This window comes from Sphingobium sp. TA15 (genome assembly GCF_037101235.1).
Lineage (GTDB): Bacteria > Pseudomonadota > Alphaproteobacteria > Sphingomonadales > Sphingomonadaceae > Sphingobium > Sphingobium indicum.
Window position 1 is genome coordinate 2,355,974 of sequence record NZ_AP025355.1, and the last position, 54,997, is coordinate 2,410,970.

Sequence of the window (54,997 nt, forward strand, 5' to 3'; positions counted from 1 at the left end):
GGCCACTGGCCATGCCCGCGCAGGATTTCGCGGCCACCCCCCGCGACCTGCCCCATCGCCCCTTCAACATCGACCTCTGGGCGCGGCGCACGCTGGTCGTGCTGCTGGCCCTGCTGCCCGCCTCCATGGCCGCGCACGAAATGCGGCGCTCCATCGGCCTGGACGGCATTTCGGCATGGGAAGGGGTTTATCTGGCCCTGTTCATCCCGCTCTTCGCCTGGATCGCCTTCGGCTTCGCAACCAGCCTGATCGGCTTCCTGCTGCTGACCATGGGCAGGGGGCAAAGCGCGCGCCCCTATCGCGCCCGCTCCACGCCCCCGCTGCGCGGGCGCACCGCCGTGCTGCTGCCCGTCTGCAACGAGGATTTCCGGGGCGTGCTGGGCCGCCTGTCGATCATGGAGCGCTCGCTGGCGCAGGTGATGGGCGGCGAGCGGTTCGAATTCTTCATCCTGAGCGACTCGAACGCGGAAAATGGCGAGATCGAACGCACCGCCTATCTGAAGATGCGCCGGGGCTTTTCCCGCCCCGTCCATTATCGCCGCCGCGCCCTGAATGTCGGCCGCAAGCCCGGCAATATCGCCGAATGGGTCGAACGCTTCGGCGGCGCCTACGACTATATGATCGTGCTGGACGCCGACAGCGTCATGAGCGGCCAGACCATGGCCCGCCTGGCATCGGATATGGAGCGGCACCCCCATGTCGGCCTGATCCAGACCGTGCCGTCCATCGTCGGCGCCTCCACCTTCTTCGCCCGCTGGCAGCAATTCGCCAGCCGCCTCTTCGGGCCGATCTCCGCCGCCGGGATGATCTGGTGGGCGGGGTCGGAGGGCATGTTCTGGGGCCATAACGCCATCCTGCGCACCCGCGCCTTCGCGCAAAGCTGCGGCCTACCCGAACTGCCGGGCCGCGCGCCCTTCGGCGGCCATATCATGAGCCACGACATGGTCGAGGCCGCGCTGCTGCGCCGTCGCGGCTGGGACGTGCACATCGTCATGGCCGACGACAGTTTCGAAGAATTCCCCCCTTCCCTGCCCGATCTAGCCACTCGCGACCGGCGCTGGTGCCAGGGCAATATCCAGCATGTGCCCCTTCTCTCGAAGATCAGGGGCATGCACCCGGTCAGCAAATTCCAGCTCTTCGTCGGAGCGTCCGCCTATTGCACCTCGCCGCTGTGGCTGGCGCTGATGCTGGTGGTGCTGGGCGGCGCGGCGGCGGGCGTCTGGCCGCCCAGCGCGATCCTGCCCGCGGGCGGATTGCTGGCGCTGACCGCGGTGCTGCTGTTCGGGCCGAAGCTGCTGGCGCTGCTCTGGGCGCTGGCCGATCCGGCGCGGCGCATCGGTTTCGGCGGCGGCGTCCGGATGGTGCGCGGCGTGATCGCGGACATCGCGCTGTCGATCCTGATGGCGCCGATCAGCATGCTGACCCAGACCATCAACCTGTTCGGCATAATGATGGGCCGCAAGAGCAGTTGGAACGGCCAGACCCGCGACCGCGACGGCATGGCGATACTGCCCGCGATCTGGCTGTTCAAATGGCATATCTTGCTGGGCGCGGGGCTGACCCTGCTCGCGATCAGGTCCGGCACCTCGCTCGGCTGGATCGCGCCGGTGGCGGCGGGGCTGGTGCTGGCGCCCTTCTTCGCGGCCTTCACGGCGCGCAAGGATCTGGGAAGCCATGTCGCGAAAAGCGGCCTGTTCCAGGTGGCGGAACCATGGTGGCGGACGCAGAACTACCAGAAGACCCGCTATCGGCAGTTGCAGTTGGACAATGCGCCGATCAGGGACTTTTCCAACGCCGCGAACGATAGTTAGTATATCGCTCCGTGTTCCTGCGAAGGCAGGAACCCAGTTCCGCCTCCAGTTCATTACGCCGCCGTTCGGACTGGGCTCCTGCCTTCGCAGGAGCACGTCGCGCGCTAAATGAATTCAATCCCAATCCCGCAATTTCTCGCGCAGCTTGTCGAGCGCCGCCTTCTTGATCTGGCAGACCCGCGCCGCGCCGATGTCCAGCGTCGCGCCGATTTCCTCCAGATTGAGTTCCTCGACGAAATAAAGCTGAAGCACCAGCGCCTCGCGCTGCGGCAATTCCCCGATATATTGGGCAAGCGCACCCTTGAGCGACTCCCGCTCCATGATGTCGTCGGCCCGGTCCTCGACATCGGCGAACCACATGGACTGGTCTGAATAGACCTCGTCCATGCTGGTGTGCTGCACCATCTCGCAACCGTCGGCCACTTCGCGATAGGCGGCCGCGTCCAGCCCCATCTCCGCGGACATCTCCGCCTCCAGCGGCGCCCGGCCCAGCCTCTGTTCCAGCCGGTTGCGGATGGCCGCCAACTGCTTGCGCTGCGACATGGCGGAGCGGGTCATCGTCGCATGGCGGCGCAGATGGTCGATCATCGCCCCCCGCACGCGCATCTGCGCATAGGAGGCAAAGCCCAGCCCCCGATCCTCGAACCCGTTGGCGGCCTCGACCAGCGCGACCATGCCGATCTGGAGCAGATCCTCTATCTCGATGGCGCTCGATACCCGGCCATGGACATGCCAGGCGATCTTGCGCACCAGCGGCATATATTGGCGCGCCAGCCGTTCGGGCGAACTGGCATGGGCGGACCGGCCATAGGTGTTGGCATCGGAACCGGCGACGACCCTATTCATGAACATCGGTCAGGCTCCTCAAGCAACCCGTTCGCGCGCAGGCAGCGGATCGTGGCGCGGCGCGGGCCGCTGCTCGCCGCCGACCACGGCGACGACCTCCACGCCCTTGCCGTCGGGAATTTCCAGGAAGGACAGCACGGGCGTCTCCGGCAGATGCGGCTTGAACAGGCGGGCCATGGCGCGCCGCGCCACCGGCGACGTGACGATGGCGAAATTGCGCGCCTGCCCCAGCAACGGGCGGGCCGCCGTGATAACCGCCTCGATAATGCGGTTGGCAAGGGCGGGTTCGATCGGGTGCCGGGCATCGCCCGCGACCCGCATGGCCTGCGCCAGCAAGGCTTCCAGGTCGCCGTCCAGCGTGATCACCGGCAGCGGCATCTTGACCGGCACCAGCCCCTGGATGATCAGCGAACCGATCCGCTGGCGCACCGCCTCGACCAGTTGGTCCAGCGTCATGTCGGGCCGCGCCGCGTCGACCATCGCCTCGCAGATGCGGCGGAAATCCTTGAGCGGAATCCCCTCCGCCAGCAGGGCGCGGCACAGCGCCGAAATCTGAGTCAGGTTCAACAGGCCCGGCGTCAGCCCGTCGACCAGTTGCGGCGCGACGTCCTTGAGGTTGTCGAGCAGCTTGCGCGCTTCATCCAGGCCGAACATCTCGCTGGCGTTCATCGCGATCAACTGGTTGAGATGCGTCGCCACCACCGTCGGCGGATCGACCACCGTATAGCCCGCGACCACCGCTTCGCTGCGCTTGGCGGGCGAAATCCACACGGCGTCCAGGCCGAAGGTCGGGTCTTTCGCCTCGCGGCCGGACACTGTGCCCTCCAGGGCGCCGCTGTCCAGCGCCAGCAGGTCGTCGGGGAAGATTTCGTCCTCGCCCACGACCACGCCCGCGATGGTGATGCGATATTGGTTCGGCTCCAGCGCCAGATTGTCCTTCACCCGGACCATCGGCACGACGAAGCCCAGTTCCTTGGACAACTGACGACGGATGCCGGTGATGCGGGCCATCAGGGGCGCGCCCTTGCGCTCGTCCACCAGCGAAATCAGGCCATAGCCGATCTCCAGACCCAGCACCGCGCCGTCCGACACGTCGTTCCATTCGATCAGCGCCGGATTGGGCGGCGGGGCGGCGGGTTCAGGCTCGGCCGCCTTGCGCTGGCTCGACTTGCGCAGGTGCCAGGCGATGCCGCCAGCGACCGCAGCGGCGGGCAGGATGATCATGTGCGGCATGCCGGGCAAAATGCCCAGGAAAGTCAGGATCGCCGCGACCGGCATCCAGGCCTTGCCCGAACCGAACTGGCTGGTGATCTGGTTCGACAGATCGTCCTCGCTGCCGACGCGGGTGACGATGGCCGCCGCCGCGATGGAGAGCAAAAGCGCGGGAATCTGCGCCACCAGCGCGTCGCCAATGGCCAGGATGATATAGGTCTGCGCGGCCTCGCCGATGCTCAGCTTATGGCTGACCACGCCCAATATGATGCCGCCGACGATGTTGATCGCCAGGATCAGGATTCCCGCGACCGCATCGCCCTTCACGAATTTCGACGCGCCGTCCATGGAGCCGTAAAAGTCGGCTTCGGTCGCGACCTCGCGGCGGCGGACCTTGGCTTCTTCAGGGGTCAGCAGGCCGGCGTTCAGATCGGCGTCGATCGCCATCTGCTTGCCGGGCAGGGCGTCCAGGGTGAAGCGCGCCGACACTTCCGACACGCGGCCCGCGCCCTTGGTGATGACGACCAGGTTGATGATCATCAGGATCGCGAAGACGAAGATGCCGACGACATAGTCGCCGCCGATCAGGAAATGACCGAAGGCCTCGATGACATGGCCCGCCGAATCGGTGCCCTCATGCCCGTTCACCAGCACCACGCGGGTCGACGCGACGTTCAGCGCCAGCCGCAGCAGGGTCGCGAACAGAAGCACCGTGGGAAAGCTGGAGAAATCGAGCGGCTTGGCGGCGTTCAGCGCCACCATCAGCACGGCCAGCGAGATCATGATGTTGGTGATGAAGCCGACATCCAGCATGACCGCCGGGACCGGCACCATCATGAACAGCACGACCATCAGCGTCGCGATGGGCAGCACCGCTCCCTTGGCGGCGCTCATCCAGATCTTCGCTTTGACTTGGGCGGGAGTCATATCGGGCCGTTACCTTCCGAGGGTGGCGAGCATGAGATAGGCGAGGCGCGCCGTCTGCGGCTGCGGGCGGATGCTTGTCACATCGGCCGCGCTCGCAAGGCGCTCGGTTTCGATCCGCACATAGTCGGCGGGCTGCACGGCCTTCGCGCCCGCGGGCAGCGAGGCTTCGGCATATTGGATGGCGCCGCCGACCGAATCGAACCCCCTTTGGAGCTTGGCGGCGAAACGGTCGCGGATTTCCGCGAAGCTGCGGGCATTGCCCTGCCGGTCGTAGAAGATGGAGCGGTTGGCGCGCGCGGCGGCCGGGAACATGCCGGCCGCGGCGGCATTGGGCGCCCTGTCGTTCATCGACAGGAACCTGCCGGCCCCGCCGACGCCCAGGAAATGGGCCATGTAGAGGTCGACCGGCTCCGCCTCCCGGCCCAGCCGCTGTTCCAGCGCGACCTTGTTGTCGGCGGCATGTTGGGCGGCCATGACGGATGCGGTTTCGGGATGCTTGCGCAGGTCCAGTATCTGCTGGCGCAGGTCGGGGTCAGCCACATAATAGCGGCCGTTGCTGCCCCTGCTGATCGCGTCGGCGGCCCAGCCCAGCCCATATTCGCTGCCATGCTGGTCGATGACCGCCAGCCAGCTCTGATCGACGAACTGGTACAGGCCGGTCGCGGACGATGTCGTGGCGCGGGCAGTGGGATTGAGGCTGCTCTCGATCTTGGCCTGCCCCAGCAGATAGGCGAAGTCCACGCCCGTCCTGCGGCTGGCCATGGCGATCGCGTTGGTCACGCGGTTGCCCGTCGAAGCGCCTGTTGCTGCGATGTCTGCGAAAGCCGACACTGGTTCGATCAATCCCCGTTGGTACCGGGGGTCATTAGAGCAAGTGACGTGCCAAGATTTGGTTAACGCGCGCTCATAATTTGATTTTTGGGGATGGAGCCTGCTCCGGTCAAATCAAGGCGCGCCCCCGTGCCTGCGAACCCGTGGTCCTGCGAAGGCAGGAGCACCGGGCGTCCAGAAGGAACTAAGGAGTTGATGTGAAAAAAGGCGCCTCCTGGGCGCCTTCGCATATGCCGGAAATGGAATATTTCAGCGCCCGTAAACCAGCGGCGCCGTTTCCGCCCCCTGGGCCGCGAGTATCGCAAGCCGCTGATTCGCGTGGTCCGCCAGCAGGTTGGTGCGGATTCGCGCCGATTCCATCAGCGGCTGGAGCGCCTTCAGCCGGTCCTTCATCGCTTCGTCGGATCGCCACACGCCAATGGCGCGCACGGCGGAGGCGGCTTTGGCGATCCGTTGCGTCGCCGCTTCGATCTCCGCCGCGTCCACGCCGTCCAGCGCCCCGCGCAACTCCTCGAAAGCCGCGCTCAATTCATCCAGCGCTGCAAGGCCAAGCGGCATGGCGTCAGCCGGCCGCCGGCAGGTCGAGCGCGATCATGCGGTCGGCGATGGCCGCCGGATCGACCGGATAATTGCCTGACGCGATGGCGGCCTTGATCGCGGCGACGCGATCCATGTCGACCGGCGCGCCTTCCGCCGCCGTGCGGGCCGCGGGGCTGGCCGAACGAGCCGAGGAAGACGTGCCGCCGACCGAACCGGCCGACGAAGCGCGCACGGTCTTGCCGCCTTCCTTCAGGCGGCTCGCCTCTATGGCGGCGCTGATATTCTGGCCGACAGACTTAATCATGATTCCATTCCTTCACTCGTCCCGCACAGCCTATATACGGACGGGTTCAAAAATTATTAAATCCCGGAACGCGAACAATTCCCATTTCCACGACCTGCGCCAATATCGGCGCGCCTTTCTTGTCTTCGCGCACGCGGATCGTCTGGCCCACCGCGCCGTCTTCGTCCGCGACCATCATGCGCGAAACGCTGAAATTCTCATTGCCCGCCATCAGTTGGACCGGATCGCCCTTCTTCACCACGGCTTCCCTGGCGACGGGACGCGCGGCGGGCGCATAGCGGGCGACCGGCCCGGAAGCCGCCGCCGCGCCCCCCGCGCCCAGAGGCACGCGGATGCGCCAGCCCAGGGCGTCGCATTTGACGATGGCCGCGCCGAAGACCGGCCCATCGACGCTGGGCGTCGTGGGGCAGGCGGCCAGCCGCAACCGCCGGTCCACCGGCGCGACGGGGCCGCCCGGCTCGCCCAGATTGGCGCCGACGGTCAACGCGACCAGACTGTCGATACGGTCCAGATTCTCGAACTTCTGCTGCGCCAGCGCAGGGTCGGACGCTGAAACGGACAGCGCCAGAAGGAGGATCTTGGGCAAATGGTTCACAGCGTCTCTCCGAAAGCGGACAGGATTAACCATGGAGTACGCAATATTCGTGCCATGTGATGGACAAGGGCCGGTGGAGAGCAGTCACGCCGGACTTTCGGGCGGGCCTAACGCCCGGCGGCGATCAGGATCACCTGCCCTTTGCCGCCCTCGCCATCCAACTGGTCCAGCCCGCGCAGCGCCAGCCGGTCGCCCCCAATGCCGTCGGCCTTCAGCGCCCGCGCCACCGCGCCCAGACGCGCCGCCGACAGATCCCAGCCGTCGAAGCGCCGATGCGCGGCGTCCGTGCCCCGGCTGCTGACCTCCAGCCGCTCGCGGCCCAGGGCGAAGCGATCCGCCACGACCTTCAGCCGCTTCCGGCCCTGCTCGGTCAGCACCGCCTCTCCGGGCAGGAACAGTTCGGCAGCGCGGATTTCCATGGGCCGGCCGGCATGGCCGCCAAATTGCTGCCGCACCTGCGCCAGCACGGCGTCGCGCCGCTGGCCGCTGGCCTGAAGCATCACGAAGAAACCCAGCAGCAACAGCAGCAGGTCGGCGAAGCTGAGCGCCCAGCGCCCGCGCCGCGCACTGGCGAGGGTGGAAATATTCATGCCACCTCGCGGATGGAAGCGCGGCGCATCGGCACATTTTCCCGGCGCGCAATGGCGGCCATGCGGTCGGTGACTTCCTTCTGCCAGGCAAGTTCCCGCTCCGACAGGTCGGCAAGCCGCGTCGCCACCGGCGCGGCGATGACATTGGCGATGACCACGCCATAGAAGGTGGTGAGCAACGCCAGCGCCATGGAAGGCCCCAGCGCCGCCGGATCGTCCATCGCGGCGAACATGCCGACCAGCCCGATGATCGTCCCGGCCATGCCCAGCGCGGGCGCCGCGTCGGCGATGGACAGCCAGGCCTTGCAGGCGGCGCCGTGGCGCTGCGCCCGGTCGGCCAGCGATTGCACGGCCCACAGTTCGAACTGCTCGGTCTTCTCGCAATTGGCGAGCTTGCGCGCGGCTTCGGTCAGATAGGGGTTGGCGGTCTTCACCCGGTCGGTGCAGGCAAGGCCGCGCAGTTGCGCGACCTGGTCGATCTTCAGCATCGCCGCCCGCGCAGCATCCCGGTCCTTTGTCGGATCGGCGCGCAGCAGGGGGACAAGGGCGGCAAAGGCCCGCCCCAGCGCGCGCGCTCCATTCTGGAACAGCGCCACCAGCCCGACGCCCGCGACCATGGCCAGCAGGGTCAGCGGGTCGAACAAATGCGCCATGATCCCGATCATCTTCACGTCCCCGCTCACGCCCGACCGGCCGGCGGCAAAGCGCTGCCACCCGCCGGCAAAATTTTGCCGTCCTTGCCGCCGTCACCGCGCAATCGCCCGGATTTCCGCGATTTGCCGCCATGCCGGTGCGTCACCCACGCAAATTGGCACGGCTCTTGCGAATATCAGGCTGGATCACCCGCGGTTCACGCCATCAGGCCTCAGAACGGCGGGGGAGACGGAAGTTTTAGGCCCGGCAGGGCGAAAAAACGGAAAGATGTGCAATGTCGCTGGAAGACGGATTGTTCGGGATACATGGAAAGGCGCTGGCGCTTCGCTCGCAGCGCCTGTCCCTGCTCGCGTCCAACATCGCGAACGCCTCCACGCCCGGCTACAAGGCCCGCGACATCGATTTCGAGTCCGCGCTGAAGGAAGCCACCACCCGGCAGGGCAAGTCCCCCGCCGACGTGTCGCAGGCGGTGGACGACGCCATGGGCTATCGCGTGCCGCTTCAGTCGAGCCTGGACGGCAACACCGTCGAACTCAGCACCGAACAGACCCTGTTCGCGGAAAACGCCGTCAAATATCGCACGACCCTCTCCTTCCTGGAGGGCCGCATCAACACCATCACCCGCGCCCTGAAGGGAGAATGAGCATGAGCGGCCATGGCCCCATGAACGTCTTCGACATCGCCGGCCGCGCCATGAGCGCGCAGCTCGTGCGCCTCAATGCCACCGCCTCCAACATGGCCAATGCCGGAAACGTCACCGGCAGCGCGGCGGAGGCCTATCGCGCGATCAAGCCGGTGTTTCAGTCTGTCACCGACAGCCCCGGCGTCTCGACCGTCAAGGTCCAGAATGTCGTCACCACCAACGCGCAGCCCACCAAGCGCCACGACCCCAACCATCCGCTGGCCGACAAGAATGGCGATGTATGGGAAGCCGCCGTGGATAGCAGCGCGGAACTGGTCGACATGATCGAGACCGCCCGCATGTACCAGAACAACGTGCAGGTGCTGAACACCGCCAAGTCCCTGATGATGGAAACCATAAGGATCGGCAAATGACGACCACGACCGCCACCGACGGCGCGGGCCTGTCCGTCTATAACCCCAATGCCAAGGTCGGCACGGGCAAGTCGGAAATGGGCCAGGCCGATTTCCTGCGCCTGCTGACCGCGCAGATGCAGACGCAGGACCCGTTCGAGCCCGTCGACAACGCGCAGATGGTCGCGCAGATGGCGACCATCACCAACAGCAGCGGCATCGCGGAGATGAACCAGACGCTGAAGAATCTGGCGTCGGAACTGACCGGATCGCGCCTGGGCGACGCGGCAAGCTGGATCGGCAAGTCGATGCTGGTGCAGAGCAACATCGCCGCCCCCGACGCCGCCGGCCAATATATGGGCCAGGTCAGCTTCGCCGACGCCACCAGCGGCGCTTCGGTCGACCTGATCGACGGCAACGGCAATGTCGTCAAGACCATCGACCTTGGCGACCAGCCCAAGGGCGACGTCAATTTCTACTGGGACGGCAAGGACGACGCAGGAAACAGCATCGCCACCGACGCCCTCCGGATCAAGGTCAACGGCGCCAACCCCAGCCGCGTCGCGAGCTGGGCCACCATCGCGGCCGTCCAGTCACCCGCCGACGGCAGTTCGTCGAAACTCATCACCCCGCTCGGCACCTACAAGCCGACCGACGCCATTTCACTCGCTTAATCCCTTTCCTTTCACCCAAGGAGCAACGCCATGTCCTTCTACATCTCGCTTTCGGGCCTCAAGGCCGCCCAGACCGACCTGTCGACCACGGCGAACAATGTCGCCAACGTCAATTCGACTGCCTTCAAGAAGAGCAAGGCCGTGTTCGGCGACATCTTCGCCGCCGCGCCGATGCAGACCACCACGCAGGTCGCGGGCCAGGGCGTCCGCACCCAGGGCATCAGCCAGCAGTTCACCCAGGGCACCATCGAAACCACCGACAAGACGCTGGACCTCGCCATCACCGGCGAAGGCTTCTTCACGGTGAAGCGCAGCGCCGACGACCAGATCGGCTATACCCGCAACGGCGCCTTCTCGGTCGAGGAGGACCGCTATGTCGTCGACACCACCGGCGCCCGGCTCCAGGTCATTCCGCTCGATCCCACGACCGGCGCGCCCACGGTGACCGGCACGCTGACCCCCGCTTCGCTCACGGACCTCAAGATTCCGACCAACTGGCCCGACGGCGGCACCGGCAACCAGCTCACCAGCGTGGGCGTGTCGGAAGAAGGCAAGATCACCGGCGTCTACGCCGATGGGTCCACCGTCTATCTGGGCGCGACCGCCATCGCCGCCTTCAACAGCCAGGAAGGGCTGCGCCAGAGCGGCGACGCCCACTGGACCGCCACCAACGCCAGCGGCGCGCCGATGCTGGGCACCGGCAATAGCGGCCTGTTCGGATCGATCCGCTCCGGCGCGCTGGAACGCTCCAACGTCGACATCACCGAAGAACTGGTGAACCTCATCTCCGCCCAGCGCAACTTCCAGGCAAACTCGAAGGCGATCGAGGCGGCGAACACGCTGTCGACCACCATCGTCAACATGCGGACGTAATAGTTCGCCTCGGTAGGCAACGTGCTCCTGCGAAGGCAGGAGCCCAGTCCCGCCGTCTGAACTGGGTTCCTGCCTACGCAGGAACACACTGCATAAAAGACCTGCGAAGGAACCCCCATGGACCGGCTCGTCAACACGGCACTCACCGCGATGCGCGGCGCGATGGCGCGGCAGGCGGCGATCTCCAACAATCTGGCGAACGTCAACACCACCGGCTTTCGCGCCGAGATCGCCAATGCCGAGACGCGCTGGATCAAGGGCGACAACCTCAACACGCGGGCGCAGGCGTCCGAACAGGTGATCGCCGCCGACATGGCGCAAGGCGCGATCAACGAAACCGGCAATCCGCTGGACGTGGCCATGAACGGCGACGCGATGCTCGCCGTGCAGGCCCCGGACGGCGGCGAGGCCTATACGCGCCGCGGCGACCTGAAGGTCAGCGACAGCGGCCTGCTCACCACCGGCGACGGCCTGGTCGTGCTGGGCGAGGGCGGCCCCATCACCCTGCCGCAGATGGACAGCGTCTCCATCGCGAAGGACGGCAGCATCTGGGGCGTGCCGCAGGGCGGCGACCCCGCCAATCCGCAGCAGGTCGACAAGCTGAAGCTGGTCAACCCGGTCGGCTCCAGCATCGCCAAGGGCACGGACGGCCTGTTCCGCGAAGCGAATGGCGGCGTCCTGCCCGACGATCCCATCGCCACCGTGACCGGCGGATCGCTGGAGGGATCGAACGTCAACGCCACATCGGCGCTGGTCCAGATGATAGAGGCCAGCCGCGCCTGGGAAACCCAGATCAAGATGATCGACACCGCCAAGCAACTGGACGACGGCGGCGCGTCGCTGATGCGCCTCGATTAATGGTTAATCTGGCACGACCCTTGCTTTGATACCCGCATGAGCCTGCCTCACGGAGATAGACGATGACCAACGCCGCCCTTCATGTCGCCCGCACCGGCCTCGACGCGCAGAACACGAAGATGCGCGTGATCGCCAACAACCTGGCGAACGTCAACACCACCGGCTTCAAGCGCGACCGCGCCGATTTCGAGACGCTGGCCTATCAGCAGATCGTGGCGGCGGGCGCGAACAGCGACAGCGAAAACAAGTTCGCCACCGGCCTCAACCTCGGCTCCGGCGTCGCCCTGCAGGGCACCAGCAAGATCAACGCGCAGGGCACGCTGAACCAGACCGGCAACACGCTGGACATGGCGATAGAGGGATCGGGCTATTTCCAGGTGCAGCAGCCCGACGGCTCCATCGCCTATACCCGCGCCGGCAATTTCACGACCACGGCCGAAGGCGTCGTCGTCACCAGCGACGGCCTGCCCCTCATCCCGCAGATCACCGTGCCGGAGGGCGCGACCAGCGTCACCATCGGCAATGACGGCACCGTCTCCGCGACGCTCCAGGGCCAGACCGAACCGACCCAGCTCGGCCAGATCGAACTGGCCAGCTTCATGAATCCGGGCGGACTCACCTCGGTGGGCGGCAACCTGCTCAAGGAAAGCGCCGCCAGCGGCACGCCGCAGGTCGGCGTCGCGGGTCTGGACGGGCGCGGCGTCGTGCGTGCGGGCTATCTCGAAACCTCGAACGTCAACGTGGTCGAGGAACTGGTCGACATGATCGAAACCCAGCGCGCCTATGAGGTCAATTCGAAGATGATCAAGGCGACCGACGAAATGCTCCAATATGCCAACCAGCAGTTGTGAGCGTAACCATGTTCTCGCCACATAATCCGTTCGGGCTGAGCCTGTCGAAGCCCTCCACTGAGCCTGTCGAAGTGGCCTCCCCGTCGGCTCGACGCATCCTGCGACTTCACCCGGAACGAATGATATTCGGACTGGCGCTTGCCGCCCTCGCCGCCTCCCCGGCCATGGCCGGCAAGAAGCGCGATGCCGAGCGGCAATTTTATGCCCCCTCGGTCGTTGCCGCCCCTGCCGCCCCGGCGGCGAACGGTTCGATCTTCCAGGCGTCGATGGGCTATACCCCGCTCACCAGCGGGGCGCGCGCGACCAGCGTGGGCGACATCATCACCATCGTCCTGGTCGAACGGACCCAGGCGACCAAGAGCAACAGCGCCGACACCAGCCGCGACGGCAGCATAGCGCTGACCCCGCCCAGCACCGGCCCGCTGTCCAAGATCTTCTCCGCCAGCGACATCGGCTCCAGCGGCAGCAACGCCTTCACCGGCAAGGGCGCCGCCACCCAGTCCAATGCGCTGAACGGCGAAATCACCGTGACCATCGCGGCGACCTATCCCAACGGCACGATGCTGGTGAAGGGCGAAAAGGCGCTGACGCTCAATCGCGGCGACGAATATATCCAGATCAGCGGCCTCGTCCGCCAGGCCGACATCGGCCCGGACAACCGCATCGCCTCGACCCGCGTGGCCGACGCGAAGATCATCTACACCGGCAAGGGAGAAATCGCCCGCGCCAGCCGCCAGGGCTGGTTGCAGCGCTTCTTCTCCATGATCAGCCCCTTCTGATGGACATGCCCGCCATGACCCGCCTGCTCCGCTTCCTGCTGCCCCTGATGGCCCTCGCGCTCCCCGTTGTGCTTGGCGCCCCGGCCCATGCCGAGCGGATCAAGGATCTCGGCACATTCCAGGGCGTCCGTCCGAACCAGCTTACCGGCTACGGCATCGTGGTCGGCCTTGCGGGCACGGGCGACGACAGCCTGGACTATGCGACGCAGGGCATGAAGGGCGTGGTCTCGCGCTTCGGCCTCACCTTGCCGCAGGGCATCAACCCCGCGCTCAAGAACGCGGCGGCCGTGCTGGTCACCGCCGACCTCCCCGCCTTCGCCAAGCCCGGCCAGCGGCTCGACGTCACCGTCTCCGCCCTCGGCAAGGCCAAGTCGCTGCGCGGCGGCACGCTGATCATGACCCCCCTGCGCGGCGCGGACAATGAAATCTACGGCATGGCGCAGGGCAATCTGGCCGTCGGCGGCCTGGGCGTCTCCGGCGCGGACGGCAGCCAGGTGTCGGTCAACATCCCCTCCGCCGGCCGCATTCCGGGCGGCGCGACGGTGGAGCGCGCCGTCGCCACCGGCTTCGACACCGCCCCCACCCTCACCTTCAACCTCTCCGAAGCCGACCTCACCACGGCCCTGCGCGTGGCGGACGGCATCAACCGCACCTTCGGCGACCGACGCGCCAGGGCGACCGACGCGGTCTCCGTCTCCATCGACGCCGCGCCCGGCGCGACCGACCGCATCATGATGATGGGCATGATCGAGAATATCGAGGTCGCCCCTGCCGACGCGCCCGCCAAGGTGATCGTCAACGCCCGCACCGGCACGGTCGTCATCAACGGCGCGGTGAAGATCCACCCCGCCGCCATCGCGCACGGGAAAATCACCGTCAGCGTCAACGAATCGCCCCGCGTCGTCCAGCCCGCCCCCTTCTCGCGAGGGCAGACCGCGGTCGAACAATCCAGCTCGATTTCAATCGATCAGGAAAAGCGGCCGATGATAAATTTTAAAGGCGGCGCCTCCCTGGCCGATATAGTCAAGGCGGTGAACGCCATCGGCGCCTCCCCCGCGGACATGGTCGCGATCCTCGAAGCGCTCAAGCAGGCAGGTTCGCTCAAGGCTGAACTGGTGGTGTTGTGATGCAAATCGGTGCGACGACAGGAACGGCGGCCCAGCCGGGCAGCGCCCAGAACAAGGCAGGCCTCGAAAAGGCCGCGCAGCAGTTCGAGGCGATCTTCCTGCGCCAGATGATGGGCGCGATGCGCTCGGCCAGCCTGGCCGAGGGCATCAGCGATTCCAGCGCCACCGACCAGTTCCGCGACATGGCCGACGCCCGCACCGCCGACAGCATGGCCAGCCGCGGCACGCTGGGCATCGCGGAGATGCTGATGCGCCAGTTCGGGGCCAGGCCCGGCGCATCCGCGCCCGCCGGCCCGGCGGACAAGGCTGAATGAGCGACCTTTTCATCATCGGCGCCTCAGGCACGAAGGCCTATCGCACCGCCATGGCGGCGGTGTCGGAGAATATCGCCAACGCCAGTACGGAGGGCTATTCGCGCCGGTCGGTGACGACGGTCGAATCCGGTTCGTCCACCGCGACCATGGCCGTCTACATCTCCCGCGCCAATTTCGGCGGCACCGACGTCAAGAGCGTCAACCGCGCCACCGATCCCTATCTGGACGCAACGGTGCGCTACACCAACACGCAGCTTGGCAGCGCGGTGGCGCGGATGCGCTGGCTGACCGATTCGGAAACCGCGCTCAACGACACGGAAACCGGCATCGGCCAACTGATGACCGGCATGTTCCAGAATATGGACAAGCTGGCCGCCAGCCCCAACGACAAGTCCCTGCGCGTGACGACGCTGGACAGCATCGGCCGCGTCGCCCAGGCCTTCAACCAGACGGCGGCCGACCTGGCGCAGGTGTCGAGCGGCATCGCGACGGAGGCGCAGGCGTCGGTGACGACGATCAACCAGGCGCTCTCCGCCCTCGCGGACATCAACAACAGCCTGTTGCGGGCGCAGCCGGGCACGTCGGCCTATGCGCAACTGCTCGACAGCCGGGACGCGGCGCTGGGCACGCTGTCGTCCAACCTCAACATCGACGTCAGCTTCGGCACGCATGACCAGGCGCAGGTGACGCTGAACGGCCAGACGCTGGTGCAGGGCGACGCCGCCACGCCGCTGGCGCTCACCGTCAACGCCGACGGCACGCTGGCCCTGGGGACGAGCGCGGGCGCCGCCCTCGCCGCGCCGACCAGCGGCACGCTGGGCGGGCTGTTCTCGGCCGCGGGCACGGTCTCGCAGCGCCGCGCCAGCCTCGACACGCTGGCGCAGCAGTTCGTCGCCAACTTGAACGCCTGGCATGCGCAGGGCCTGACCGACGGCAGCCCCGGCGCGGCGGGCGCGCCGCTGCTGTCCGGCGCCAGCGCCGCGACGGTCACCGCATTGATCAGCGATCCCAACCAGCTTGCCGTCAAATCGAGCGACGGCACCGCGAACGGCAATCTGCTGACCGTATCCACGGTGCTGCGCGGCAATGGCAGCGTCGAACAGGGCTGGACCGCGCTGATCGCGACCCACGCCAACCTCCTTTCCTCCACCAAGGCGGAACAGACCACCGCGCAGAGCCGCAGCGACCAGGCCGTGGCCGCGCGCGAAGCGGTGAGCGGCGTCGACCTGGACATGGAGGCGGCCGACCTGCTGCGCATCCAGCAGGCCTATTCGGGCTGCGCGAAGATCCTTCAGGTCGCGAAGGAAACCGTCGACGCGATCCTGCAGATCATCTGAAGGCAAGGAACCGAACCATGGTAGGCATCACCAACAAGATCCTTCTGGCGGAAATCCGTCGTCAGCAGCAGCTTTCCCAGGGCATAGTCGACGGCCAGACCGCCATTTCGACCGGCAAGACGCTGACCAGGCCGTCGGAAAACGCGCTGGCCTGGGTGCAGGTGTCGGACATCGGCCGGGCGCAGGCGCAGCAGGCGGCCTGGCAGTCCAACGTCAGCACCGGCACGGCGCGGGCGGCCACGGCCGAAGCCAATCTGCAGGAGATGAACACGCTGCTGACCCGCGCGCAGGAATTGCTGACGGCGGCCCGCAACGGAGCGCTGAACGACGCCAGCAAGACCGCCATCGTCGAGGAAATGAAGACCATCCGCACGACCATCGATTCGCTGCTCAACCAGAAGGATTATAACGGCGTCCCGACCTTCGACGACGGGCAGAGCGTGCTGGTTCCGGTCAGCCGCGGCCTCAACCTGGCGGTGGTCGGCACCCGGCAGGAAGTGTCCGAAGGCATCGACGTCGGCGGCACGCCGATGACGCTGGACGCCATATTGGGCCAGAGCATCACCGCCCTGCAAGGCAGCGTGGACGCCGACGTCGTCGCCGCGCTGGACGCCGTCAAGGCGGCGCAGAATCATGTCGTCCTAGAACAGACCAAGCAGGGCGTGCGCAGCAACCGGCTGGACGTGATCGGCACGCGCCTCACCGATATCGACATCGACCTCAAGGAACGGCGGGCCGATCTGGAATCGACCGATCTGACCGAAGTCATCTCCTCGGTTTCGGCCAAGCTGCTCCAGTTGGAGGCGGCGCAATCCGCCTTCGCCCGGATCAACCAGCAGACGCTGTTCGACCTGATCAAATAAGCGAATTCCCAAGCGCTCCGTGTTCCTGCGAAGGCAGGAACCCAGTTCCGACGGCAGGGCTGGGTTCCTGCCTTCGCAGGAACAGGCTGCACTTTGGACGAACTGGCTGAAGGAAAGCGTTTTCCGTCGAGAACATCGCCGCCCTTTTTTCGGCCCGCACCCTAAATCACGGCATCGCCAAGCCGTATTAACCAATCGAGAGCGTCTCTCATGCGATGCTTCGATCAAGACGGCGCCTTCGGGCAGAATTTCGGGGATAATCATGTTCGCAATCATCGGCCTGGTCGTGCTGCTCGCCATGGTGTTCGGCGGCTTCATCTTTACAGGCGGCGACATCGGCCCGGTTCTGCACGCGCTTCCTCATGAAATGATCATCATCGGCGGCGCGGCCGTCGGCGCGCTGATCATCGGCAATTCGGGCAGCGACCTGAAGGCGCTGGGCGGCGGTCTGGGCAAGGTGTTCAAGGGCCCGAAATACAAGAAGCAGGATTTCCTCGACTGCATCTTCCTCGTCTCCAAGCTGATGAAGACGCTGCGCGTCGAAGGCCCGGTGGCGCTGGAGCCGCATATCGAGGATCCGGCAAGCTCCACCATCTTCTCCGAATATCCGCGCCTGATGGGCGACAAGACGCTGATCCACCTGATCAGCGACACGCTGCGGCTGGTTGTCGTCTCCTCCGGCACGCTCGACCCGCATGCGGTCGAGGAGGTGATGGACAATGCGCTCAAGACCCATCATCACGAAGCGCTGCGCCCCGCCGACAACCTCCAGGGGCTGGCGGACGCCTTGCCCGCGCTCGGCATCGTCGCGGCGGTTCTGGGCGTGGTGAAGACCATGGGGTCCATCGACCAGCCCCCGGCGATCCTGGGCGGCATGATCGGTTCGGCGCTGGTCGGCACCTTCCTGGGCGTTCTGCTCGCCTATGGCATGGTCAACCCCTTCGCCAATCGCTGCCGCGCGGTGATCGAGGCGGACGGGTCGATGTACCATGTCGTCAAGCAGATCATCGTCGCCTCCCTGCACGGCCATCCGCAGCCGCTGGTGATAGAGGCGGCGCGCTCCAGCCTGACCCATGCGAACCAGCCGGCCTTCGCCGAAGTGTTCGACGGCATGCGGGGCAAATAAGCCATGGCCGAGAAGAAGCGCGGCGCGAACGAGCCTGAACCCCGGCCGATCATCGTCAAGAAGATCGTGGTGGAGGGTCATGGCGGCCATCATGGCGGTGCGTGGAAGGTCGCCTATGCCGACTTCGTGACGGCGATGATGGCCTTCTTCCTGCTGATGTGGCTGCTGGGCGCGACCACGGAAAAGCAGCGCAAGGGCCTGGCCGACTATTTCACGCCGACCCTGGTGCAGCTCAAGGAAGGCTCGGCCGGGTCGAACGGCATGTTCGGCGGCGACAGCATGACGGCGAAGGAAAATTATCCGACCACCGGCGGCCAGGGCAATCTCGCCATCACCATCCCCCGCGACGCATCGGGCACCAAGGACCAGGGCGGCAAGGCCACCAAGGCCGCCGATCGGGCCAAGTTCGAATCGATCAGGAAGGAACTGGAGGCGCGCATGGCCCGCCGCCAGGGCATCCGCAAGCTGCTGAAGAATATCCGCTTCACCGAAACGCACGAAGGGCTGCGCATCGACCTGATCGACGAGGCGGACTTCGCGATGTTCGCCATGGGCACCGACCGGCTGCTGCCGCAGGCGCGGGAACTGGTGAACGAGGTCGCGGCGACGATCCGGACCATGCCCAATCCGCTGATCGTGCGCGGTCATACCGACGGCCTGCCCTATAGCGCCGGCCAGACGATGAACAACTGGATGCTCTCCTCCGCCCGCGCCGAAGCCACGCGCAAGGCGCTGGCCGCGAGCGGCATCGGCAACGACCGCTTCGCCCGGATCGAGGGCGTGGCCGACCGCGAACCCTTCGCGAAGGGCGACGTCTACGACCCGCGCAACCGGCGCATGTCGATCATCCTGGGGTGGAGCCACGGCGCGAATGGCGGCGATGCGGACGAACAAGCCGACGCCGAAACCAGGGCCGCGATCAGGGAACGCGACAATCCGATGACCATGGCGCGGACCGAAGCCCGCAAGCTCGACATGGGCGGCACCAGCCTCCCCGCAGGCGCGCAGTTGATCAACCCGACGGCGCCGGGCACGTCGAACAAGCCCGGCAAGCACTGAGCCGGACCGCTGTCTGGCTTCCCGTCATCCCCCCTCCCGCAGGCGGGAGGGGGCCAGGGGGTGGGCTGGCGCGACCTCCGCGTTACTTTGCAACGACCAGAGCATTTTCAAGTTGACCGTTCACGCTCAACGGCTCGGAAAATGCGACATCAAAGGACAAGAGCGTTTTCGCTCATTGTGAAAACGCTCTAAGTTAGAAGCTCGCTACGCTCGCGCCCACCCCTGGCCCCTCCCGCCTGCGGGAGGGGTATATCTGGATTGGCGAATTTCAGCCCCTCCTCCTCGACCTTGCCCAGAGGCCGCCGCAGAAAAGCCCATGTGGCCCAAGGGCAACAGGCTCCTGATAAAATGTCCTATTTTCCAACATCAGCCAATCCGGCCTGTCCTACCGCCCGCCGCCCGGCCTATCCCCCACCCCTCTTTGAAACGTCCGACACATTGCGCCCAACGCCTACGCGCGCCCAGGCACGCGCGCGCATACACTGTGAACTTCGGCGGAAAAGCGCCGTTTTCAGGCGGGCAGGACCAGGCTCGCCTCCAACCCGCCCTGCGCCCGATTGGCGAGTTTCAGCGCGCCGCCATGTTCGATCATGATGGCCCGCACCAGCGCCAGCCCCAGGCCCGCCCCGCCGGTATCCCGATTGCGAGAGCCCTCCAGCCGGGTGAAGGGCTCCATCATCTCCTCCATCCGCTCCTCGGATATGCCCGGCCCGTCATCCGCCACGATCAGCCGGATGGCGCCGTCCGCCCTTTCGACCGAGACATGCGCCCGCTCGCCATAGACGATGGCATTTTCGATCAGGTTGCGCAGCGCCCGCCTGATCTGCTGGGGCCGGACATCGGCCACCACGCGCTCGCTGTCGGCCAGGTCGACCGGGGAACCGAGTTCCAGAAAATCCTCGACCACGGCATCGGCCAGCGCCGACAGGTCGACCTTCTGCCGGGCTTCGCTGCTGCGCCCTGCGCGGGCCAGCGAGAGAATATCCTCCAGCATCCGGTTCATCTCGTCGATCGTCTCGGACATGCGGGCGCGCTCGCCCTCGTCCTCCACCGATTCGGCGCGCACCCGCAGCGAGGCCAGCGGCGTGCGCAAATCATGGCCGATGGCGCCCAGCATCCGGTCCTTCTCGTTCAGCATCGCGAAGATGCGGCTGCGCATCGCGTTGAAGGCCATGGTGAGCTGCCGCACGTCGCCGGGACCGCGCTCCTCCACCGCATCGGCCGATCCGGTGCGGGCAAACTGCTCCGCCGAGCGGGTCAACTGCTTCAACGGCCGCGCCAGCCTGCGCCCGACCCAAAGCAGCGGCAGCAGCACGATGGCGTAGAGGATCAGCGTCTGCCCCACCAGCCAGCCGCCGAAGCGCGGCGGCCGGCCCCCGATGCGCGTCTGCGTCAGCGCCCATTTGCCCGGCTGATATTCGACCGCCATCGCAAGGCGCGTCATGCGCATGGGGGCGTGCCTGTCCCCGTCCGCGCGCAGGCGGAAATTGTCCCAGCGCCGCATGGGCAGCGGCCGGTTCTGTTCGACCGCATGGATGGAGCGGACCGAAAGGCCGACATCGTCGAACATCGCCCGGGCGCGGCGCTCGACATCCGGCCGGGCTTGCCCCGGCAAGGACGGGGCGGCGTCCAGGAAGCGCACCCGGCCCCGCCGGTCCGCCTCATCGCCGCCGCGCCGGTCCGGCCGGTTGTCGAGCGCGTCGACGATACGGTAGACGCCCGGCGCCGTCTGCGCCGTCAGTTCGATCCGTTGCCGTTCGCGCAGCAGCAGGGCGAAATTGATCGCCTGCGCCACGAACAGCGCCAGCGCGACCAGGATGATGATCTGGCCGACGACGCCCTGCGGCCAAAGGCGCAGCCGCCTCACAGCTTGCGCACGTCCGCCGACAGGGTGTAGCCGCCGCCCCAGACCGTCTTGATCAGCGTCGGGTTCTTGGGGTCCGGCTCTATCTTCTTGCGCAGGCGGCTGATCTGGTTGTCGATCGCCCGGTCGAAGGCGTTGGCCTCCCGCCCCTGGGTGATGTCCAGCAACTGGTCGCGGCTCAGCACCTGATTGGGCCGGGTGGCGAAGGCCAGCATCAGATTATATTCCGCCGTGGAAAGCGGCAGCGCCACGCCTTCGCCGTCGACCAGCGTGCGCTCCTGCGTCTTGAGCAGCCAGCCCGCAAAGGCATAGGTGGCGCCGTCGGGAGCCGTGACGCGCTGGCCGCCGGTCGCGACGCGGCGGAAGATCACCTTGATCCGGGCGACCAGTTCGCGGGGGGAAAATGGCTTCAGCACATAATCGTCCGCGCCCATCTCCAGCCCGACGATGCGGTCGGTCTCTTCCGATTTCGCGGTGAGCAGGATCACCGGAATCTCGCTGGTTTCGCGGATATGGCGGCAGAGCGACAGCCCGTCCTCCCCCGGCATCATGATGTCGAGGATCACCAGATCGATGGCATTGGCGTTGAGGCGCACCCGCGCTTCCGCCGCATTTTCGACGGCCGTGACGCGAAAGCCGTTGCGGCCGAGATATTGCGCCAGCGGCTCGCGTATCGAGCGCTCGTCGTCGACGAGCAGCAGATGGGGTCGTTCGCTCATGGTCCGCTTCTTGTCATGGCTTGGGACGGGTTGGAAGGGCGAGGGCCTGCGAATCGACGCCTTCGCCCTTTACCCTCAGTTGGCGGGCGGCGTCGCCCTGCGGTCCTTCCACCCGTCGCGGAAGGCCTGGCGCGCCGCCTTCATCTCTTCAGCGGTCACCTTGCCGTCATGATTGGCGTCGGCCTTGTCGAACAGGGCGAGCGGACGGGCCAGGAACTCGGCCTTGGTGATGCCGTCCTTCTTCATCTCGTCGCCCGGACCGCCGCGCATGCCCTCTCCCATACCATGATGCCCCCATCCGCGATGACCCCAGCCCCGGCCGTCCGGCCCGCCGGGCTTGCCCATGCGGTCGCGCTGGCCGTCCCGGCCCTGATGCCCGGCAGCGAATTCCGCCTTGCTGATCTGGCCGTTCCTGTCGGCGTCCAGCGCGGCGAAGCGTTTATCGAGCCGCTGCTGGCGGAGGATTTCGCGATCCGCCTGGTCGAGCTTGCCGTCCTTGTTGGCGTCGAGCCTGACGAAGCGGGTTTCCAGCGCGGCGGTCAGTTCCGCCTTGGTGACGGCGCCGTCCTTGTTGGCGTCGGCCATCATCAGCATGCCGCCGCCGCGCGGTCCGGCGTCTTGAGCGAAAGCGAGATGGGATGCAGCGAGTCCGCCGACGAACAGCGAACCCAGCGCCACCGTGGTCATGAATTTGCGGATCATGGGATTTTCCTTCAAAGCGTCTGTCACGAACGGCGCCCTGCCGTCCTTGAAGACGCTTATCGGGAAGTTTTGTCCCGTAATTTTGTCACGTCACCCGATAAAATGTCGCAATTTGTATCGGGCGACGGAGATTTCTCAGCGATCGCGGCGGCCCAGCAGGCGCAGGCGGAGCGCGTTGAGCTTGATGAAGCCCGCCGCGTCGCGCTGGTCATAGGCGCCCGCATCGTCCTCGAAGGTCACGACCTTCTCGCTGTAGAGCGAATAGGGCGACTTGCGGCCGACGACATAGACGCCGCCCTTGTAGAGCTTCAGGCGGACGGTGCCCGTCACCTTCTCCTGGCTATGGTCGATGGCGGCCTGGAGCATCTCGCGCTCCGGCGAGAACCAGAAGCCGTTATAGATGAGTTCGGCATAGCGCGGCGCCAACTCGTCCTTCAGATGCGCCGCGCCCCGGTCGAGCGTCAGTTGCTCGATTCCGCGATGGGCGAGGTGATAGATGGTGCCGCCCGGCGTTTCGTACATGCCGCGCGACTTCATGCCGACGAAGCGGTTTTCGACCAGGTCGAGGCGACCGATGCCATGCTTGCGGCCATAGTCGTTGAGCGTCTCCAGCAGCGTCGCAGGCGACATGCCGACGCCGTTGATCGCCGCGCCGTCGCCGCGCTCGAAATCGATGGTGATATATTCCGGCGCGTCGGGCGCATCCTCCGGATTGACCGTGCGCGAATAGACATAGTCCGGGGTTTCCTCCCACGGATCTTCCAGCACCTTGCCCTCGGACGAGGTGTGCAGCATGTTCGCGTCGGTCGAGAAGGGGCTTTCGCCGCGCTTGTCGCGAGGGATCGGAATTTGATGCTTTTCGGCGAATTCGATCAGCCTGGTGCGGCTGGTCAAATCCCATTCGCGCCAGGGGGCGATCACCTTGATGTCGGGCGCGAGGCCGTAATAGCCCAGTTCGAAGCGGACCTGATCATTGCCCTTGCCGGTCGCGCCGTGGGACACCGCGTCGGCGCCGACCTGCTTCGCGATCTCGATCTGGCGCTTGGCGATCAGCGGGCGGGCGATGGACGTGCCGAGCAGGTAAAGCCCCTCATAGAGCGCGTTGGAACGCATCATCGGGAAGACATAGTCCTTGACGAATTCCTCGCGCAGGTCGTCGATGAAGATATGCTCTTCCTTGACGCCCATCAGCCGGGCCTTGGCGCGGGCCGGTTCCAGTTCCTCGCCCTGGCCCAGATCGGCGGTGAAGGTCACCACCTCGCACTGGTAGGTCTGTTGCAGCCATTTCAGGATCACGCTGGTATCCAGCCCACCTGAGAAGGCAAGAACGATGCGGTTGATCTTGTCGGACATGGGCAACTTTCCTTGAGGGCGGGCCTGGGCGGCCATGCGATTACCGGCGGGCCGGTATCAGGCCGGACGGCTCAAGGCAACCGGATGGGCCGCACTATCTCGCGACAAAGGGGATGCCGATCGGGACCGGCATCCCCTTTCCTCACGGAATCCGAAGGAACTCAGCTTGTCCGCGGCTTGAAGACGCCGTCGCGCCGCCGGTCGGAACCGAAACGATAAACCGTCTGGGTAGCCGCCGGCGCAGGCCGCGACGATTCGGCCGGTGCTGCCGCGGTTTCCTCGACCATCGGCGTTTCTGCCTGCCTCTGCCGCTGCGCGAGCAGGAATTTCGCCCGGGTCATGCGCTTGGCATGCGTGCGGAACGGGTTGTCGGCGCTGGGCGGCGCGGCGACCATCGCCTCCAATGTGCGTTCCTCCTCGCTCGACACAGCGGCGGGGGGCGGCGGGGTCATCGGCGGCATGTCGGGCGCGGTCGTCGCGGCAGATTCCATGGGCTGGATCACCTCGCCCTCCCAATGCTCCTGGCCTTCCCACTGCCCCTCGCGACGCCTGCGCCTGCGCAACAAAGCGGCTCCGCCCAGGCCAACCATCAGCAAGGAGCCGCCGCCCAGCGCCCAAAGCAATGCCGGATCGATCCCGGCTTCGGACGGCGGAACAGGAGCCTGCGTCGCGGGCGCGGCGGGCGCAAATGCCTCGGCAGGAGGCGTCGGGGACGGCGCCTCGCGCTGCACCGGGGGCTCGACGCGGGCGGGCGGCGCGGCCGGCTCGGCTCGTGCCGCCGCGCGCGCCGCGGGTTTGGGCGCGCTCCGTTCCGCCCCGGTCGCTGCGCCAGCGGTCTGCGTCTTCTCCTCTGCTTGCGCGGCCGCGATGGCGGCCTCCAGGCGTTCTTCGACCGATGGCGTCGCCTGGACCACGGGCTGAGCCGGCGCGAATGTCGGAGCGGAGGCCGCCGGGGGCGCCGGTTCGGGGGAAGCGTTGGCGATCGCCGGCTGACCGGGCGGCACGACGTCCTGCGCGAGCAGCGTTGGCGAACTGAAAGCCAGAACAGCGGCAATCGCGGCCCTGGCGGGGCGAAGTGAGCGAATATGTCCAGTCATAGCCAGGGTTGAACCCGCGAACTTCACGATTCAGCGCAAAACGCGCAGGATATTCCCGGTCAATCGAGGCAAATCACCGACGAAATGATCCTACCTTGGTCAATATTAACAGGCGTTCATTTCTATTGGGCGGTTTTTACTCTTGATGCCTCTGCCAGCAGCGCGAAGATTGCGATCCATTATTTGGGATCATCATCCCGATTGTCACGGCGCGCGCCGTCGATCTGCCGCCTGCTGCGTTCTTCTTCCGCCGATAGGGCCAGACGTTCCGCCTTGGTCCGGCCGAACTTGACGCGATTGCCCTGCGCCCGGCGCTCCTTGTCCGCCCGCGCCTTCGCCTTGCGCGCCTGCCGCAGGTTGACGATGTCGCCCATGACGTCGACGGGCCTCCATGAGGGGATGGAGCGGGTAGCGGGGATCGAACCCGCATCACAAGCTTGGAAGGCTAGTGCTCTACCATTGAGCTATACCCGCCCGTCAGGCTGAGCGCCCTGCCATCTTTGGGCGGCCTTCGTCAATATGGCAAAGCGATATTCACCCAATATCGGCCTTAACCCCGCGCCATATTTGCACTATCAGGGGTCATGGCCACGCCTTCCCTGCGCCAGTTGGATATATTCGCGCAGATGGTGGCATCGGGCAGCCTCTCGCGCTGCGCCGGCGACCTGGGGGTCACGCCCGATGACGTGGCACGCGACCTGGCCTCGCTGGAGCTGCGCCTGGGCTATCGCCTGTTCGACGATCTTGCCGGCGCTCCTCGCCTGACTGCCGCCGGCCGGAAAACGGCGGAGGCCATGACCCTGTTGTCGCAGGACCGGCCGGAAAACTGGCAGGTCGACCAGGCGGACGGCATTGTCCCCGCCGCCGCTCCGCCGGAATCCTCCTCATCGCGGCAAAGCATCGTCCTGGCCGCGCCCGCGCCGGTCTTCGGCCACTTCCAGGAAGCGTTGGCCGCGTTCGAGGCGGCGAATGACGACGTCGCCATCACGCTGGACCTGACGATCCACCTGGCCGACGAAGCCGCCTGGGCGCTGCGCCGGGGCAGGGCCGACATCGCCTATTTCTATGCCTTGGGCGAAACGGACGAGCCGCTATCCCGCTATGGCTGGTCGGAGCAGATCAACCTCTATGCCGGCGCCGACCATCCGCTCGCCCGTCGCGACAGCGTGGCGACGGACGAGCTTGCCGCCATGCCGACGCTGGCGATGGAGGCGCACAACGGCCTGCGGCGGATCATCGACGAGGCGCTGCTGCGCGGCGGCATCCGGCTGGGCGACCCGGTGCTGGAAACCGACAATCTGTTCGACATCATGACCATATTGCGCGAAGGGGCCGGCTGTTTCGCCGCCTTCGGCCCGCTCGCCCGCGACCTGGGACGGATGACCGGGATCAGGCGGATCGCGCTGGAACGTCCGTTGCCCGCCATAGAAGTGCGCCAAGCGCTCCGCCCGGAAAGCGCCCCCGCCGCCGCCGCGCTGGCCGAATTCCTCTTTCTCTGATCGTTCCTCGCGACTGGTTGGGGGGATTTCGCGGGGAAGCGATCCATTGCGCGCCGAAGTGGTATTGATATGCTATATCATTTCAGATAGGAGGGCGCGTCTCTTTCCCAATCAAGGATGACGAACCGAATGTATCGTTCCGCAGTGCTGCGTGCCGGTTGCGCCCTATCCGCATTGTCTGCCGCCCTTCCCGCCTTCGCCCAAGGCGCGCCCGCCGATGCGGCGCCGCAAGCCTATCATGATCAACGAGCGGACATCATCGTCACCGCCATCATTCCCCGCCGGCAGGGCGATATTCTTTCCGGGACGTCCGTGGTGTCCGGCGAGGAACTCACCCGGTCGCTGCGTCCCACCATCGGCGACACGCTGGCGCGCCAGCCGGGCGTCTCCGCGACCTCCTTCGGTCCCAACGCTTCCCGCCCCGTGCTGCGCGGTTTCCAGGGGGAACGCGTGCGCATCCTGACCGACGGCATCGGCAGCTTCGACGTGTCGAACACTTCGGTCGACCATGCCGTGGCGATCAACCCCCTTACCGCCGACCGGATAGAGGTGCTGCGCGGCCCCGCGGCATTGCTCTACGGTTCCTCGGCCATTGGCGGCGTGGTCAATGTGATCGACAGCCGCATCCCCCGCCGCGTGCCCGACGAGCCGATCCATGTCGAGGGCATCGCCACCTATGGCAGCGCCGCCAATGAGCGCACCGGATCGGGCGAGATCGAGGTGCCCGTCGGCGACAGGTTCGTGGTCCATTTCGACGGCAGCTATTCCAAGAGCGGCAACCTGGACACCGGCAGCTACATCCTGACGCCGGCGCTGCGCGCGCAGGCGGCGTTGAGCGGCGATCCGGAGATTGAGGATCTGGCCAATCTGCGCGGCAAGCTGCCCAACAGCGCGGCGCGCACCTGGGAAGTGGCGGGCGGCGCGGCGCTGATCACCGATGGCGGCAATCTGGGCTTTTCGGTCGCGCATACCGACAATTTCTATGGCGTGCCCGTCCGCTATTCGCTCGACCCCGACGGCGAAGCGGAAGAGGTGCGGCTGCACATGAAGCAGGATCGCGCCGACCTGCGCGCCGAACTGCCGGTCAATGGCGGCTTCCTGGAATCAATCCGCCTGCGCGCGGGCTTTGCCGATTACCAGCACCAGGAGATCGAGGAGACGGGCGAGGTCGGCACGACCTTCTACAACCAGTCCATCGAATCGCGGCTGGAACTGGTGCAGGCCAAGCGCGGCGGATGGGACGGCGCAATCGGCGCGCAATTCTTCGCCCGCAATTTCCACGTCGTGGGGGAGGAGAAGTTCCTGCCGCGCAACGAGACGGAGCAACTGGGTTTCTTCACGCTGCAATCCTTCGACCTTGGCACCACGCGGGTCGAACTGGGCGGACGCTATGAGCATACGCGGGTCGGGGCGGACGCGGACGAGACGCTGCTCAATCCCGCCTATCGCCGCAGCTTCGATGCGCTGTCCGGATCGCTGGGGGTCAGCCAGGAAATCGTGCCGGGCTGGCGCGTCGGCCTGAACCTGTCCCGCACGGAGCGCGCTCCTTCGGCCGAGGAACTGTTCGCGCGCGGCAACCATGCCGGAACGCAGGCCTTCGAACTGGGCAATCCCGATTTCGGGCTGGAAAAGAGCTGGGGCGTCGAGGGCACGCTACGCGGCCAGGGCAATGGCTATACCGTCTCGCTGTCCGCCTATCACAATTGGTTCGACGGCTATATCTACGATGCGCTGGCCGACGACAGCGTCTGCATGGCGGCAAATGGCGGAGAGCCGCTCGACTTCCCCTGCTACCAGAACCTCCAGGCCGACGCCCGCTATCTGGGCTTCGAGGCGGAGGGCACGGTGAAGCTGGGGCAGGTGGGCGGCTATGCCGTCAATCTGGACGGCGTGGCGGACTATGTCCGCGCCACCATCGTCGGGTCGGGTCCGGCGCCGCGCATACCCCCGCTTCGCCTGCTGGGCGGCGTGGAATTGCAGGGCGACCGGCTGAGCCTGCGCGGCGAAGTCGAGCGCAGCTTCGCCCAGAACCGCATCGCCGACACCGAAACGCCCACCGACGGCTTCACGCTGGTCAACGCCTCCCTGTCCTTCAAACCGATCAAGGGCAATGAGCGGACGACCATCACCCTGTCCGCCAACAACATCTTCGATGTCGAGGCGCGGCGGGCGGCGAGTTTCCTGAAGGATTACGCCCCCCTGACAGGACGGGACATCCGCATCACGGCGCGGCTGTCGATCTGACGAGCGGATCGATTGCGCAATGTGACGATTTTGTTACAAGGCGCCGGTGATTCAGGGGCCGCCATTCATCAGTCATGAACGCCGCGCGGCGCATAAGGGCGGCTGATGCGTCAGATCGCCGCCCTTCCCTATGCGACCGGCCCGGACGGGTCGATGCGCATATTGCTGATCACGTCGCGGGACACGCGGCGCTGGGTGATCCCCAAGGGCAATCGCATCAAAGGCATGGCCGGGCACCGCGCCGCCGAACTGGAAGCCTATGAGGAAGCGGGCATCCACGGCATCGCCTGCCCCGCGCCGCTCGGCCGCTATCGTTATGACAAGAAACGGCGGCGCGGCGACACGAAAGAGGCGACGGTCGAGGTTTTCCCGCTTGCAGTGACCGGCCAGTTGCCGCAATGGCCCGAACAAGGGCAGCGGGAACTGCGTTGGTTCCCCGTTGCCGAAGCTGCAAAGGCCGTCGACGAACCCGATCTGCAATCCATCATCGCCGCTTTCCGCGAACCGCCCCGGGATCCCGGCCTGTTCGTGCGGACGTTGCTGCGGGTCAAGGAATGGCAAAGCGAAAGGACTGGAATGCTGCGCTGGTTTCATGCGCTGATGCCCAAGCAAGGGCGCTTTTTCGAGCAGTTCGAGGATCATGCCGCGACTTTGGTCGCCGGCGCAGATGCGCTCGCCAAGCTGCTGAAGGGCGGGCCGGACATCGACGCCCACATCAAGGAGATTTCGGACCGCGAGCATGAAGCGGACGACATCATCCGCGAAGTGCTGCAGGACGTGCGCCGCATCTTCGTGACGCCCTTCGACCGCAGCGCCATCACCGGGCTGATCGGGGTGATGGACGACGCCATCGACCAGATGAACCAGACGGCGAAAGCCATCGCGCTGTTCGAGGTGAAGGAATTTCCGTCCCAGATGCAGGACATGAGCGCGCTGATCGTCGAATGCGCGCGAATCACGGGGGAGGCGATGCCGCTGCTGCGGTCGCTGAACCTGAATTCGGCCCGGCTGCATGACCTGACCGAAAGGCTGGTGAAGCTGGAGGGGCATGCCGACATCCTGCATGAAGCGGGGCTGAAGGCGCTCTACAACCAGGCGCGGCAGGGCAATCCGATGGATTTTGTCGTCGGCAACGAAATCTACAGCCATCTGGAGAAGGTGACGGATCGGTTCGAGGACGTCGCCAACGAGATTTCCGGCCTGGTCATCGACCACGCCTGATCCGGCCGGAACACTCATATGGACGCCCAAATCGCCTTTCCGCTGCTGGTCGCGCTGATCGGCGTCGCGCTGCTGTTCGATTTCCTGAACGGGCTGCACGACGCCGCCAATTCCATCGCGACCATCGTGTCCACGCGGGTCTTGAAGCCGCAATATGCGGTCGCCTGGGCGGCGTTCTTCAACTTCATCGCCTTCCTCTTCTTTGGCCTGCATGTGGCGGAGACGGTGGGCAAGGGCATTGTCGACGCCAGCATCATCGATCCGGCGGTGATCTTCGGCGCATTGATGGGGGCGATCGCGTGGAACCTCATCACCTGGGGGCTGGGCATCCCGTCATCCAGCAGCCACGCGCTGATCGGCGGGTTGCTGGGCGCGGGGACGGCCAAGGCGGGGCTTTCCGCCGTGGTGTGGAGCGGGGTGTTCAAGACCAGCGCGGCCATCGTGATGTCGCCCGCCATCGGGCTGGTTCTGGCATTGCTGCTGGTGCTGATCGTAAGCTGGATTTTCCGGCGCTTCACGCCGCAGGGGGCGGACCGGGTGTTCCGCAAGATGCAGCTCGTGTCGGCATCGCTCTATTCGCTGGGGCATGGCGGCAATGATGCGCAGAAGACGATGGGGATCATCGCGGTGCTGCTCTATTCGCAGGGCATGCTGACCGGCGGGTTCCATGTGCCCTTCTGGGTGGTGCTGAGCTGCCAGGCGGCGATGGGCCTTGGCACGCTGCTGGGCGGGTGGAAGATCGTCCACACCATGGGGTCGAAGATCACGCGGCTGACGCCCGGACAGGGGTTCTGCGCGGAAACGGGCGGGGCGCTGACGCTGTTCATGGCGACGCATCTGGGCGTGCCGGTGTCGACGACCCACACCATTACCGGCGCGATCGTGGGCGTCGGGGCTTCGCGGCGGCTGTCGGCGGTGCGGTGGAACGTGGCGTCGAGCATCATCGTCGCCTGGGTGGTGACGCTGCCGGCGGCGGCGGCGATCGGCGCGGCCTTTTACGGGCTGACGCGGCTGTTCTGACAGGAAAAGGGCGCGGTCGGTTTTTCCGCCGCGCCCTTCCCTCTCCTTAACCCTGAAACGCTCAGCTCACCCGGCCGAGGCGGTGGTAGAGATTGGCGTATTTGACAGATTCCGGCTTGTCCTGAACCTCGCGCAGATAGTGGGCGATGGCGGTTCGGATCAGGCCGAAATCCTCCTGGGAGAAAACCGCGCGGGAGCGGGCGGGCTGGGGTGCTTCGGTCGTTTCCATGGGTCTTCCTTTCCGTTGGGATGACGCATCAAACCATGAACGAGTCGGTCAATGAAGGCCGATTAGTGAGGCGGTGTCATGCGGTGACTTGTTCATAATGTCATTTTTTGACATAGTGACAGTATGGCGGACGATCGGAAACTCTATCTGGGGCCGAAGCTGCGGGTGTTGCGGCGGGAATTGGGCCTCAACCAGACGCGGATGGCGGAGGAATTGGGGGTGTCGCCCAGCTACCTCAACCATCTGGAGCGCAACCAGCGGCCGTTGACGGCGCAGATGCTGCTGCGGCTGGCCAATGTCTATGACATCGACATTCGCGATTTCGTCGCCAGCACGCAGGAAGGGGCCGCCAGCGCGCTCAGCGAGATATTGTCCGACGCGCTGGTGCGCGACATCGGCATCGCCCGCGACGAAGTGCTGGAGGTCGCGGAAAATTATCCGGGGGTGAGCGAGGCGATCGGGCGATTTTACCGAGCGCTCAGCGATTTGCGGCGCCTGCCGGAGCAGGTTGCGTCAGGATTGTCGGGGGCGCCGGGGAGCGTGGCGCCGCTGCATGCGCCGCTCGACTGGTTGCGCGAGACCATGGCGAAAGCGGGCAATCATTTCGCGGAACTGGATGCGGCGGCGGAGTCGCTGGCGGGGGAACTGGGCGATGATCCTTCCGCCTTGCAGGCGGGCATCCGGGCGCGGCTGAAGGAGCGGCATGGCATGACCGTGCAGATCGTGCGGGAGGATGTGCTGGCGGGAACGCTGCGCCATTATGACATGCATCGGCGGCGGCTGTTGCTGAGCGAGCGGCTGGCCTCTTCGGGGCGGCTGTTCGCGGTGGCCTATCAGCTTTGCGCGCAGGAACTGGCGGACGCCATCGCCGCGCAGGTGGCGCGGGCGGGGCCGCCGGACGAGGACAGCCGCCGCCTGGCGGGAATCGCGCTCACCAACTATGCGGCGGCGGCGCTGATCATGCCCTATGACCGTTTCGCCAAGGCGGCGGAGCAGAGCCGGCACGACCTGCCGCTGCTGCGGGCGCGCTTCGGCGTGTCGATGGAGCAACTGGCGCACCGGCTGACCAGCCTGGGGCGGACGGGGGCGCGGGGCGTGCCCTTCTTCATGGCGAAGGTGGACCGGGCGGGCATCGTGTCCAAGCGCTTCGACGGGGAGGCGTGGCCCTTTGCGCGGCTGGGAGGCACCTGCCCGCGCTGGGACGCGCATGAGGAGCAGGCGCCCGATGCGGTGGCCGCGCAACTGATCGAGACGATGGACGGGCGGCGCTTCGTCAGCCTGACCGTGGGATTGCCGAGGGAAGGCGGAGCGCGGGGGCGGTCGGTGATCGCGCTGGGCTGCGAGGCGAAGCATGGAGCGCGGATCGTGCATGCCGACGGGATCGATCTGGAGAAGGGCGCGGCGACCGGGGTGGGGCCGACATGTCATTTGTGCGAGCGGCGGGGCTGTCCGGATCGCGCCCTGCCGCCGGTGACGCGGGCGCTGGATCTGCATGGCTATGAGCGGACGGTGGCGCCGTTTCCGTTTCGGCGGGTTTAGAGTAAACCCTAGTCAAGCTGCGCTTCTGTTTCCGCGTCAATCGCTTCAGCCAAATCGCAGACAAACTCAGCCACCCGAGCAGCATCCTCCCTAGACACGGGGTTAGCGAAGTCGCGCCCCGGAGGAGTATCAGCAGAGTGAGCTATCAAATCCCGCCTATCGCCGATCAAAGTCAATTCATCACGTATATCTTGTTCTGTTTTTTCACCATGGTGGCCAGTAGCTCTCATCCTTGCGGTGATACGGCTCCACTTTTCCTTAGGTGGACAACTCCAAATATAACTAAGTGCTTCAGATACTTTCTCTGGCCTATAGAATGATTTAAATTGAATAGAGGCAAATATTCTCTCTCTGAAAAACAAGAGTCTCTCAGGCGGGCTCAATAAATGTATGTCAAGAACGTTCACCATAGGAACTTGAACTTGTTGCAAATTTACAGGCAAAGCATCAGGATTTTTATCTATTAAACGAAGACCCGCCTCTGAAACAAGCTCAGTCAAGAAAAGATCGAAAGAAGATATACCAACTATCCAAATGTACCGCAATGCAAAGTCATGCTTGGTATTATCAAAATTAGATAGGCACTCATCACTTTCCACTATGTGAGCCCTAAACTTTCTTATAGCCTCACTCATAGTTTACAATTATATCAATTTTTTCAACTATTGCTGAAAATATTTGATCAAATATCTCTACGTTTTTCTTGACACTCTTTTTAACATTTCCCCGAAGATCCAAATCATGAAAATCCTCATCATCTATCCGGAAAACAGGTTTCCCCAATTCTGATGCGATGTGGCTTGCCTGCGCGAAATCAGGAATGCGCGCCAGAGCATATAACCGTTTCTTATCGGGATCACGAGCATCTTCAGGAAGAACAACTTTAGCCGCTTCTTTATAAGCAGCTCGATTAAATAAACTGTTGGCCAACTCGAGACGAGGAACGAATTCGTTTTCAATTCGGTCGTCAATCTGGGTGATCCGCTCGTGATACCTGCCGGCCGCCTTACTCCGGTGCCGGTTAAATCTCGAGTGAATTGCCCCAATGAACTTAGCCCAACCGGCAGGAAGAGGATAAGTCGCATCAGCAAAGGCTGGCCCAAATTGCTCTTTCCAAGACACCCACCTTTCAATCTCCAGGCCAAGAGTCTTCAAAGACATGAGGGAGAAAGGATCAGGATTTGTTGGAACAATGAACGCATCACAGATCATGAAAAAGTTTTGGTTGAGCGCTCCTAGCCCGGGATTGATATCAATAATGCTATAATCAGCTTGGTGCCGTTCTTCGAGTAGAGAGATCAATCGGTGTAAGGCACCAGGAATATTTTTTGTAACTGAGAGGGTGCCTCTAGTTTCCTGTGCGAGACTTATTTGCCCTTCCAGTGCAGAAAGATCGGGATGGCCCGGAAGCAAAAAAAGATTTTCATTTCCGTCCGCCTCAGGGCACTCGAACGCTTCTATGGGCGAAGGTCTACCTTCAAAAACTGGCCGAACAGCATCATAAATATTATTGAAGCGGGTATTGCTACTTTCCGTATAATAATCATCAAACTTATCACCCAGAGTACGAGCGGTTAAATTTACCTGAGAATCGCCATCAACAAGAAGAACTCGATGACCATTCTCGGTCAGCTTCCAACCAATATTATATGCTGACGTAGTCTTCCCTACACCACCTTTATGGTTAAACAGCAGTACGCGATGCGTCATTCAATACATTCCCTTCAAGACGATATGATTTTAACCGCCTCTTCTCAATTTATTTAGAAATAATCATCTAACCATAGCTTCACATTGCGGTGACTAGCAAGTAGATCAATTTTTAATTTAGTATTCTAAAAAAAAGGGGCCGCCGGGCAGGCGACCCCTTCTATCCTCTCCCTAAAGCGGGCAGGCTGTTCTTTAGTCGGCCTTCGTCTGAAGGTTGACGGCCGCATATTTGCCGCGGCGGTCGACTTCGAGTTCGAAGTCGAGACGATCACCTTCATTCAGAGCGCTCATGCCGGCGCGTTCGACGGCGCTGATGTGCACGAACGCGTCGGGCTGGCCGTCGTCGCGCTGGATGAAGCCAAAGCCCTTCATCGCGTTGAAGAACTTGACCGTGCCGCTGGCGCGTTCGCCGGTAAGCTGGCGCTGCGGGCCGCGGTCGCCGCCGCCCGGACGATCGCCGAAGCCGCCGGCGCGGGGCTCGCGAGGGGCGCGTTCGGTGACGGGGAGCGGTTCGCCCTCGATCTTGAGATCGGTCGCCGACACCTTGCCGCCGCGATCCACCAGGGTGAAGCCGAGCGGCTGGCCTTCGGCGAGGCCCGTCAGGCCCGCCTGCTCGACCGCGCTGATGTGGACGAACACGTCTTCGCCGCCATCGTCGCGGACGATGAAGCCGAAACCCTTTTGGCCGTTGAAGAACTTGACGACGCCGGTGCCTTCACCCACGACCTGGGCGGGCATGCCGCGGCCACCGCCGCCAAAACCGCCGCCGCTGCGACCGCCGCCGAAGCCGCCACCACCGCCGCCGCCGAAACCGCCACGGTCGCCGCCGAAGCCGCCGCCGCCGCCACCGAAGCGGTCGCCGCCGCCGAAGCCACCACGATCACCACCGAAACCGCCGCGGTCGAACCCACCGCCGAAGCCGCCACGGCCGCCTTCATAGAAACTATCGTCGCCGAAACTGTCGCGCTTGTCCTTGCCGCGCCCGCCGCGGCGACCTCTATCAAAACTCATGCCCTGTTGGTCACTTTCGCTTCGCCCCAGACTAAACCAGACAAGCATGTCGGGCGAATGACATGCAGAATCCACCGCTCACGCGCGGTTTGGGAATCACTATATCAACTTTTGCGGGACAGGCGAATGATTTTTAAGGCGGGTAAAGGGCGTGAAAATGGCGACTTTGGGACGGAATGGTCGCCTTTCGTTCCCGGTCGCCAAGGGGCGATTGCGAACCGGCGGCTTTGGCCATAGAGGGGAATCATGACCGTCCATTTCCATGAAGAGGATCTGCCCCTGGGCGTCCTTGCCCCCGGCCCGATCGCCGTCGACACCGAAACCATGGGGCTGATCACGCCCCGCGACCGCCTGTGCGTCGTGCAGATCAGCGACGGCCAGGGGGACGAGCATCTGGTGCGCTTCAATCCGGGGAGCGACTATGCCGCGCCCAACCTGCGCGCCGCGCTGGCCGATCCGGCGCGGTTGAAGCTCTATCATTTCGGGCGGTTCGACATCGCGGCGATCCGCCATTATCTGGGCGTCGTGGCCGCCCCGGTCTATTGCACGAAGATCGCTTCGCGGCTGGTGCGGACCTATACCGACCGGCATGGCCTGAAAGAACTGGTGCGCGAATTGCTGGGGCAGGAATTGTCCAAGGTGCAGCAGTCGAGCGACTGGGGCGGGCCGGTGCTGTCGGACGCGCAGAAGGAATATGCGGCGTCGGACGTGCGATACCTGCATGCGTTGAAGGCGGAACTGGACAAGCGGCTGGCGCGCGAGGGGCGGATGGAACTGGCGCAGGCCTGTTTCGATTTCCTGCCGCACCGGGCGGAGCTGGACCTGGCGGGATGGCCGGAGATCGACATCTTCGCGCATATGTGAAGGGCTGAACCCATGTCGATACAGGCCGATCAGCAACGCGACGTGCGCCGTCACTGGGCGCGGCCGGGGGGAAGCCATGACCGGCTGGTCGGGCTGCTGAAGAACTGGTTGCCGGTGTCGGTGGGCGTGCTGGCGGCCTTGCTGGCGACGGCGCCCTTCACCGGGGGCGACAAGGTGAGCTTCGTGCTGGACAAGAACAAGGTCGAGGTGGCGAAGGAACGGATGCGCGTGACCGAGGCGCTCTATCGCGGGGAGGACAGCAAGGGGCAGCCCTTTTCCCTGCGGGCGGGATCGGCGGTGCAGAAGAGTTCGCGGGAGCCGATCGTCGACCTCAACGACATGTCGGCGCGGATCCTGCTGTCCGACGGGCAGGCGCTGCTGCGGGCGCAGAAGGGGCGGTACGACATGGATACCGAGCGGGTCGCCATCGACGGGCCGGTGCAGTTCCAGTCGGAGGGCGGATACCGGCTGACCACGCGGGACGTGGGCGTGGACCTCAAGACGCGGCGGATGCAGAGCGCCGGGCGGGTCGACGGGCGGATACCCATCGGGACGTTCAGCGGCGACCATCTGGAGGCCGACCTGAGCGCCCGGACCGTGACGCTGAACGGGCGGGCGAGCTTGCGTATCGAACAAAATGGTCTCAAAGGGCAAAGGTGATGAGAAAGCCCCTTCTTTTGCTGTCGCTGGGTGCGGCGGGCCTCCTTTTCGCGGGGGCGGACGCGCAGGTGCTGAAGAACCATGACAGCAATGCGCCGGTCAACTTCACCGCCGACAGGATCGAGGTGCAGGACCGCGCCGACCGCGTCGTGGTGTCCGGCAATGTCGAGGTGACGCAGGCGGGCATGACGCTGAACGCGGCGCGGATGACGGTGGCCTACCGCAACCAGCCGGGGGGCGGGACCGGGCCGGGCGGCGTGGAGATCGACCGGATCGACGCGTCCGGCAATGTCGTGGTGCGCAAGGCGGACCAGACGGCCAAGGGCAATGTCGCGATTTATGACCTCAACAGCCGGTTGATCACCATGTTGGGGAATGTTTCGCTGACGCAGGGGGCGAACCGGCTGACCGGGGGGCGGCTGGTGATCGACCTGACCAGCGGGCGCTCGACCGTGGACGGGCGCGCTGCTGGCGGGGGTGGTCCGGGGGTTTCGAGCGGGGCCGGCGGGCGCGTGTCGGGGACGTTCACGGTGCCGCAGCGGAAGGATTGAGCTGGGGTTCGGGGGGTTTAATCCTCCGTCACCCCGGACTTGATCCGGGGTCCCGCTGTCTTGAGCTGGGCGCTGGTTTACAAGAAAAGCGGGACCCCGGATCAAGTCCGGGGTGACGAATAGGGGAAAGGTCCGCTCTCTACCCTTTAGCTGCCGCTTCGGGGCGTTCGGCGTGGTTAGGGCCGTTCGTCCCAGCGGATGAGATGGACGCCGGCCCCTTCCTCGATCGCCAGTTCGCCGAAGGCGCCGGTGCTGAGCTTGAGGTTGGCGAGCGGCAGGCCCAGCGCCAGGAGCGCGAAGCGGGCCGCGCCGTTGCTGGTGACCAGGAGATCGGCGCCCTCCCCTTTCCGAGCGAACCAGTCTTTCCAGGCGGCGATGCGGGATGGGGCGTCGACCTTCCAGTCCTGGGGCGGGATGCCCCGTTCATCCCAGGCGGAGAGGGCTTCAGGGCCGAGGCGGGCCAGGACTTGCGCTTCGGGTTGACCCTCGTCGGGGCCGTGGTCGATCTCGTCGAGCCAGGGGAGCGGGCCGTCGAGCGGGTGGCCGGTGGCGGCGGCGATGGCGGCGGCGGTCTGGCGGGCGCGGAGCAGCGGGCCGCTGTGCAGGCGGCGGATGGGCAGGTTCTGCGCGGCGAACCAGGCGCCGAGGCGCTCGGCCTGGGCGTGGCCGCTTTCCACCAGCGGGAGGTCCGTGCGGGCGCCGATGCGGCGGGCGTCGGCGCTGCTTTCGAAGGTGTTGCCGTGGCGGATGATGAAGATGCGGCGCATGGGCTGTTTCTCGACTTCGCTCGAAACGGGCGGAGGATCAGGGCGTGGGGTCGCCGTGGGCGGCGATGAGGGCTTCGACGCGGGCTATGTCGGCCTCAGTGTCGATGCCGGAACTGTCGAAGACGGGCGGCGGGACCGGGACGGTGGTGATGGGGATGCCGAGTTCGAGCAGGCGGAGCTGTTCCAGGCCTTCGAGGGTTTCGAGGGCCGTGGGGGGCGTTGCTTCGAAGCGCGTCAGGGCGTCGAGCGTGTAGCCGTAGAGGCCGACATGGCGCCAGACCGGGGAGAGCGGCTGGCTCTGGCGCAGGGCGTCCTCGTCGCGGATGGCGGGGATGATGGTCTTCGAGAACCAGAGGGCGCGGCCGTCGGGGGCGCGGGCGCAGGTGGTGCCGCTGAAGGGCGAGCGCGTCTTGTGGTCGCGCAGGGCGTCGAGCGTGGGCCAGTCGAGCGCGATGACGGGAGTGGCGACCTGCGCCCCCGCCTCCAGCGCGGCGATGACGGCGCGCAGGGCGCCCTGGGGCTGGAAGGGGCTGTCGCCCTGGAGGTTGACGATGAAGCGGGGTTCGGTCCCCCACTGGCGCGCGGCGGCGAGGGCGCGGCCGGAGCCGGTGGCGATGGCGCTTTCCGTCATGGCCGCATCGCAGCCCGCGGCGCGGGCGTGGGCGGCGATTTCCTCGTCATCGGTGGCGACGAGCAGTTGGATGTCGGAGAGGCCGGCCGTGGCGGCGCGGGCCATGGCGATGGTCCGGTGCAGCAGCGTGCGGCCGGCGATCAGGCGCAGCGGCTTGCGCGGCAGGCGGGAGGAGCCGGCGCGGGCGGGGATGACGATGAGGGTGGATGGGTTCATTTCAGGAGGAATGCCGTTGAGGGGCCGCATGCAGGGGCATGTGTGGAAAGGCCGTCAGGGGGCGGGACCGGACCGGGTGATTTGAGTGGAGAGCGGACGGTCCCCATTTCGTCGCCCCGGACCCTTCGACAAGCTCAGGATAGGCTTGATCCGGGGTTCCGCTTTCTTTCTGAGTGCGCGCCTCGACCAAGGCAGCGGGACCCCGGGTCAAGCCCGGGGCGACGAATAGGAGGAAGGTCCGCTCTCCACCCAAATCGATCAGGCCGGCTAACCCCGCATTTGCCCGCTTTGCCCAGGCTCCTGCCTTCGCAGGAGCGCGGTCGTCCCTGGCGCGAATGGCGCTCAGGCGACGCCCGCATGGAGCAGGTCGTGCATGTGGATGGCGCCGACCAGCCTGTCCTTTTCGCAGACGAAGAGGAGCGTGATATTATGGTCGTGCATCAGGCGGAGCGCTTCGGAAGCCAGTTCCTCGGGGCTGACCGACACGGGCTGGACGGTCATGTAGCGGCCGACCGGCTCGTTCATGTGGCGGGTGCCGGTGACGGTGCGGCGCAGGTCGCCGTCGGTGAAGGCGCCGATCAGTTCGCCCTTGCCGTTCACCACCGCCGTGCCGCCGAGCCGGGCGCGGGTCATTTCGATGGTGGCGTCGAGCAGGGAGGCGTCCTCCTCCACCCGCGGCACGTCGCCGCCCGAGGCCATGAGTTCGCGCACCTTGACGAGTTGCGCGCCGAGCCGGCCATTGGGGTGGAATTTATGGAAGTCGTCCGCCGAAAAGCCGCGCATTTCCATGAGCGCGATGGCGAGCGCGTCCCCGAACGCCATCTGGATCGTGGTGGAGGTGGTGGGCGCCAGCGAATTGGGGCACGCCTCCTTCACGTCGGGCATCAGGATGCAGATGTCGGACGATGCGGCGACCGTGCTGTGCGGGCGCGCCGTCATGCCCAGCAGGGGGATGGCGAAGCGCTTGCAATATTGGATGATCGGGCCGAGTTCGTTGGACTCGCCCGAATGGGACAGCATCAGCACGACGTCGTCCGGCGTGATCATGCCCAGGTCGCCATGGCCCGCGTCGGCGGGATGCAGGAAGATGGCGGGCGTGCCGGTGGAGGTGAGCGTCGCCGTCATCTTGCGCGCGATGATGCCGCTCTTGCCCATGCCGGTGACGATCAGGCGGCCGCGCACATTCATGATGACGCCGACCAGCCGCAGGAAATTGGCGGAAAATTCACGGTCGCTGAACTGGTTTTCAAGGGCGTTCAGCCCCTCGGCCGCGATGGATAATGTCCGGCGCGCGGTTTCCGCGATGCGCCCGCCTGAGCCGAATGGCACGATCTTCGTTACTGTCGACACGCGTAAGCCCTTTTTTCCACCATCGCCGCCGGCTTTTTCCGACTGACGACAGCGGCGACGATCCACCGCCCCAGGTGTTCCGCCCTTACTTCGTTCCGCGACCCGACCGATCGAAGCGACCGGCACCCGGCTGTCGGGGATAAGCGTCTTCCCCTAATATTGGCAATCGATTTCGCAAGCGCGAATGATGATTTCCGCGCCATTAACGCCACAATGGATGAAAATGCGATGAAGCGCATAATTTTATCGGCGGATGGCGGAACCTTTTGCGGGAGGAGTGGTTGTGGCGTGCTTTTGCTGCATCGCGCCATGAGCAAGGCGGGGGGGTAATTCGGGAATGGCGGGAGATGGCCAATTGCGGACATCATTTACCGTCACCCCGGACTTGATCCGGGGTCCCGCTTTCTTTCTGAGTCCGCGCCCAGCCCAAGGCAGCGGGACCCCGGATCAAGTCCGGGGTGACGAATAGGGGAGAGGGGTGACGAATAGGGGAAGGTCCGCTCTCCACCCAAAACCGCTCGGTTCGGCGACGCTTGAATTCGTCCCTGCCTAATCGTGATAGGCGCGATACCAGTCGACGAAGCGGGGGACGCCCACTTCGATGCCCGTGGTCGGGGCGAAGCCGATGTCCTGCGCGATGGCGCTGATGTCGGCGAAGGTGGCCGGCACGTCGCCCGGCTGCATCGGCTGGAAGTCGATCTCCGCCTTGCGGCCGCAGGCTTCCTCCAGAACGGAGATGAGGTGCATCAATTCCTCCGGCCGGTTGTTGCCGATATTGTAGAGCCGGTGGGGCGAGCGGCTGCCGCCCGCCTTGGCCGCGCCGTCATCCTCCGGCGCGTGGTCGAGGCAGCCGATCACGCCGCTGACGATGTCGTCGATATAGGTGAAGTCGCGCTGCATCCGGCCGTGGTTGAAGACGGGGATGGGCTGGCCCGACAGGATTTTCGAGGTGAAGATCCACATCGCCATGTCCGGACGGCCCCAGGGGCCATAGACGGTGAAGAAGCGCAGGCCGGTCATCGGGATGCGGAAGAGATGGGCGTAGGTTTCGCTCATCAGTTCGTCGGCGCGTTTCGTTGCGGCGTAGAGCGAGACGGGGTGGTCGGCGCGGTCCTCGACCCGGAAGGGCAGCGTGTCGTTGCCGCCATAGACCGAGGAGGATGAGGCGTAGACCAGGTGCCGCACCCGCCTTTCCCGCGCCACTTCCAGCATGTTGACATGGCCGGCGAGGTTGGAGCGGACATAGGCGTGCGGGTTGATCAGCGAATAGCGCACGCCCGCCTGCGCGCCCAGATGGATGATGGCGTCGACCGGATGGTCGTGCAGCGCGGCCTGGAGCGCGTCCATGTCGGCGAAGTCCAGTTCGGCGAAGGTGAACAGGCCGCCATGGCGCTGATGCAGGGCGGCGATCCGGTCGCGTTTCAGCGAGACGGGATAATAGTCGTTCATATTGTCGATGCCGAAGACGGCCCGGCCTTCGGACAGAAGACGGTCCGCGACGGCCATGCCGATGAAGCCGGCCGCGCCGGTCACGAGGATTGTCATGGGCTGCGGTTTCCTGTCCTTGCCTTGGCGCCGGAGTCTTTCACAGACAATCCGGGGGGCGATGTAAAGGGCTTTCCCCGGAAGCTCCGTAATAGTGCCTAAAAATTGCCGGCTTGGGGTGGATGGCGGTGGGCATTCGGCTTTGCCGTGCTCCTGCGAAGGCGGGAGTCCGGTCCCGCCCTTCGTTCATCATCGCTCCCTGGGAACTGGGCTCCTGCCTTCGCAGGAGCACGCCGCGTTTACCTTCGCGGGTTAGCCTTTCCCTAATCATTGCCGGATATGGCCTGGAGCATGGACATGGCTTCCCATCCTGCAATGGCGAACGCGCGCGCCCATGCGCCGGCGCGCTGGGCCGCGCTGGCGGACGCGGCGGCCGAGGCCAATGCCTTCTACATGCCCGAAATGCTGTGCGCGGCGCTGGATCATCTGGCGGATGGCGCGACGGTCCGCGTGCTGGAGGCGCAGCGGGACGGGGAACTGATCGGGCTGATGCCCGTGGTCGTCGCGGCGCGGCATGGGCGGTTGCCGCTGCGCTGCGTCGCCAACTGGATGCACGATCATTGCTTCTTCGGCGCGCCGCTGATCCGGCGGGGCGAGGAAGTGGCGGCGTGGCGGGAATTGCTGGGGCAGTTGGACGGGGCGGACTGGGCGCCGGGCTTCCTGCATCTGCGCGGGCTGGACGCGGCGGGGGCGAATGCGGCGGCGCTGGAGGCGCTGTGCGTTGAGCAGCGGCGCGGGCGGCGGGAGGTGCATCGCTACGACCGGGCGATGCTGCGGTCGGAACTGGATGCGGACGCCTATTGGGAAACCCATGTGCGGGCCAAGAAGCGCAAGGAATTGCGGCGCCTGCAGAAGCGGCTGGCCGAACTGGGCACGGTCGAGAGCAGGCTGCTGGTCGACGGGGCGGAGCTGGCCGCGTGGTGCGGGGAATTTCTGGCGCTGGAGGCCGCGGGCTGGAAGGGGGCCGAAGGATCGGCGCTGGCCTGCAGGGATGAGGATGCGGCTTTCTTCCGGGCGGCCTGCGCGGCGGCTTTCGAGAACAGGCGGCTGCATTTCCTGCGCATGGACCTGGATGGGCGGGCGATCGCGATGCTGGTCAATTTCCGGCATGGCGAAGGGGCCTTTTCCTTCAAGATCGCCTTTGACGAGGCGCTGGGGCGCTTTTCGCCGGGGGTGCTGATCGAGATCGCCAATTTGCAGGCGGTGCTGGGCGATCCCGCCATCGGCTGGATGGATAGCTGCGCGGCGGCGGACCATCCGATGATCGACAGCCTGTGGGGCGAGCGGCGGACGATCACGCAATATCGCATCGCCCTGCGGGGCGCCGGGCGAAGCGTCGCCTTTGCGCTGGCCAATGGCGTCGAGGCGCTGGGGCAGAGGTTGAAGGGGCAGATATGAACGCGGTGAGCGCCATCGAGGCGGCGGTGTTTCCGGAAGAGGCGCGGGCAGCCTTCGCGGCGGCTTATCCGGACAGGGCAGCGAAGTTGAGCCATGGGCTGGCGGGGCATGATCTGCTGACGCTGGAGGCTCTGGCCGGGCTGGCGGAGCGGATGCCGGCCGAGTCCGTGGAGTATAATCTGGGGAAGCTGCCCTTAGGCGTGCGGGCGGAGGATACGCCGTCCAACGGGCTGACGCTGGGCGAGACGATCCGGACCATAGAGACCAACGGCAGTTGGGCGGTGCTGAAGAATGTCGAGCGGGATGCGGCCTATGGCGCGCTGCTGGATCGGGCGCTGGCCGAACTGGCGCCGCTGGTGGAGCGGGAGACCGGGCCGATGCTGCATCGGGAGGCGTTCATCTTCCTGTCCTCGCCCAGCAGCGTGACGCCGTTCCACATGGACCCGGAGCATAATATCCTGCTCCAGATCCGGGGCGAGAAGACGATGACGGTCTTTCCGGCGGGCGACGAGGAACTGGTGCCTGCGGTGCAGAGCGAGGCCTTCCATGCGGGCGGGCATCGCAATCTGGACTGGCGGGACGGGTTTCGCGAGCGGGGCATGGCGGTGACGCTGTTGCCGGGCGATGCGATCCATGTGCCGGTCAAGGCGCCGCATTTCGTGGAGAATGGCCCTGTCGTTTCGGTCAGCCTGTCCGTCACCTGGCGGTCGGAGCGGAGCGTGGCGGAGGGCGAGTTGCACAGCCTGAACGCGCTGCTGCGGCGGCGCGGGCTGCCGGTCGGGCGGATCGGTGCGAGACCGGAGGCGCAGGGGATGCGGCGGATCGCCTACCGCATCATGCGGAAGCTGGGCGTCTGAACAGCTTGCGCAAGGCGGCTTCGGCTTCGAGGCGGGGGCTGAAGCGGTCGACCTGCCACCATTCCAGGGCTTCCTCGCGGGTGGCGAGGCTCTGCTTGTAGCGGTCCTTGCCCGCGAGCAGCGAGTAGAGCGCGAGGCCGCGTTCCGCATAATGGGCGACGGCGGCGGCGTGGCAGAGCAGGCCGGGCTTGTCCTTCGGCGCGCGGGGGGCGGCGAAGGCGGACTGGTAGTTCATCGCCGTGCCGTCGTGGAGGAAGTTGAGGAGCAGGCCGACGGTTCCGCCGCTGTCGGTCAGGCGCAGCAGTTCGACCTTTTCGTCGCGGCTTGCGAGGGCGGCGGCGAAGCGGCGGAAGGCGGGGTCGTCCCAGGCATTGTCGGCATGGCGGCCGGTGTTGAGGGCCTGCATTTCGGCGAGCCAGGGTTCGATGTCGGCTGGGGCAGCCTTGGCGATGGCCGGGAGCGTGCCATCATGGTCCTTGAGGGCGCGGCGGATCTGGCCGCGACTGTTGGAACTGAGCAGCGACAGATAGTCGGCGGCGCGGACGGCGGCGAGGTCGACCTGATAGACCGGGGAGCGGTCGAGGCGGGTCTTGCGGCGGGCGGGGATTGTCAGGAGCGGCGAGTCGGGGGCGATGCCATCGAGGCGCAGGGTGCGCCAGTCGTTGCGGTCTTGCAGGGCCTGGAGAGCGGCCTGCGTGGCCTCCTCTTCCCAGCCCTTCGCGGCCAGCAGGCCGTTATATTCGATGAAGGGCCGGTCGGCGCCGGGGTCGCCGGACTGGTTGAGCGACAGGGTGGCGCTGCGGCCCAGCAGGCGGGGCTGCATGCTGTGACCGAAGAGGGCGAGCGCGACGTCCCGGCCCTGCGCGTCGGTGACGGCGAGCAGTTCGGGCTGGACGGCGTAGCTTTCCAGCCAGGCGCCGGTCCAGGCCCAGCCGAGGAAGAAGCTGGCGGCGGCGCGGGACTCCAGCGCCTGCCAGCGGGGGGCGAGGCTCGCCAGGTCGGGCAGGCGGGCGAAGTGGGCTGTGAGGGCCATTGCGGGCCCCCTTTTGGCAGAGCGGCGGTGGGGGTCAAGCGTGGTGGGAGGAGTATGGCGTTCCTGCGAAGGCGGGAGCAGGGTGCTACAGTTCGCGGCGCAGGGCGGGGTCTATGCTGCCGTCGGGGCGGACGCCGGCGCGTTTCAGGTCGCGGCCCATTCTTCCGGTCAGGAAGCGGAACCACATCACGAAATCGGCCCGCAGCGACCAGAAGGGATAGCGGAAGGTCGCCGGGCGGTTATGTTCGATCAGGCTGTGGCCGATCCAGGCGAAGCCATAGCCTGCCAGCGGCATGGCCGGGATCATCCACCATTTCCCCGCGACCGGCAGCGCGGCGATCAGCAGCACGACCAGGCTGGTGCCGGCATAGTGCATCGCCCGCGTGCCCGCATGGGCATGTTCCTGGAGATAATAGGGCCAAAAGTCGCGGAACGCCGCCGTCTTGTCGTCCATCGCATCCCCTCCTGCCCCAGTCCCTCCTGCCTGTGTCCGCGAGCCTATCGGGAAACGGGATGGAAGTTAAGGTGGATGCGTCAGGCCGTGTGCCGATCGGGGGCGAACAGGAAATAATCATAAGCGGCCCGCGCCGCTTCGGCCATGATGCGGTCGCGCAGTTCATGGCCCATATGGTCCTTCATCACGAAGACCGAGATGACGAACATGCGGCCATCGGGCAGCGTGACGATGCCCGCGTCGTTGCCGAGGCCGTTCAGCGTCCCGGTCTTGTGCGCGATGCGCGTGCCCGGCGGCAGCATGGCGCGCAGCCGGGCCTTGCCCGTCTTGCAGCGTTCCATGATCGATAGCATCAGCGCCGTCGTCTGGGGCCGCAGCACCCTGCCCAGGCGGATCGCGGCGAGCAGGTCGTCCATCGCGCGCGGCGTGGCGGTGTCGCGCGGGTCGGCGGCGAAGCCCAGATTGGGCATGTCGCGGGCGTCGCGCTGCGCGGCGGAGAGGCCGGATTCCAGCGCCGCTTCATCGCCATAGCCCGTGCCGACCACCTTGGCGCGGGCGAGCAGGTCGCGGGTGTTGCTGTCGACGCGCAGCCCCTTGATCCCGGCGGCGCGGACCCAGTCGTTCACCGCCTGCGGCCCGCCGGCGCGGGCGACGAGGGCGTCGGTCGCCTCATTGTCGCTGAGCGTCAGGCTCATGTCGATCAGGGTGCGCACCGGCAGCGGGCGGCCGAGGCGCATGAGCGGTTCGTCGAGGCTGAGGCTGCCCGCGTCCAGCAGCGAGAGGATCTTGGCCGCCACCGCCAGCTTGTAGGTGCTGGCCATGGGGAACAGCGTGTCGCCATTATAGGCCAGCGTCTCCCCGGTGCCGAGGTCGCGCACGGCGATGCCGACGGTGCCGTCGGTCAGCGTCGCGAAACGGGCGAATTCGGCCATCAGGCGGGATTCGGCGCTGTGCTGGACCGGATTGGGCGTCGGGCCGAAGGCGTCGGCAGTGGGCAGCGGGGCCAGGAACAGGCCCAGAAAGGCGATCAGCTTGGTGCGAAGGCGCGGCATCCCGCCTATTTTCCCGATTCGCCGGAGAAGGGCAAGGGGCCGGCCAAGCATTGTTGACAGCGGATCGCCCGGCGGTTCATCACGCCGGGCCATGAGCGACACCATCAGGCTGGACGAGAGCTGGCGCGCCCCGCTGCTCGGCGAATTCGAAAGCCCCTATATGCAGGGGCTGAAGCGCTTTCTTGAGGAGGAGAAGCGTCAGGGCAAGCGCATCTTCCCCAAGGGCAGCGAATATTTCCGGGCGCTGGATCTGACGCCGCTGGACAAGGTGAAGGTGGTGGTGCTGGGGCAGGACCCCTATCATGGCGAGGGGCAGGCGCATGGGCTGTGCTTCAGCGTGAAGCCGGGCGTGCGGACGCCGCCATCGCTGGTCAATATCTACAAGGAATTGCAGAGCGACCTCGGCCTGCGGCCGCCGCGCCACGGTTTCCTGGAACATTGGGCGCGGCAGGGCGTGCTGCTGCTGAACAGCGTGCTGACGGTGGAGATGGGCAAGGCCGCGTCGCACCAGAAGCGCGGCTGGGAGCAGTTCACCGACGCCATCATCCGGCTGGTCAACCAGAAGAACGAGCCCGTCGTGTTCCTGCTGTGGGGCAGCTATGCGCAGCGCAAGGCGGAATTTGTGGACCGCACGCGGCATCTGGTGCTGAAGGCGGCGCACCCCTCCCCCCTTTCGGCGCATAACGGCTTTCTGGGGTGCAGGCATTTTTCGCAGGCCAACGCCTTTCTGGAGGAGAAGGGGCGCGGGGCGATCGACTGGGGCTTGCCGGAAACGGTGGCGGCATGAATTTCGACGATCAGTTGCACCGCTATTTCGGGGTGCGGGATGTGGACGCGCTGACGCCTGATGCCCTGGAAGCGGGGCTGGAGCGCATGCGGGTGGATTTCGGGCTGGAGACGGACGGGCGGCGGCGGTTCGCGCTGTGGTCGCTGATGTTCCTGCTGGGGGCGGCGCCCGATCTGGACGAGGCGTTCGAGGACCCGGCGGACCGGGACGCGGCGCGGGACTTCATGGAGATGATGGAACGGGCCGGGGGAGACGAGTAGCTTTCGCCGCTTCGTGTTCCTGCGACGGCAGGAACCCAGCCCCACCGCTTCAACTGGGTTCCTGCCTTCGCAGGAACACGGTATCCTGTCGGGCATGCGAATCTTCACCATCGGTTATGAGGGCGCGACGCAGGACGAGGTGATCGCCGCCCTGCGCGCGGCGGGCGTCACGATGCTGGCCGACGTGCGGGCGGTGCCGCTGTCGCGGCGGCCGGGCTTTTCCAAGAATATCCTCGCCGCCGGGCTGCGGGAGGCCGGGATCGGCTATGTCGGGTTGAAGGCGCTGGGGACGCCCGCCGCCGGGCGGGAGGCGGCGCGCAAGGGGCAGCACCGGCGGCTGGCGGAGATTTACGCGGGGCAGTTGGAACTGCCCGAAGCGATGGTGCAGGCGGCGCAACTGGTGGAGATGGCCGGGGAGCAGGCCGTGGCGCTGTTGTGCTTCGAGCGGGATGCGGGGGCCTGCCACAGGTCGCTGCTGGTCGATGCGATCATGCCGGATGCGGAGCGGGTGGATTTGGCGCCTTGAGAGTTGGGTTTGGCGGGGATGGCGAAAGACGTTCCCCGTCACCCGGCCTTACCCCGTGGTTCCGCTTCTTGAGGGCTGGACGCTGGCGGCGAAGAAAGCGGAAGCCCGGGGTGACGAAAGGGAGGCAGAGGGTGACGAAAGGCAGAAACGCCAGATTCTTTGATCCTGAAACGATTACATATTGCATTGCAGCAGGGGGTGGCGTTTCATCGCTTTCATGCTGAAGGCCGCGCTCCACCACCTGACATCCTATCGCTACAGCCAGCCGATCCGCCTTGGGCCGCAGGTGATCCGGTTGCGGCCCGCGCCGCATAGCCGCACGAAAATCCCCAACTATGCGTTGAAGATCGAACCGTCCGGGCATTTCCTGAACTGGCAGCAGGACCCGCACGGCAATTGGCTGGCGCGGGTCGTCTTTCCCGATCCGGTCGACCGTTTCTCGGTCGAGGTCGACCTGCTGGCCGATCTCGACATCATCAATCCCTTCGACTTCTTCGTGGAGCCTTATGCGGAGGACTATCCCTTCGCCTATGACGAGCAGTTGAAGACCGACCTTGCCGCCTATTTCGACCTGGAGGATCAGGGGCCGCTGTTCAAGGCCCTGGTGGAAAGCCACAGGGGGTATGAGGGGCGGACGATCGATTTCCTGGTCGAGGTGAACCGGCAGCTTCAGAACCAGGTCGGCTATGTGATCCGGATGGAGGCCGGGGTGCAGGCGCCGGAGGAGACGCTGGAGATCGGCACCGGGTCGTGCCGGGATTCGGCCTGGCTGCTGGTGCAGTTGCTGCGGCGGCTGGGCTTTGCGGCGCGGTTCGTGTCGGGTTATTCGATCCAGTTGGTGGCCGATGTCGAGCCTTTGGAAGGGCCGAAGGGGGTCAGCCAGGACGTGGTCGACCTGCATGCCTGGGCGGAGGCCTATGTGCCGGGCGCGGGTTGGGTGGCGCTGGACGCGACGTCGGGGATGTTCGCCGGAGAGGGGCATATTCCGCTCTGCGCGACGCCGCATTATCGGTCCGCCGCGCCGATCAGCGGCATGGCCGAACCGGCGGAGGTGGATTTTCACTTCTCCATGGGGGTGAGCCGCATTGCCGAGGCGGTGCGCATCACCAAGCCCTTCACCGATGCGCGCTGGGATGCGGTGATGGCGCTGGGCGCGCAGGTGGATGCCGATTTGCAGGCGCAGGACGTGCGGCTGACGACCGGGGGCGAGCCGACCTTCGTGGCGGAGAATGGCGGCGATGCGGGCGAGTGGAACGGCGATGCCGTGGGGCCGACCAAGGCGGGTTATGCCGACCGGCTGATCCGGGGGCTGCGGGAAGCCTTCGCGCCGGGCGGGATGCTGCATCATGGGCAGGGCAAATGGTATCCGGGCGAGAGCCTGCCGCGCTGGGCCTATGCGGTCTATTGGCGGCAGGACGGGGTGCCGATCTGGCGGGATGCCGGGCTGATCGCGGATGAGGTCGCGCCGGAGGGCGCGCGGGCGGTGACGGCGGAGGATGCGCAGGCCTTCATCGCGCATATGGCGGGGGCGATGGGCTTTTCCACCGATCATATCCAGCCGGTTTATGAAGACCCGGCGGTGTGGGCGGTCAAGGAGGCGGACCTGCCGGTCAACACCTCTCCCGACGATCCCAAGATCAGCGATCCGGAGGCGCGAGCGCGGATGGTGCGGGCGTTCGAGCGGGGGCTGGACCAGCCGGTGGGCTATGTGCTGCCGGTGCAGCGGTGGCAGGCTCAGGCCGCGACGCCGCGCTGGCAGAGCGAGATTTGGCAATTGCGGCGCGGGCGGCTGTTCGCGGTGCCGGGGGATTCGGCCCTGGGCTATCGCCTGCCCCTGGGGTCTTTGCCGCATGTGCCGGAGGCGGCCTTTCCCTATATCCATCCCCGCGACCCCAGCGAGCCGCGAGGGCCCTTGCCGGATTTCCGGGCGACGGTGGACGAGGTGCGGGCGCAGCCGGTGCAGCGGGTTCCCGGCGCGCCGGGCGGGGCCGTGGCGCAGGATCGGGTCGAGCAAGTCCCTATCGAGGGGGCGGTGCGCACCGCCGTGACGGTGGAGCCGAGGGGGCATTTCCTGTCCGTCTTCCTGCCGCCGGTGGAGGCGCTGGAGGATTATCTGGAACTGGTCGCCGAGGTCGAGGGCGCGGCGGAGGCGATGCGGATTCCGGTGCGGATAGAGGGCTATGCGCCGCCGCCCGATCCGCGCCTGCAGGTGTTGAAGGCCACGCCCGATCCCGGCGTGATCGAGGTGAATATCCAGCCTTCGTCAAGCTGGGCCGAGACGGTGGAGATCACCGAGCGGCTCTATGCGCTGGCGCGGACCTGCGACCTTACCGCCGACAAGTTCATGGTCGACGGGCGGTCGGTGGGGACCGGGGGCGGCAATCATATCGTGCTGGGCGGGCCGAGCCTGAACGATTCGCCCTTCATCCGGCGGCCCGACCTGCTGAAGAGTTTTGTGCTCTATTGGCAGCGGCATCCTTCGCTGTCCTATCTGTTTTCGGGGCTGTGCATCGGGCCGACCAGCCAGGCGCCGCGCATCGACGAGGCGCGGCATGACGGGCTGTATGAGCTGGAGATCGCGCTGGCGCAGGTTCCCGCGCCGGGCGAAGGGGATGCGCCGCCGCCCTGGCTGGTGGACCGGCTGTTCCGCAACCTGCTGGTCGACGTGACGGGCAACACCCATCGCACCGAGATATGCATCGACAAGATGTTCTCCCCCGACGGGCCGACCGGGCGGCTGGGTCTGCTGGAGTTTCGGGGATTCGAAATGCCGCCGGAACCCAGGATGAGCCTTGTCCAGCAATTGCTGCTGCGGGCGCTGACGGCCTGGTTCTGGCGGCAACCGCAGCAGGGCGGTCTGGTGCGCTGGGGGACGGCCTTGCACGACCGCTTCATGCTGCCGCATTTCGTCTGGGCGGATTTCCTGGAGGTGCTGGGCGACCTGCGCGGGGCGGGTTACGCGTTCGATCCCAACTGGTTCGAGGCGCAGCGGCAGTTCCGTTTTCCGGTGCATGGCGCAGTGGATGCGGGCGGCGTGGGGCTGGAGATCAGCCACGCGCTGGAGCCGTGGAACGTGCTGGGCGAGACCGGGGCCATTGGCGGGACCGTGCGCTATGTCGACAGTTCGACCGAGCGTTTGCAGGTGCGGGCGACGGGCCTGGTCGCCGGGCGGCATGTGATCGCCTGCAACGGGCGGCGCGTGCCGATGACGCCGACCGCCGTGCCGGGCGAGGCGGTGGGCGGCGTGCGGTACAAGGCATGGGCGCCCGCCGCCTGCCTGCACCCTGCCCTGCCGGTCAACGCGCCGCTGACCTTCGACGTGCTGGATAGCTGGAGCGGGCGGTCGCTGGGCGGCTGCGTCTATCATGTCGCGCATCCGGGCGGGCGCAATTACGACACGCTGCCGATCAACGCCTATGAGGCGGAGGCGCGGCGCAAGGCGCGGTTCCAGGACCATGGCCATACGCCGGGGCCGGTCGACATGCCGCCCGCCGAGGCTACGAGCGAATTTCCGATGACGCTGGACCTGCGTTTCCGGCATCCATGACCGTGGCGAGCGCCCCTGTCATGGATGCCGCCGGTTGGGCCGACGCCTATCTGGCGTGGGCGCCGGAGGGCGACCTGTTCGCCGGGGCGAGCGCGGAGATGGCCGGGCACTGGCGGGCGATGCTGGACCGGCTGTCGGCGCAGGCGCAGGGCGATCCGGCGGCGCTGGCCGGCAATGTCGAGCGGCAGGCGGTCGATCTGGGCCTCGCCTTCCGGCTGACCGGGGACCAGCAGGAAAGGCCCTGGCCGCTCAGCCCCGTTCCGCTGCTGATCGGGGCGCGGGAATGGACGCATATCGAGCAGGGCCTCGTCCAGCGGGCGCAGTTGCTGGAGCGGGTCATCAGCGACATCTACAGCACGCAATCGCTGGTGCGCGACGGGAAGCTGCCCGCCAGCGTGATCACCGGCAGTCCGCATCATTGGCGCGTGATGACCGGCGCGCCGCCGCCGCACGGGCATTTCGTCCATTTCTACGCCGCCGACCTGGCGCGGGGACCGGACGGGGAATGGCGCGTGCTGGCCGACCGGGTGAGGACGCCGGTGGGGGTCGGCTATGCGCTGGAGAACCGGCTGGCACTGTCGCGGGCGACCGGGGATTTGCTGGGGGCGCTCAACGCGCGGCGGCTGGCGCCGTTCCTGAGCGACCTGCGGCGCGGGCTGGCGGCGGATTGCGAGCGGAGCGATCCGCGCATCGGGCTGCTGTCGCCGGGCCGCTTCAACCAGAGCTATGCCGAGCAGGCGCATCTGGCGCGCTATCTGGGGCTGTTGCTGGTCGAGGGTGACGACCTGATCGTGTCGGACGGGCAATTGTTCGTGCGGACGATCCAGGGGCTGAAGCGGGTCGACGGGCTGTGGCGCTGGATGGACAGCCGTTTCCTCGATCCGCTGGCGTTCGACGCGGAATCGCGCATCGGCGTGCCCGACCTGTTCGACGCCTGCGTGAAGGGCGGGCTGATGCTGGCCAACTGGCCGGGCGTGGGCGTGATCGAATCGCGGGCGATGGCGGCCTTCCTGCCGGGGCTGGCGCGGGAGGTGCTGGGCGCGGACCTCATCCTGCCCAATATCGCGACATGGTGGTGCGGGCAGGCGGCCGAGCGGGCGCATGTGGCCGACGCGATGGACGAGTTGGTGGTGGGGTCCGCCTTCGACCGGGACGTGGCGGGATTGACGGGGACGCGATTCCTGCCCGGATCGGGGCTGGACGCGAAGCAGCGGGCGGCGTTGCTGGAGGCGATGGCGCGGCGGCCGATGGACTATGTCGGGCAGGAAGTGGTGCGGCTGTCGACCACGCCCGCCATCGTGAACGGCAAGCTGACCCCCCTGCCCTTCACCCTGCGGGTCTTCGTGGCGCGGGACGATCTGGGCCAGTGGCGGATCATGCCGGGCGCCTTTGCGCGGCTGGCGGCGCATGGCGACATTCGCGCCGCGCTGATGGGCGAAGGCGACCTGTCGGCGGACATGTGCGTGCTGGACGCCAGGCCGGTGCCGCGGGACGGGCTGATGGCGGCGGCCCCGGCGATCCGCCGGGTGGGCGGCATGCTGCCCGCCAAGGCGGCGGACAATCTCTACTGGCTGGGCCGCTATATCGAGCGCATGGAGATGACGGCGCGGGTGATCCGGGCGATTGTCGGCGGGTCCATCGAGGCCGATCTGGGTCCGGCGGTCGGGTCGCCCACCATGGACCGGCTGATGGGGCAGTTGGCGCTGTGGGGCGCGATTCCGGGGACTGCCGGTGCCGTCGGGCCGCTCTGCGCGCAGGCGCTGGGCGACGGCGCGCAGCCGGGCAGCGTGCGCGCCCTGCTGGCGGCGGTGGCGGGCATCGGCGAAGGGCTGCGAGACCGGCTGGCGGTGGATTATTGGCGGCTGGTGCGGTTGCCCCTGCCCGATTTCGACGGCGGGGTGACGGAAACGCTGCTGGAAGCGTCCTCCCGCATGATCGAGCGGATTTCGGCGCTTTCGGGACTGGCGGCGGAGAATATGGGGCGGACCGAGGGGTGGCGCTTCCACGACATGGGGCGGCGGATGGAGCGGGCGATCAACGGTTGCCGCCTCGCCATGCTGTTCGCGGGCGACGGGGCTTCGGCCGACGACCTGACCGTGCTGCTGGACCTCAACGACAGCCAGATCAGCTATCGCAACCGCTATCTGGCCGGGCCGGCGCTGGCGCCGGTGCGCGACCTGGTGGCGCTGGAGCCGCATAATCCGCGTTCCATCCTCTACCAGGCGCAAAGGCTGGCGGAGCATGTCGCCGCGCTGCCGACACTGCATGGCGACGGCATGCCGGAGGAGCCGCAAAGGCTGGCGGCGATGCTGGCGGCGCGGCTGGCGCCGATGACCGGAGACATGCTGGGCATGGCCGATCTGGCGGATGCGGAAAGCCGCTTGCTCGGCCTGTCGGACGCCATCGGGCAGCGTTATTTCCTGCAACGGCGCAAGGAGAGGAGCGAGGGCGGCAGCCTGCTGTCATGATCTACCGCATCCGGCACCAGACCATCGTGCATTATGATGCGCCGGTGCAGTTGGCGCGCCTGAACCTGCGGCTGCGGCCCGCGCCGTGGCCGGGGCAGTGGACGTCGGACTATCATCTGGCGGTCGATCCCGCGCCCGCCTCCATCGAATCGCGGCCGGGGGCGTGGCCGGTCAATGTGGCGCGGCTGGAGATCGACAGCCCGCTTTGCCGGATCAGCATCGACAGCAGCTTTCGCGCCGGGGTGCAGGGCGGGCCGGCGGCGGAAGCGCGCGAAGACGATCCCACCGTGGGCGCGGTGGCGGCGGCGGCGCTGGCGGCGCGGGACATGGGACCGGCGGGACCGGCGCATTATCTCCATGCCTCGCCGCGCGTGCCGCTGGTGGCGGAGATCGGCGCCTGGGCGGCGGACCTGATGGCGTCCGGGCGGCCGGTGGTCGAGGCGGCGCTGGAACTGGCGCGGCGGATCAAGGGGGAATTCGCCTATGTGAGCGGGGCGACCGATGCGGCGACGCCGGTGGCGGAGGCCTTTGCGGCGCGCCATGGGGTGTGCCAGGACTTCGCCCATGTGATGGTGGCGGCCTTGCGCTGGTTCGGGCTGCCCGCCGCCTATGTCAGC

Annotated in this window: 55 protein-coding genes and 1 tRNA gene (2 of these 56 cut by a window edge); 30 read left to right on the top strand and 26 right to left on the bottom strand. The window is 66.2% G+C overall.

Going from position 1 to position 54,997, the window contains the following annotated elements; translation table 11 throughout:
* Window positions 1-1,811: the 3' portion of a glucans biosynthesis glucosyltransferase MdoH gene (gene mdoH / locus Sj15T_RS11780; protein ID WP_013041200.1), read on the top strand. 82 nt of this gene lie to the left of the window's left edge; only the last 1,811 of its 1,893 coding nucleotides appear in the window; its start codon lies beyond the left edge, outside the window; it ends in the stop codon at window positions 1,809-1,811.
* Between the two features lie 114 nt (window positions 1,812-1,925).
* On the opposite strand, the gene Sj15T_RS11785 is transcribed toward mdoH, so the two are convergent.
* The 8 genes from Sj15T_RS11785 to Sj15T_RS11820 form a co-directional block, all read right to left on the bottom strand.
* Window positions 1,926-2,663, bottom strand: a complete 738-nt coding sequence (locus Sj15T_RS11785) for a FliA/WhiG family RNA polymerase sigma factor (protein WP_013041201.1) — start codon at window positions 2,661-2,663, stop codon at window positions 1,926-1,928.
* 12 nt (window positions 2,664-2,675) lie between these two features.
* Complete coding sequence (gene flhA, locus Sj15T_RS11790) at window positions 2,676-4,796, bottom strand: flagellar biosynthesis protein FlhA (protein WP_013041202.1); 2,121 nt, start codon at window positions 4,794-4,796, stop codon at window positions 2,676-2,678.
* A gap of 9 nt (window positions 4,797-4,805) precedes the next feature.
* Complete coding sequence (locus Sj15T_RS11795; RefSeq protein ID WP_041386611.1) at window positions 4,806-5,627, bottom strand: flagellar protein FlgJ; 822 nt, start codon at window positions 5,625-5,627, stop codon at window positions 4,806-4,808.
* A gap of 249 nt (window positions 5,628-5,876) precedes the next feature.
* Complete coding sequence (locus tag Sj15T_RS11800; protein WP_013041204.1) at window positions 5,877-6,185, bottom strand: hypothetical protein; 309 nt, start codon at window positions 6,183-6,185, stop codon at window positions 5,877-5,879.
* Between the two features lie 4 nt (window positions 6,186-6,189).
* Window positions 6,190-6,471, bottom strand: coding sequence for a flagellar biosynthesis anti-sigma factor FlgM (flgM, locus tag Sj15T_RS11805; RefSeq protein ID WP_013041205.1), 282 nt, complete (start codon window positions 6,469-6,471; stop codon window positions 6,190-6,192).
* 46 nt (window positions 6,472-6,517) lie between these two features.
* Window positions 6,518-7,066 carry a flagella basal body P-ring formation protein FlgA gene (locus Sj15T_RS11810; protein ID WP_013041206.1) on the bottom strand — a complete coding sequence of 183 codons (549 nt, stop codon included), beginning with the start codon at window positions 7,064-7,066 and terminating at the stop codon, window positions 6,518-6,520.
* 107 nt (window positions 7,067-7,173) lie between these two features.
* Window positions 7,174-7,656 (bottom strand): flagellar motor protein MotB, encoded by a 483-nt coding sequence (locus Sj15T_RS11815; protein WP_007682597.1) that lies wholly within the window; start codon window positions 7,654-7,656, stop codon window positions 7,174-7,176.
* Complete coding sequence (locus tag Sj15T_RS11820; protein ID WP_037510151.1) at window positions 7,653-8,321, bottom strand: MotA/TolQ/ExbB proton channel family protein; 669 nt, start codon at window positions 8,319-8,321, stop codon at window positions 7,653-7,655. The genes Sj15T_RS11815 and Sj15T_RS11820 overlap by 4 nt, the downstream gene beginning before the upstream one ends.
* A 263-nt stretch (window positions 8,322-8,584) precedes the next feature.
* On the opposite strand from Sj15T_RS11820, the gene flgB reads away from it, so the two are divergent.
* The 13 genes from flgB (at window position 8,585) to Sj15T_RS11885 (ending at window position 19,206) form a co-directional block, all read left to right on the top strand.
* Window positions 8,585-8,953, top strand: a complete 369-nt coding sequence (flgB, locus tag Sj15T_RS11825; protein WP_013041208.1) for a flagellar basal body rod protein FlgB — start codon at window positions 8,585-8,587, stop codon at window positions 8,951-8,953.
* A gap of 2 nt (window positions 8,954-8,955) precedes the next feature.
* Window positions 8,956-9,366, top strand: coding sequence for a flagellar basal body rod protein FlgC (flgC, locus tag Sj15T_RS11830; protein ID WP_025161007.1), 411 nt, complete (start codon window positions 8,956-8,958; stop codon window positions 9,364-9,366).
* Window positions 9,363-10,019 carry a flagellar hook capping FlgD N-terminal domain-containing protein gene (locus Sj15T_RS11835; protein ID WP_013041210.1) on the top strand — a complete coding sequence of 219 codons (657 nt, stop codon included), beginning with the start codon at window positions 9,363-9,365 and terminating at the stop codon, window positions 10,017-10,019. The genes flgC and Sj15T_RS11835 overlap by 4 nt, the downstream gene beginning before the upstream one ends.
* A gap of 30 nt (window positions 10,020-10,049) precedes the next feature.
* Window positions 10,050-10,892, top strand: a complete 843-nt coding sequence (locus Sj15T_RS11840) for a flagellar hook-basal body complex protein (RefSeq protein WP_013041211.1) — start codon at window positions 10,050-10,052, stop codon at window positions 10,890-10,892.
* Window positions 10,893-11,009: 117 nt separating this feature from the next.
* Window positions 11,010-11,750: a flagellar basal body rod protein FlgF gene (locus tag Sj15T_RS11845; RefSeq protein WP_013041212.1), complete on the top strand. Its 741-nt coding sequence runs from the start codon at window positions 11,010-11,012 to the stop codon at window positions 11,748-11,750.
* A 62-nt stretch (window positions 11,751-11,812) separates the two neighbouring features.
* Window positions 11,813-12,601 (top strand): flagellar basal-body rod protein FlgG, encoded by a 789-nt coding sequence (gene flgG / locus Sj15T_RS11850; protein WP_007682583.1) that lies wholly within the window; start codon window positions 11,813-11,815, stop codon window positions 12,599-12,601.
* Window positions 12,602-12,720: 119 nt separating this feature from the next.
* Entirely contained in the window at window positions 12,721-13,380 is a 660-nt protein-coding gene (locus Sj15T_RS11855) for a flagellar basal body L-ring protein FlgH (RefSeq protein WP_013041213.1), read from the top strand.
* A gap of 47 nt (window positions 13,381-13,427) precedes the next feature.
* Entirely contained in the window at window positions 13,428-14,507 is a 1,080-nt protein-coding gene (locus Sj15T_RS11860) for a flagellar basal body P-ring protein FlgI (protein ID WP_253720717.1), read from the top strand.
* Window positions 14,507-14,821 (top strand): rod-binding protein, encoded by a 315-nt coding sequence (locus Sj15T_RS11865; RefSeq protein ID WP_013041215.1) that lies wholly within the window; start codon window positions 14,507-14,509, stop codon window positions 14,819-14,821. Before Sj15T_RS11860 ends, Sj15T_RS11865 begins: the two co-directional genes overlap by 1 nt.
* Complete coding sequence (gene flgK / locus Sj15T_RS11870) at window positions 14,818-16,158, top strand: flagellar hook-associated protein FlgK (RefSeq protein WP_013041216.1); 1,341 nt, start codon at window positions 14,818-14,820, stop codon at window positions 16,156-16,158. The genes Sj15T_RS11865 and flgK overlap by 4 nt, the downstream gene beginning before the upstream one ends.
* A gap of 17 nt (window positions 16,159-16,175) precedes the next feature.
* Window positions 16,176-17,021, top strand: coding sequence for a flagellin (locus Sj15T_RS11875; RefSeq protein WP_013041217.1), 846 nt, complete (start codon window positions 16,176-16,178; stop codon window positions 17,019-17,021).
* A 262-nt stretch (window positions 17,022-17,283) separates the two neighbouring features.
* Complete coding sequence (gene motA / locus Sj15T_RS11880; RefSeq protein WP_007682571.1) at window positions 17,284-18,147, top strand: flagellar motor stator protein MotA; 864 nt, start codon at window positions 17,284-17,286, stop codon at window positions 18,145-18,147.
* Window positions 18,148-18,150: 3 nt separating this feature from the next.
* Window positions 18,151-19,206 (top strand): flagellar motor protein MotB, encoded by a 1,056-nt coding sequence (locus tag Sj15T_RS11885; protein WP_007682569.1) that lies wholly within the window; start codon window positions 18,151-18,153, stop codon window positions 19,204-19,206.
* 511 nt (window positions 19,207-19,717) lie between these two features.
* On the opposite strand, the gene Sj15T_RS11890 is transcribed toward Sj15T_RS11885, so the two are convergent.
* The 7 genes from Sj15T_RS11890 to Sj15T_RS11920 all read right to left on the bottom strand — a co-directional run bounded on the left by Sj15T_RS11890 (window position 19,718) and on the right by Sj15T_RS11920 (window position 25,415).
* Entirely contained in the window at window positions 19,718-21,073 is a 1,356-nt protein-coding gene (locus Sj15T_RS11890; protein ID WP_007682566.1) for an ATP-binding protein, read from the bottom strand.
* Window positions 21,070-21,789, bottom strand: a complete 720-nt coding sequence (locus tag Sj15T_RS11895; protein ID WP_007682565.1) for a response regulator — start codon at window positions 21,787-21,789, stop codon at window positions 21,070-21,072. The genes Sj15T_RS11890 and Sj15T_RS11895 overlap by 4 nt, the downstream gene beginning before the upstream one ends.
* A gap of 75 nt (window positions 21,790-21,864) precedes the next feature.
* The gene (locus Sj15T_RS11900; protein WP_013041218.1) at window positions 21,865-22,491 is read right to left on the bottom strand and encodes a calcium-binding protein; all 627 of its coding nucleotides are present in this window, start codon (window positions 22,489-22,491) and stop codon (window positions 21,865-21,867) included.
* 135 nt (window positions 22,492-22,626) lie between these two features.
* Window positions 22,627-23,844 (bottom strand): argininosuccinate synthase, encoded by a 1,218-nt coding sequence (locus Sj15T_RS11905; protein WP_013041219.1) that lies wholly within the window; start codon window positions 23,842-23,844, stop codon window positions 22,627-22,629.
* Window positions 23,845-24,005: 161 nt separating this feature from the next.
* Window positions 24,006-24,941 (bottom strand): hypothetical protein, encoded by a 936-nt coding sequence (locus Sj15T_RS11910; protein ID WP_238559350.1) that lies wholly within the window; start codon window positions 24,939-24,941, stop codon window positions 24,006-24,008.
* Between the two features lie 179 nt (window positions 24,942-25,120).
* A complete protein-coding gene (locus Sj15T_RS11915) occupies window positions 25,121-25,315 on the bottom strand; it encodes a DUF4169 family protein (protein WP_007682557.1) in 195 nt (64 codons plus the stop codon).
* Between the two features lie 26 nt (window positions 25,316-25,341).
* Window positions 25,342-25,415 (bottom strand) — tRNA-Gly (locus tag Sj15T_RS11920).
* A gap of 110 nt (window positions 25,416-25,525) precedes the next feature.
* On the opposite strand from Sj15T_RS11920, the gene Sj15T_RS11925 reads away from it, so the two are divergent.
* The 4 genes from Sj15T_RS11925 (at window position 25,526) to Sj15T_RS11940 (ending at window position 30,925) form a co-directional block, all read left to right on the top strand.
* Window positions 25,526-26,440, top strand: coding sequence for a LysR family transcriptional regulator (locus tag Sj15T_RS11925; protein WP_013041221.1), 915 nt, complete (start codon window positions 25,526-25,528; stop codon window positions 26,438-26,440).
* Between the two features lie 129 nt (window positions 26,441-26,569).
* Window positions 26,570-28,684 carry a TonB-dependent receptor gene (locus Sj15T_RS11930; protein ID WP_013041222.1) on the top strand — a complete coding sequence of 705 codons (2,115 nt, stop codon included), beginning with the start codon at window positions 26,570-26,572 and terminating at the stop codon, window positions 28,682-28,684.
* Window positions 28,685-28,789: 105 nt separating this feature from the next.
* Window positions 28,790-29,905, top strand: coding sequence for a DUF47 family protein (locus Sj15T_RS11935; protein ID WP_013041223.1), 1,116 nt, complete (start codon window positions 28,790-28,792; stop codon window positions 29,903-29,905).
* Window positions 29,906-29,923: 18 nt separating this feature from the next.
* A complete protein-coding gene (locus tag Sj15T_RS11940) occupies window positions 29,924-30,925 on the top strand; it encodes an inorganic phosphate transporter (RefSeq protein WP_007682550.1) in 1,002 nt (333 codons plus the stop codon).
* Window positions 30,926-30,986: 61 nt separating this feature from the next.
* Here the strand turns inward: Sj15T_RS11940 and Sj15T_RS11945 are convergent, their stop codons facing one another.
* Window positions 30,987-31,154, bottom strand: coding sequence for a hypothetical protein (locus Sj15T_RS11945; RefSeq protein WP_007682549.1), 168 nt, complete (start codon window positions 31,152-31,154; stop codon window positions 30,987-30,989).
* A 123-nt stretch (window positions 31,155-31,277) separates the two neighbouring features.
* On the opposite strand from Sj15T_RS11945, the gene Sj15T_RS11950 reads away from it, so the two are divergent.
* Complete coding sequence (locus Sj15T_RS11950; RefSeq protein ID WP_013041224.1) at window positions 31,278-32,693, top strand: XRE family transcriptional regulator; 1,416 nt, start codon at window positions 31,278-31,280, stop codon at window positions 32,691-32,693.
* 8 nt (window positions 32,694-32,701) lie between these two features.
* On the opposite strand, the gene Sj15T_RS11955 is transcribed toward Sj15T_RS11950, so the two are convergent.
* From Sj15T_RS11955 to Sj15T_RS11965, 3 genes are all read right to left on the bottom strand, one after another.
* The gene (locus Sj15T_RS11955) at window positions 32,702-33,292 is read right to left on the bottom strand and encodes a hypothetical protein (protein ID WP_013041225.1); all 591 of its coding nucleotides are present in this window, start codon (window positions 33,290-33,292) and stop codon (window positions 32,702-32,704) included.
* Between the two features lie 28 nt (window positions 33,293-33,320).
* On the bottom strand, window positions 33,321-34,403 hold the full coding sequence (locus tag Sj15T_RS11960; protein WP_013041226.1) for an AAA family ATPase: 1,083 nt from the start codon (window positions 34,401-34,403) through the stop codon (window positions 33,321-33,323).
* A gap of 192 nt (window positions 34,404-34,595) precedes the next feature.
* Window positions 34,596-35,414 carry a cold-shock protein gene (locus Sj15T_RS11965; protein ID WP_013041227.1) on the bottom strand — a complete coding sequence of 273 codons (819 nt, stop codon included), beginning with the start codon at window positions 35,412-35,414 and terminating at the stop codon, window positions 34,596-34,598.
* A 246-nt stretch (window positions 35,415-35,660) separates the two neighbouring features.
* Between Sj15T_RS11965 and Sj15T_RS11970 the strand changes: the two genes are divergently transcribed.
* From Sj15T_RS11970 to Sj15T_RS11980, 3 genes are read left to right on the top strand one after another with little or no spacing between them, the layout of a single operon-like run.
* Window positions 35,661-36,278 carry a ribonuclease D gene (locus Sj15T_RS11970; RefSeq protein WP_013041229.1) on the top strand — a complete coding sequence of 206 codons (618 nt, stop codon included), beginning with the start codon at window positions 35,661-35,663 and terminating at the stop codon, window positions 36,276-36,278.
* 12 nt (window positions 36,279-36,290) lie between these two features.
* Window positions 36,291-36,938 carry a hypothetical protein gene (locus Sj15T_RS11975; protein WP_007682542.1) on the top strand — a complete coding sequence of 216 codons (648 nt, stop codon included), beginning with the start codon at window positions 36,291-36,293 and terminating at the stop codon, window positions 36,936-36,938.
* A complete protein-coding gene (locus Sj15T_RS11980; RefSeq protein WP_007682541.1) occupies window positions 36,938-37,489 on the top strand; it encodes an LptA/OstA family protein in 552 nt (183 codons plus the stop codon). Before Sj15T_RS11975 ends, Sj15T_RS11980 begins: the two co-directional genes overlap by 1 nt.
* Window positions 37,490-37,665: 176 nt before the next feature.
* On the opposite strand, the gene Sj15T_RS11985 is transcribed toward Sj15T_RS11980, so the two are convergent.
* The 4 genes from Sj15T_RS11985 to Sj15T_RS12000 all read right to left on the bottom strand — a co-directional run bounded on the left by Sj15T_RS11985 (window position 37,666) and on the right by Sj15T_RS12000 (window position 41,998).
* Complete coding sequence (locus Sj15T_RS11985; protein ID WP_013041230.1) at window positions 37,666-38,256, bottom strand: histidine phosphatase family protein; 591 nt, start codon at window positions 38,254-38,256, stop codon at window positions 37,666-37,668.
* A 37-nt stretch (window positions 38,257-38,293) separates the two neighbouring features.
* Window positions 38,294-39,103, bottom strand: coding sequence for a 3-deoxy-manno-octulosonate cytidylyltransferase (gene kdsB / locus Sj15T_RS11990; RefSeq protein WP_041386101.1), 810 nt, complete (start codon window positions 39,101-39,103; stop codon window positions 38,294-38,296).
* Between the two features lie 342 nt (window positions 39,104-39,445).
* Entirely contained in the window at window positions 39,446-40,453 is a 1,008-nt protein-coding gene (locus tag Sj15T_RS11995) for a KpsF/GutQ family sugar-phosphate isomerase (RefSeq protein ID WP_013041232.1), read from the bottom strand.
* A 549-nt stretch (window positions 40,454-41,002) separates the two neighbouring features.
* Entirely contained in the window at window positions 41,003-41,998 is a 996-nt protein-coding gene (locus Sj15T_RS12000; protein WP_007682537.1) for an NAD-dependent epimerase/dehydratase family protein, read from the bottom strand.
* Between the two features lie 291 nt (window positions 41,999-42,289).
* On the opposite strand from Sj15T_RS12000, the gene Sj15T_RS12005 reads away from it, so the two are divergent.
* Both Sj15T_RS12005 and Sj15T_RS12010 read left to right on the top strand, forming a co-directional pair.
* Window positions 42,290-43,396 (top strand): GNAT family N-acetyltransferase, encoded by a 1,107-nt coding sequence (locus Sj15T_RS12005; RefSeq protein WP_013041234.1) that lies wholly within the window; start codon window positions 42,290-42,292, stop codon window positions 43,394-43,396.
* Window positions 43,393-44,253, top strand: coding sequence for a cupin-like domain-containing protein (locus Sj15T_RS12010; RefSeq protein WP_013041235.1), 861 nt, complete (start codon window positions 43,393-43,395; stop codon window positions 44,251-44,253). The genes Sj15T_RS12005 and Sj15T_RS12010 overlap by 4 nt, the downstream gene beginning before the upstream one ends.
* Here Sj15T_RS12010 and Sj15T_RS12015 read toward each other — a convergent pair.
* The 3 genes from Sj15T_RS12015 to Sj15T_RS12025 form a co-directional block, all read right to left on the bottom strand.
* Entirely contained in the window at window positions 44,231-45,286 is a 1,056-nt protein-coding gene (locus Sj15T_RS12015) for a GNAT family N-acetyltransferase (RefSeq protein ID WP_013041236.1), read from the bottom strand. The two genes, Sj15T_RS12010 and Sj15T_RS12015, sit on opposite strands and share 23 nt — an antisense overlap.
* 85 nt (window positions 45,287-45,371) lie before the next feature.
* Window positions 45,372-45,740: a DUF962 domain-containing protein gene (locus Sj15T_RS12020; protein ID WP_007682283.1), complete on the bottom strand. Its 369-nt coding sequence runs from the start codon at window positions 45,738-45,740 to the stop codon at window positions 45,372-45,374.
* An 80-nt stretch (window positions 45,741-45,820) separates the two neighbouring features.
* Window positions 45,821-46,792, bottom strand: a complete 972-nt coding sequence (locus Sj15T_RS12025; RefSeq protein WP_007682285.1) for a serine hydrolase — start codon at window positions 46,790-46,792, stop codon at window positions 45,821-45,823.
* A gap of 91 nt (window positions 46,793-46,883) precedes the next feature.
* On the opposite strand from Sj15T_RS12025, the gene ung reads away from it, so the two are divergent.
* From ung to Sj15T_RS12055, 6 genes are all read left to right on the top strand, one after another.
* On the top strand, window positions 46,884-47,579 hold the full coding sequence (gene ung / locus Sj15T_RS12030; RefSeq protein WP_007682287.1) for a uracil-DNA glycosylase: 696 nt from the start codon (window positions 46,884-46,886) through the stop codon (window positions 47,577-47,579).
* Window positions 47,576-47,839 (top strand): hypothetical protein, encoded by a 264-nt coding sequence (locus tag Sj15T_RS12035; protein WP_013041237.1) that lies wholly within the window; start codon window positions 47,576-47,578, stop codon window positions 47,837-47,839. The genes ung and Sj15T_RS12035 overlap by 4 nt, the downstream gene beginning before the upstream one ends.
* A gap of 94 nt (window positions 47,840-47,933) precedes the next feature.
* Window positions 47,934-48,365, top strand: a complete 432-nt coding sequence (locus Sj15T_RS12040) for a DUF488 domain-containing protein (protein WP_041386103.1) — start codon at window positions 47,934-47,936, stop codon at window positions 48,363-48,365.
* Window positions 48,366-48,582: 217 nt separating this feature from the next.
* Complete coding sequence (locus Sj15T_RS12045) at window positions 48,583-51,912, top strand: transglutaminase family protein (protein WP_013041240.1); 3,330 nt, start codon at window positions 48,583-48,585, stop codon at window positions 51,910-51,912.
* Window positions 51,909-54,380, top strand: coding sequence for a circularly permuted type 2 ATP-grasp protein (locus tag Sj15T_RS12050; RefSeq protein ID WP_013041241.1), 2,472 nt, complete (start codon window positions 51,909-51,911; stop codon window positions 54,378-54,380). Before Sj15T_RS12045 ends, Sj15T_RS12050 begins: the two co-directional genes overlap by 4 nt.
* On the top strand, window positions 54,377-54,997 hold the 5' portion of the coding sequence (locus Sj15T_RS12055) for a transglutaminase family protein (RefSeq protein ID WP_013041242.1). The gene runs 270 nt beyond the window's last position; the window shows 621 of its 891 coding nt (coding positions 1-621); it begins with the start codon at window positions 54,377-54,379; its stop codon lies beyond the right edge, outside the window. The genes Sj15T_RS12050 and Sj15T_RS12055 overlap by 4 nt, the downstream gene beginning before the upstream one ends.

What these genes read in the sequence shown, in the direction of transcription:
- flgG (WP_007682583.1), top strand. Translation starts at nt 11,813, where the DNA reads ATGACCAACGCCGCCCTTCATGTCGCCCGCACCGGCCTCGACGCGCAG.
- Sj15T_RS12035 (WP_013041237.1), top strand. Translation starts at nt 47,576, where the DNA reads ATGAATTTCGACGATCAGTTGCACCGCTATTTCGGGGTGCGGGATGTG.
- Sj15T_RS12025 (WP_007682285.1), bottom strand. Translation starts at nt 46,792, where the DNA reads ATGCCGCGCCTTCGCACCAAGCTGATCGCCTTTCTGGGCCTGTTCCTG.
- Sj15T_RS11960 (WP_013041226.1), bottom strand. Translation starts at nt 34,403, where the DNA reads ATGACGCATCGCGTACTGCTGTTTAACCATAAAGGTGGTGTAGGGAAG.
- ung (WP_007682287.1), top strand. Translation starts at nt 46,884, where the DNA reads ATGAGCGACACCATCAGGCTGGACGAGAGCTGGCGCGCCCCGCTGCTC.
- Sj15T_RS11970 (WP_013041229.1), top strand. Translation starts at nt 35,661, where the DNA reads ATGACCGTCCATTTCCATGAAGAGGATCTGCCCCTGGGCGTCCTTGCC.
- Sj15T_RS11925 (WP_013041221.1), top strand. Translation starts at nt 25,526, where the DNA reads ATGGCCACGCCTTCCCTGCGCCAGTTGGATATATTCGCGCAGATGGTG.
- Sj15T_RS11895 (WP_007682565.1), bottom strand. Translation starts at nt 21,789, where the DNA reads ATGAGCGAACGACCCCATCTGCTGCTCGTCGACGACGAGCGCTCGATA.
- Sj15T_RS11900 (WP_013041218.1), bottom strand. Translation starts at nt 22,491, where the DNA reads ATGATCCGCAAATTCATGACCACGGTGGCGCTGGGTTCGCTGTTCGTC.
- kdsB (WP_041386101.1), bottom strand. Translation starts at nt 39,103, where the DNA reads ATGAACCCATCCACCCTCATCGTCATCCCCGCCCGCGCCGGCTCCTCC.
- flgB (WP_013041208.1), top strand. Translation starts at nt 8,585, where the DNA reads ATGTCGCTGGAAGACGGATTGTTCGGGATACATGGAAAGGCGCTGGCG.
- Sj15T_RS12020 (WP_007682283.1), bottom strand. Translation starts at nt 45,740, where the DNA reads ATGGACGACAAGACGGCGGCGTTCCGCGACTTTTGGCCCTATTATCTC.
- Sj15T_RS11785 (WP_013041201.1), bottom strand. Translation starts at nt 2,663, where the DNA reads ATGTTCATGAATAGGGTCGTCGCCGGTTCCGATGCCAACACCTATGGC.
- Sj15T_RS11855 (WP_013041213.1), top strand. Translation starts at nt 12,721, where the DNA reads ATGATATTCGGACTGGCGCTTGCCGCCCTCGCCGCCTCCCCGGCCATG.
- Sj15T_RS11860 (WP_253720717.1), top strand. Translation starts at nt 13,428, where the DNA reads ATGGCCCTCGCGCTCCCCGTTGTGCTTGGCGCCCCGGCCCATGCCGAG.
- Sj15T_RS11975 (WP_007682542.1), top strand. Translation starts at nt 36,291, where the DNA reads ATGTCGATACAGGCCGATCAGCAACGCGACGTGCGCCGTCACTGGGCG.
- Sj15T_RS12000 (WP_007682537.1), bottom strand. Translation starts at nt 41,998, where the DNA reads ATGACAATCCTCGTGACCGGCGCGGCCGGCTTCATCGGCATGGCCGTC.
- Sj15T_RS12010 (WP_013041235.1), top strand. Translation starts at nt 43,393, where the DNA reads ATGAACGCGGTGAGCGCCATCGAGGCGGCGGTGTTTCCGGAAGAGGCG.
- Sj15T_RS12045 (WP_013041240.1), top strand. Translation starts at nt 48,583, where the DNA reads ATGCTGAAGGCCGCGCTCCACCACCTGACATCCTATCGCTACAGCCAG.
- Sj15T_RS11935 (WP_013041223.1), top strand. Translation starts at nt 28,790, where the DNA reads ATGCGTCAGATCGCCGCCCTTCCCTATGCGACCGGCCCGGACGGGTCG.
- Sj15T_RS11940 (WP_007682550.1), top strand. Translation starts at nt 29,924, where the DNA reads ATGGACGCCCAAATCGCCTTTCCGCTGCTGGTCGCGCTGATCGGCGTC.
- Sj15T_RS11945 (WP_007682549.1), bottom strand. Translation starts at nt 31,154, where the DNA reads ATGGAAACGACCGAAGCACCCCAGCCCGCCCGCTCCCGCGCGGTTTTC.
- Sj15T_RS11910 (WP_238559350.1), bottom strand. Translation starts at nt 24,941, where the DNA reads ATGACTGGACATATTCGCTCACTTCGCCCCGCCAGGGCCGCGATTGCC.
- Sj15T_RS11845 (WP_013041212.1), top strand. Translation starts at nt 11,010, where the DNA reads ATGGACCGGCTCGTCAACACGGCACTCACCGCGATGCGCGGCGCGATG.
- flhA (WP_013041202.1), bottom strand. Translation starts at nt 4,796, where the DNA reads ATGACTCCCGCCCAAGTCAAAGCGAAGATCTGGATGAGCGCCGCCAAG.
- Sj15T_RS12015 (WP_013041236.1), bottom strand. Translation starts at nt 45,286, where the DNA reads ATGGCCCTCACAGCCCACTTCGCCCGCCTGCCCGACCTGGCGAGCCTC.
- Sj15T_RS11800 (WP_013041204.1), bottom strand. Translation starts at nt 6,185, where the DNA reads ATGCCGCTTGGCCTTGCAGCGCTGGATGAATTGAGCGCGGCTTTCGAG.
- flgK (WP_013041216.1), top strand. Translation starts at nt 14,818, where the DNA reads ATGAGCGACCTTTTCATCATCGGCGCCTCAGGCACGAAGGCCTATCGC.
- Sj15T_RS11930 (WP_013041222.1), top strand. Translation starts at nt 26,570, where the DNA reads ATGTATCGTTCCGCAGTGCTGCGTGCCGGTTGCGCCCTATCCGCATTG.
- Sj15T_RS12005 (WP_013041234.1), top strand. Translation starts at nt 42,290, where the DNA reads ATGGACATGGCTTCCCATCCTGCAATGGCGAACGCGCGCGCCCATGCG.
- Sj15T_RS11905 (WP_013041219.1), bottom strand. Translation starts at nt 23,844, where the DNA reads ATGTCCGACAAGATCAACCGCATCGTTCTTGCCTTCTCAGGTGGGCTG.
- Sj15T_RS11865 (WP_013041215.1), top strand. Translation starts at nt 14,507, where the DNA reads ATGCAAATCGGTGCGACGACAGGAACGGCGGCCCAGCCGGGCAGCGCC.
- Sj15T_RS11985 (WP_013041230.1), bottom strand. Translation starts at nt 38,256, where the DNA reads ATGCGCCGCATCTTCATCATCCGCCACGGCAACACCTTCGAAAGCAGC.
- Sj15T_RS11840 (WP_013041211.1), top strand. Translation starts at nt 10,050, where the DNA reads ATGTCCTTCTACATCTCGCTTTCGGGCCTCAAGGCCGCCCAGACCGAC.
- Sj15T_RS11820 (WP_037510151.1), bottom strand. Translation starts at nt 8,321, where the DNA reads ATGATCGGGATCATGGCGCATTTGTTCGACCCGCTGACCCTGCTGGCC.
- flgC (WP_025161007.1), top strand. Translation starts at nt 8,956, where the DNA reads ATGAGCGGCCATGGCCCCATGAACGTCTTCGACATCGCCGGCCGCGCC.
- Sj15T_RS11965 (WP_013041227.1), bottom strand. Translation starts at nt 35,414, where the DNA reads ATGAGTTTTGATAGAGGTCGCCGCGGCGGGCGCGGCAAGGACAAGCGC.
- motA (WP_007682571.1), top strand. Translation starts at nt 17,284, where the DNA reads ATGTTCGCAATCATCGGCCTGGTCGTGCTGCTCGCCATGGTGTTCGGC.
- Sj15T_RS11950 (WP_013041224.1), top strand. Translation starts at nt 31,278, where the DNA reads ATGGCGGACGATCGGAAACTCTATCTGGGGCCGAAGCTGCGGGTGTTG.
- Sj15T_RS11980 (WP_007682541.1), top strand. Translation starts at nt 36,938, where the DNA reads ATGAGAAAGCCCCTTCTTTTGCTGTCGCTGGGTGCGGCGGGCCTCCTT.
- Sj15T_RS11915 (WP_007682557.1), bottom strand. Translation starts at nt 25,315, where the DNA reads ATGGGCGACATCGTCAACCTGCGGCAGGCGCGCAAGGCGAAGGCGCGG.
- Sj15T_RS12040 (WP_041386103.1), top strand. Translation starts at nt 47,934, where the DNA reads ATGCGAATCTTCACCATCGGTTATGAGGGCGCGACGCAGGACGAGGTG.
- Sj15T_RS11875 (WP_013041217.1), top strand. Translation starts at nt 16,176, where the DNA reads ATGGTAGGCATCACCAACAAGATCCTTCTGGCGGAAATCCGTCGTCAG.
- Sj15T_RS11835 (WP_013041210.1), top strand. Translation starts at nt 9,363, where the DNA reads ATGACGACCACGACCGCCACCGACGGCGCGGGCCTGTCCGTCTATAAC.
- flgM (WP_013041205.1), bottom strand. Translation starts at nt 6,471, where the DNA reads ATGATTAAGTCTGTCGGCCAGAATATCAGCGCCGCCATAGAGGCGAGC.
- Sj15T_RS11815 (WP_007682597.1), bottom strand. Translation starts at nt 7,656, where the DNA reads ATGAATATTTCCACCCTCGCCAGTGCGCGGCGCGGGCGCTGGGCGCTC.
- Sj15T_RS11885 (WP_007682569.1), top strand. Translation starts at nt 18,151, where the DNA reads ATGGCCGAGAAGAAGCGCGGCGCGAACGAGCCTGAACCCCGGCCGATC.
- Sj15T_RS12050 (WP_013041241.1), top strand. Translation starts at nt 51,909, where the DNA reads ATGACCGTGGCGAGCGCCCCTGTCATGGATGCCGCCGGTTGGGCCGAC.